Origin of the sequence: Mesorhizobium sp. M7A.F.Ca.MR.148.00.0.0 (genome assembly GCF_003997735.1) — a bacterium.
GTDB lineage: Bacteria > Pseudomonadota > Alphaproteobacteria > Rhizobiales > Rhizobiaceae > Mesorhizobium.
Window position 1 is genome coordinate 1 of record NZ_RZTB01000035.1, and the last position, 49,679, is coordinate 49,679.

Here is a 49,679-nt window from a genome sequence, read left to right on the forward strand (position 1 = left end):
TCCCGCCAGCGGTCTTGGATTCGGATTCGACCCGGCGAACGACCACGCGGTCATGAAGCGGGCGGAACTTCGACTTTGCCATTTTTTCTTCCTCGATGAGAACGGTGAGAAACAGTTCCTCCATCCGGCGGCGCCGGACATGTGGTTAGCACTCACCAAAGGCGAGTGCTAACGTGGCGCTGAAATAGGCTGGCGGCGCGCCGGAGTCAAGGCGCTCGGAGCGGCTCTTGGCGGTATGATGATGAACTTACCGGTGCCTGGCCGAACCGAGTACCAGAAGCGGGCACCGTTCGGCCAGCGGATAGCTGCCGCTCGGCACGACGCGCACCTCGCCGAACCAGTCGGCGGCCTCTTCGATCAGCGTGGCCAGCGTCGCGAAACTGTAGCTTATGACCGAGCCGGCATAGACGTCGATCGTGTTGATCGAGGTCATGCTCCACCCCGTCCTTGCGGCAAGAGCTTCGCGGTCTGGGAACAGTCTGCCGAACGTATCGCGGATCGTTGCCACCTTGATGGCGAAATCGGAGTCGTTCGTCGTGGACGCCATCGCGATCCGCCATTTGAGCGCGTGGAAATTCTCGACCCCGCCGGCCAGAACCAGAGCTTCGATGCCGCGCAGATCATCTGCCGTTTCCGGTCGTGCGAAGACGCGGATCGCTGCGCGCCTGCCAGGCTTCAGTACCCTGGCGACCTCGCCAAACAACGAACTGCGCGCCGCCTGGGAATCGACCGCCGACAGGCATCCGTCGCCGATGACGGCGTCGATGCTTGCGTGATCCACGGGCAGGTTAAGCCAGTTGCCGGCGATTGCCCTTCGCGAGCCGTCGTCGCCGGCCCATACGCCGGAAATCATGGCCGCCGACTGGTCGACCGCCAACATCGACTTGCCCAGAATTGCCAATTCCGGGGTCACCCCCAAGAGGAGGACATCGGCATTTCCGAGATCAAGTTCGCGATCGAATATAGCGACGGTTTCCGCTGTTGGCCGGAGCGGCGCTTCCAGAAGTTTCCAATGGCGGTGGTAATCGTCCCAATGATTTGTCATGCAATTTATTGGCCCCTGGACGCCTGGATTTGGATACCCGCCGGGGCTTAATAGAGGTCGTCGGACAAGCCAAGACATTTCAAGAATTTACAGACAGTCCAAGAGGTAGATAGTGGCGCGCATCGTTGTGATAACGCACGAGCATGACAGGTTCCTGGGCAGGCGCGACATCCTGCTGCGCAGGAGCAGCCCATACATGCTGTTCGACATTCTTGCGGAATTGAAAAGGCGCGGCCACTCGGTTCAGGTTCAGCAAGGCCTGTCGAAGCCGGTCAGCGCCGATATGGCGGTATTGCATGTCGATGCCACGGTGACGCCCACGGACTATGTCGACTACGCCCGGAGTTTTGCCTTCTGCCTCAACATCGGCGCCGCCGACATATCCAAGCGGCGGATCAGCGGCGCATTGGTCGACAGAACCGACAGCTGGCAAGGTCAGGTGATCGTCAAAAGCAATCTCAACAATCGGGGTATTCCGGAGACGCTCCTCAACCGGCGATCCGAGCGTGCCGGGAAACAGCAGCCGTTTCCGCGCTTGCCAGCCTTGCATCCTTATGAGGTCCATGGATCTCTCGGCGACGTTCCAGATGGCGTCTTTGATTGCGACGATCTCGTCGTGGAAAAGTTCATTCCGGAGAGAGAACCCGACGGTTTTGCTGTTCGTTTCTGGGTGTTTTGCGGAGAGCGCGAGCGCTGCACCCGCTACGTCTCCCCGAACGGCCTGGTCAAGGCATCGGAGACGATCCGGCGCGAGCCCGTCCCGGTGCCCGACGAATTGCGTGAGCGTCGGCGTGAACTCGGCTTTGACTATGGAAAATTCGATTTCGTCATGCATGAGGGCAGGGCCGTCCTCCTCGACGCAAACAAGACTCCCGGCCGTCCGCAAAATCTCGTCAAGATGTTCGCGGCCGGCGCTTCGGATCTGACACACGGCTTCGAAGGCCTCATCCATCGGGCGAAATAGGCGCGGCTGAGATCGCCGCGGACGCCCTAGAAAAACAGCCGCAGCTGCGTGTGAATGATAGACCGGTAATCCTCGATGGTCTGGCGGCTTTCCGCTTCACCCTCGGCGAGCGCCAGGCGCACCACGCCGCCGGCGAGCTGGAAGATCAGCAGGACCATGCGTTCGAACTGCTCGCGCCTCTCGGGCTCGAGCAAGGCGATGACGTGGTCGCAGAACATTTTGGCTTGGTGTCGGGTTTCGGCGATGTCGAGGTTTTTGAGCGCCTTGTCGGCCTGGATGGCGTTCTGCAGATCCTGGATGGCCGGATCGCCGGCGACACGGCTGAGATAATCATCGAGCAGCCGGTCAGCGGCCACGATCACGTCGTTCGCCTCGCGGATTTCGGCGATGATCGTCGTCAGCCGTGCCCGGCTGACCTCTGAAAACCGCTCGTAGAGCATCGCCAGGATCGCCGATTTGTTGGGAAAATAGTGGTAGACGGTGGCGATCGGCCCGCCCGCCAGCATGCCGACTTCCTTCATGGTGACGGCGTCGATACCCTTTTCCCCGATCAGCCGCATGGTCGTCGACAGGATCGCGTCGATGCGCTCGCGGCTGCGTTCCTGCTTGGGCCTGCGCCTCGGCTCGGTCGCCATTCTCTTCAATTCCGTCATGCACCGATCTTTCGCACGGCTTCCCAAATTCCGGTTGACAAGAAATATGATCAAGTATCAGTTTCTGAAATACTGACAGGTTGTCAGCTTTTTTGCCGCACGGCAAGGACGTTGGGAGGCGCCTTTGGCTTCGACAGATACCGGCCACGCAGGCAGTGGCGACTGGCTGGTCGGCAATCCGACCGGCTGGCAGCTCGCCTCAGCCCTGTGGATCGGTTCGGTCGGCCTGCTCATTCTCGGCCTTCAACCTGTGCTGCTCGGCGCCCTTTACACTGAGGGCCATGTCAGCGGTGACGAACTGGCGCTGGTCGCCACAGCCGAGATGATCGCTATTGCCATCGGTTCGGCTGTCGTGGCGATGCTGCTTTCGGCGCACCACATGCGCTGGAAAAGTGCCGTCCTTCTGCTGCTGCTGGCGCTGGTCAATGTGTGGACGGCCTATGCCGCGAGCGCCGGCACGCTGATTGCGGCCCGCGCCCTGGCCGGGCTCGCCGAGGGCGGTCTGGTCGCCATCGCCACCGAACTGATCGCCCGCTCGCGGCGCGCCGAGCGCATCGGCGGCTATTTCGTCACCATGCAGACGCTGGCGCAATGCGCGCTCGCCTTGTTGCTGGCGCTCTATGTCATCCCGGCCGCAGGATCGGCGGGCGGCTTCATCGTTCTTGCCGTCGTCTGCGTCGCGTCGCTGGTGGTCGCCTTCACCGTACCCGGTGACTATGCCGACCTGCCCAAGGAGGAGAACCTGGCCAACGTGCTGACGCTTCCCTCGACGACCGCGCTGCTGTCGGTCTTCTGCTATTTCATGTTCTTCGGCGCGGTCTGGGCCTTTCTGGAACCGCTTGGCGCACAGTATGGCATCGATGGCCGCACAGTCGGCCTGATCGTCTCGGCCAGCCTCGCCGTGCAGGTCCTGGGTGCTATGACGGCCACCGTGTTCGAGGCGCGCATCGATTATCGCCTTGCCATCGCGGCGATCGGCGTCGTCGCGCTTGTCAGCTCCCTGGTTCTCGCCAGGAGCCCTGGCCTGACGACGTTCTGGGTCGCTGCCTTGGCCATGGGCTTTATCCTGCTGTTCATCGTGCCCTACCAGATCCGTCTGGCGATCACCGCCGACGAGACGCGCACCGCCGTGCTGCTGGTGCCGGCAGCCCAGCTGTTCGGCCTGGCGATCGGGCCGATCGCGGCGTCGCTGCTCATCGATGGCAAGGATTTCCGGCCAGTTCCGGAATTCGCCGCCGCCAGCGCGGTGGCCAGCGTGGTGCTGCTCGGTCTCTTCGTCCTTGTGTCGCGGCGTCGCCGCGCCGTTGCCTGAGCGGGAGCCCATGTCGAACACTTGGAGCAACTGGTCGGGCTTTGTAAGCGCCGAGCCCAAGCTGATCGCCAGCCCCGGCGATGCCGGTGAACTCGGTGATCTCGTCCGGACCGCGCCTGGCCCGGTGCGCGTCGCCGGTGCCGGTCATTCCTTCACGCCGCTGGTGAAATCGCAGGGCACGATCCTGTCCCTGGAGAGGCTGGAAGGGCTGGTCTCGCACGACGCCGAAACACATCGGGCGCGGGTGCGGGCAGGGACCCGGCTCGGCCCGCTGATGCACATCCTGCAAGGCATTGGCCAGGGCCTGCCCAATATGGGCGACATTGACCGCCAGGCGATCGGCGGCGCGCTGGGTACCGCCACGCATGGCTCGGGACCGACGCTCGGCGCCTATCACACGCAGTTGGAGACGGTGCAGATCGTCGACGGGCTTGGCAAGGTCCGCGACTTCAAGCGGGCAGGGGATCAGGACATGATCCATGCCATCGGTGTCGCGCTCGGCGCTTTCGGCGTGCTCACCGAAGTGACGCTGAACAACATCGCGACCTACCGGTTGCGCCGCCGCAAATATGTGCTGCCGATCACTGAGATGCTGCGCGATTTCGAGGCGATGATGGCCGCGCATCGCTCGGCCGAATTCTACTACATTCCGTTCTCCGGCTATGCGCAGTTCATCGCCAGCGATTTCAGCGACGCCGCACCCACCGCACGGCCGCCGGAAGAGGACGAGGCGGGTTTGAGGACGCTGCGTCGGCTGCGCACCTCACTTGCCTGGCTGCCATCGCTGCGTGGCCGCCTGATCCGTTCGGCGGCCGCCAGATTTCCCGCCGAGGACTACGTGCAGGACTGGCTCAACGTCTATGCCAGCGACCGGCAGACCAAGTTCAACGAGATGGAATATCATTTGCCGTTCGAGGAGGGGCCGAAGGCGCTGGCCGAGATCATCGAGCTGACCGAGAAGCGCTTTCCCGAGGTCTATTTCCCGATGGAGGTGCGCTCGGTCGCGCCGGACCAGTTCTGGCTTTCGCCATTCTACAACAGGCTGACCTGCTCCATCGCCATCCACCATGATGCAGCGAACGATCCGTTGCCGTTCATGCGGGCGGCGGAGCCGATCTTCCGCAGATATGGCGGCAGGCCGCATTGGGGCAAGATGCACACCCTGAAAGCGGCGGATCTGAAAAAGCTCTATCCGCGCTGGGACGACGCCATGGCGGTGCGCCGCGACGTCGATCCGCAAAACCGATTCGTCTCGCCCTATATGGCCGGCTTGTTCGGCATCGAATGATGACCACCTATTTTTCCACCCTCTCGGATGCGCTGAAGGAAGCCGGCATCTTCCAGCCCTGCCTGCTGCTCGATCGCGACCGGCTGGACAGCAACATTGCCCTGGTGAAGGGGAGAGTGGATCCCGGCCTGGCCGTGCGGCTGGTCGACAAATCGCTCGCGTGCATGCCGCTGCTTGCGTATATCGCCAAGGCGCTTGGCAGTGAGCGCTTCATGACCTTCCACCCGCCGATCAGCGAGGCAGTGCTGAAGGCGTTCCCGGATGCCGATCTGCTCTACGGCAAGCCGATGCCGATCGGCGCGGCAAGGGCGGCGCTGGTGAAAGCCGATACCGACTGGTCGCGCGTCTGCTGGCTGGTCGACAGCGAGGAGAGACTGGCGGAATATGGCGCCCTCGCTGGCGAACTCGGCATCGGCCTGCGCATCGTTTTCGAGATCGATGTCGGGCTGCATCGCGGCGGGTTCGCCAATCCTGACGCCTTGTCGAAGGCGTTGAGCGCGTTGCCGGCCCGGCTGCATTGCGAAGGCGTCATGGCCTACGAGGCGCATGCGCCGCTCATTCCCGGCCTTTTCGGCGGACCGGCAAAGGCATTGGCAAAGGCGTCGGCGCAGGCCGCGGCGTTCGTCGCCTGTCTCGGCGCCGACCAGCGCCGCATCCTGAACATCGGTGGCAGCAAGACCGCGCTGCTCCATCATGGCGGCGCGGCCAATGAGGTGTCGATGGGCTCGGCCTTTGTGCTGCCCAGCGACTTCGATACGCCAGGCCTCGACGGCTTCCAGTCGGCGGCCTTCATCGCCACGCCGATCCTGAAAATGGTCGAGCCGATGCTGCCCGGCCCGCCGGCCGTCACCCGCCTGCTGCAGGCGCTCGGCCGGTTCCCGCGCAAGGGTTGCTACCTCTATGGCGGCAAGTGGATGGCCGAGCCGGTCTTCCCAGAAGGCATGAAGGCGAACGGGCTGCTCGGCCTGTCCTCCAACCAGCAATTCATGGGCTTGCCCGCCGACGCGACCGCAAAGCCCGGCGACTACGCGTTTCTAAGGCCGACGCAGAGCGAAGCCGTGCTGCAGCAGTTCGGGTCGATCGCGGTGTTTTCCGGCGGCCGGATCGCCGATCGCTGGCCGGCGTTGCCGATGGCCTGACCGACTACGCCTTCACCGGTATCCAGATCTCCAGCCCGCCCTTGCCGCTGCGCGGGTCGAATTCGGGGCCGTAGCGTTCGAATTCCGGCGCGTCCGCGATCTCATGCCCGGAGGCCGGCAGCCATTTGTTCCAGATCGTGTTGACCGTCCGGCGGATGGTCGAGATGTGTTCGCGGTGGGCAAAGACCGCATATTTCTGCGCCGGCACCCGCACCCGGTAGAAGTCCCTGGGCAGGTCGGAGAAGTCAGACACTTCGACGCCGGCGATGTAGTCGAAATTGCCGGCATCGTCGCCGTTGACGCAGACGCCATAGGCGACGTCGCCGGTCTCGCCCGGAATGTTGCCGATATAGGGGCCGAAGCGCTGCCACTGCATCGGGATGGCGGCGCTGGTCTCGCAGCTGTAGCGTTCGCCGAGGCCGGCGATCAGGAACGGCCGGCTGGTCTCGAAACGCGGCGGTTCGAGATTGGTGAGGAGGGACTGGTCCATCAGGATCGGCTCCACGAGGTCGAGCTTGTCGAGTGTGCCCTGCGCGCGCACCAGTTCCGGCGTGGTGCCGAACTGATCGCGGAAGGCACGGGTGAACGCCTCATGCGAGTTGTAGCCGGCGTCGAGCGCGACGGCGAGGATGTCGGGCGCCCCGCCCGCCAGCTTGCGCGCCGCCTCGGTCAGCCGGCGTGAGCGCATGTAGCCCATCACCGACCGGCCGGTGGCGGCGCCGAAGGCGCGCGTCACATGAAAACGCGACACGCCGCTGCTTTGCGCGACATCATCAAGCGAGATCGCCTCCGGCAGATGGCTTTCGACGAACCACAGCGCTTTCTCGGTCGGGTCCATTTTCTCCTCGCATTGGCCAGATCATCCTGCCGTTTCCTGGCGCAGCCAGTTTGATCGAAATTGCGCATCCCGTGCAATCTGCGCCGATGCCGGTCGCCATCCTGCCAACCGCCCCATGAGCTTTCGCTTGACAGCGACCCGCGTCATCTCTTAGGTATGTTATATTATTACATGAAGAGAGCATGCGATGCCTGTTTCCCTTAGCTGGCCCACCACTCCGTCCGAGAAATCCATTGCGAAGCGATCGGCGCAAATCTACGCTGAAGCGGTGATGGTCCCCGAGTCGAAAGGCGAGGGGTGAAAAGGGAACACGGTGAGGCCTGCTCAGGTCGAGACCGTGGCTGCCCCCGCAACTGTAAGCGGCGAGCAAAATCCGTGAATGCCACTGGCCGGCAAGGCTGGGAAGGCTGGATGGCGCAACGACCCGTGAGCCAGGAGACCTGCCATCACTGAGTTGACCGGACGGGGTGTGCCGGGAGGAAACGCGAATCCCGGTCTTGTCGGCCGGTTCGCCAGCTTCCTTCCGTCGCCAGTTTTGGAAAGTGACGGAAAGTTGGACGGCTCCATCCATCGCATCGTCGTATATACGCTTTGCCGTCCCGGCAAGCCGGCGGGCAGCAGCCGATGACCGTAGCGCTTCTCGAAGCCCGTGACCTCTGCGTCACGGCGAACGGGCGGGATCTGGTTCAGGCGGTCAGCTTCTCGGTGGCCGCCGGCGATCGCCTTGCCATCATCGGTCCCAACGGCGCCGGCAAGACGACGCTGCTGCGCATGCTGTCGGGCATGCTGCGTCCGAGCTCCGGCGAGGTGAAGCTCGGCGGGCGCCGCCTGGACAGGATTTCAGCCGCCGAACGGGCGCTGCACATTGCCGTGGTCGGCCAGACCGACCAGCCCGATCCGCGGCTGGCGGTGATCGACTATGTCGAGCTTGGCCGGGTTCCGCACGCCGGGCTGCGGCGCAGGAGCGAGGAGCGCGAGATCGTCGTCGATGCACTGCGCCGGACCGGCCTGCTGCCGCTATTTGGCCGCACCATCGGCTCGCTGTCGGGCGGCGAGCGCCAGCGCGCCCAACTTGCGCGCGCCATCGCCCAGCAGCCAAAAATCCTGTTCCTCGACGAGCCGACCAACCATCTCGACCCGCGCGCCCGCGGCGAACTGCTCGACCTCGTGGCAGGCTTCGAGATGACGGTGATCGCGGTGCTGCACGATCTGGCGCTGGTGGCACCGTTCGCCACCAGGGTGGCGGTGATGAACCATGCCCGTCTGCAAGCGCTCGCCGCACCGCGCGAAGCCCTGACCCAAAAGCTGATCCGCGAGATTTTCGGCATCGATGTGCTGCGTCTGCGCCATCCGACCGAAGATCGCGAACTGACGGTGTTCGATGTGCCGAACCGTGCCGCGCCGCCGACGTGATTGAAGCCATTTCGTAGTCGACCCAATCCCATCCACAAGGAGCAAACCCGTGAAACGCCTGGCCCTTTCGCTTGTCCTCTCGCTGCTGGCCTCGACAGCCCTGGCCTTCCCGGTCACGGTCGACAGCTGCGGCAAGCCGCTGACCTTCGATGCGCCGCCGAAGCGCGCCGTCATCCAGGATCTCAACATGGCCGAGATGGCTTTCGCGCTGAAACTGCAGCCGTCGATCGTCGGCCTGACCGGCATCACCGGATGGTACAAGGTGGGTCCCGAATTCAAGGCCGAGCAGGGTTCGATCCCGGAACTGGCGCCGAAATATCCGACGCTCGAAAACCTCGTCGCGGTCGAGCCGGATTTCTTCTTCGCCGGCTGGTATTATGGCATGAAGCCGGGCGGCGAGGTGACACCCGATACGCTTGCCCCGCACGGCATCAAGACGCTGGAGCTGACGGAAAGCTGCGTCCATCTCGACAAGAGCCGTTCAGCCGCCTCGATGGACCTGCTCTATGGCGACGTCGAAAAGCTGGGCAAGATCTTCGGCAAGGAGGCCGAGGCGGAGAAGCTTGTTGCCGGCTGGAAGACGCGGCTCGCCGACATCACCGCCAAGGTCGGCAACGGCAAGGCAACGCGAGTGTTTCTCTATGATTCCGGCGAGGACAAGCCCTTCACCGCAGGCAAGTTCGCCATCCCCAGCGCCATGATATCAGCCGCCGGCGGCGACAACATCATGGCCGACATGGACACCAGCTGGGGCAACACGGACTGGGAAACGGTGGCGTCGCGCAATCCGCAATTCCTCATCCTGCTCGATTACCAGGATGGCGGCGGCTACAAGAAGCTGCTCGATTTCCTGAAGGTCCATCCGGCCATGAAAGAGACGGACGCGGTCAAGAACGAGCGCTTCGTCGCCCTGCGCTATGCCGAACTGACACCCGGACCCGCCAATATCGAAGCGATCGACAAAATCGCCAAGGCCATGCATCCGGAAGCGTTTTGATGCCTGTCGCCCAAAAGTGCGCAGCGGTTTTGGGGCAACGACATGCATGAGCAAAAGATCCTGGAAGTGCGTCGCACGCGTCCTGACAGACACGACGCATTTCCAGGTTTGCGCCATCCGGCATTCGCACTGGCCATGCTGGTGGGAGCGGCGGCGATCGCTGCTCTCGCATTGCTGTCGATCGCCTATGGCTCGACGCTGATCCCGCTGACCGACGTTGTTGCAGCACTTGGCCGCGCAATCGGCTTCAGTGGGCACGACGTGTCCGGGCCGGTCGGCAAGATCGTCGTCGATCTGCGGCTGCCGCGCACGGTCCTGGCCATCTGCGTCGGGGCCGGTCTCGGCGTCGTCGGTGCGCTGCTGCAGACGGTGACCCGCAACGACCTTGCCGACCCGTTCCTGTTCGGCCTGTCGTCGGGCGCCGCCGCGGGTGCGGTTTCCGTCATCACCGTCTTCGGAGACAGTTTCGGCATCTGGACATTGCCGGTCGCGGCCTTCACCGGCGGCATATTGGCTGCCGGTGTCGTCCTGCTGCTGGTTGCGCGGGTGAGGGGGCAAGGCCCGGAGCGGCTGATCCTTGCCGGCCTTGCCGTGTCCTTCATGTTCACCGCCTTGACCAATTATCTTGTCTTTGCCGGCGACCAGCGCGCCGCGCACTCCGTGCTGTTCTGGACCATGGGTGGGCTCGGCCTGGCGCGCTGGGACAATATCTGGCTCGGCGCCTTGGGTGCGGGCACTATCCTGGCTTACGCGCTGTGGAACCACCGCCGGCTCGATGCTTTCCTGGCCGGCGAAAACGCCGCCGAAAGCCTGGGCGTGCCGGTGGCGCGGATGCGAAGGATGACCTTTCTCGTCGCCGCCTTCTCGACGGCGATCCTGGTCTCGGTCGCCGGCGTCATCGGCTTCGTCGGGCTGATGATCCCGCATCTGTCGCGGCCGCTGGCGGGCCCCTTGCACCTGCGCCTGGTTGCCAGCTGCGCCGTGTTCGGCGCGGTGCTGTTGCTGGCCAGCGACCTTCTGGCTCGAACGCTGCTGCCGCCGCAGGAACTGCCGATCGGCATCATCACCAGCTCGGTCGGCGCGTTCTTCGTCGTCACCATGCTGATCCGCAACCGGCTTTGAGTGCGGCCTCGGCCGGGGCCAGCGCCGCTATTACTCTCCCGAAATGCCCAGTTGCACCTGTTGCTTTGGGCGCTTCGACTGGAACAGGGCAAGCAAAAAAACGCCGGCCTGAACCACGACGATCGTCGGGCCCGTGGCTGCGTCGATGTGATAGCTGAGGATCGTTCCCACGACGCTCGACCCGATGGCGGCCGCGGCAGCAATGGCGAGCATACGCTCAAAGCTCTTCGTCAAAAGAAAACCGATCGCTCCCGGCGCGATCAGCATGGCGATGACAAGGATGATCCCGACAGCCTTCAGCGAGGCCACGATGGTCAACGCGAGCAGCGTCAACAGCCCGAAATGCAGCAGATTGACGGGCAGGCCGATCGCGCGCGCATGGGCCGGATCGAAACAATAGAGCAGCAGATCCTTGCGTTTTGCCAGAACGATGAGGATCGCCGGCACGACGATGATCGCCGCCTCGATCACGTCGCGCCACTGGACGCCGAGCATGTTGCCGAACAGGATATGATTGAGATGCTGGTCGGTCTCGACCTTGACGAACAGAACCAGGCCAAACGCGAACATGCCTGAGAAGACGATGCCCATGACTGCGTCCTCCTTGATCCGGCTGTGCTGCTTGAGGTAGCCCGTCGCCAGCGCGCAGCCAAGCCCTGCCACGAATGCGCCGAAGGCAAGCGGGATCCCGGCGATATAGGCGAGCACAATACCCGGAAGCACGGCATGCGAAACGGCGTCGCCCATCAGCGACCAGCCCTTCAGGACGAGATAGCAGGACAACACCGCGCAGATGGCGCCGACCAGAATGGCGACGGTGAGACCGCGACGCATGAACTCATGGCTGAGCGGTTCGGCGATCCAGGACCAGATTGTCATCATGACGCGACCTGGGATGCGGCACGTGCCGCCCGGCGCGCGGCGAGACGGCCATGTTTGGGTGCGAAGACGAAGGCAGTCAGAAAGACCACGGTCTGCAGCACCACGATCAGTCCGCCAGTCGCGCCATCGAGAAAGAAGCTGAGATAGGCGCCGACCGCGCTCGTCGCCGCGCCGATCGCCATCGCGAGCAGGATCATGACGCCGAACCGATCGGTAAGCAGATAGGCGGTGGCACCAGGCGTTACCACCATCGCGATCACGAGGATCGCGCCGACGGTCTGGAGCGCGGCGACGATGCAGGCGCTGAGCAGCACGAAGAACAGGACCCGCAACCGCCACGGATTCAGGCCGACGCCGCGCGCATGGTTCTCATCGAAGAACACCAGCATCATATCCTTCCATCGAAGCCCCAATACAGCCAGCGAAACCGCTGCGATGAGGATGACCTGGGTTACATCCTCGTCGGAGATTGCGAGGATGTTGCCGAGTACGATGGACTGGATGTTTACGGAGGTCGGACTGATCGACGCAATCAGCAGTCCGCCAGCGAACAGCGTTGTAAAGACAAGGCCGATCACGGCGTCCTCGCGAAGTTGCGTCACGCGCCGCACCAAGGTGATGCCGAGTGCGGCGATGAGGCCGGAGGCGAATGCGCCGGCGGCATAGGGAAGGGCCAGCATGTAGGCGGCCGCAACGCCCGGCACCACCGAGTGGGCAAGCGCGTCGCCCATCAGGGCCCAGCCCTTGAGTATGAGATAGCAGGACAGGAACGCGCAGACCATGCCGACCAGGGCGCTGACCCAGATGGCCTTGGCCATGTAGTTGTAGGTGAAGGGTTCCAGCAGGATGTCAATCACGGGGCTGGCGATCCGCTGTCGGGCTTCATCATCTTCTCTTGATCGCGCTCGCCGTAAAGCACCAGAGGGCGCTCGTCATCGGTCAGCACGGTCAGGTGGCGAGCGTCGGGGTCGTCGTGAAGATCGGCGCCGCCGAGGCGTAGATGCCTCAGCACGCCGCCAAAAGCTTTCGCAAGATTGGCTTGCGTAAACGTTGTCTCTGTCGGTCCGAAGGCCAGCACCGTCTTGTTGAAGATGACGACATGGTCGCAGAAATTGACGATGCTGCCGAGATTGTGCGTCGACACCAACATCAGCTTGCCGTCGTCGCGCATCGACCGAAGGAGATCGATGATCGCTGCTTCGGTCTGCACGTCGACGCCGGTGAACGGCTCGTCGAGCAGGATGATTTCGCCGCCCTGCGCCAGAGCGCGCGCCAGGAACACACGCTTCTTCTGGCCGCCGCTCAGTTCGCCGATCTGGCGCTTGCGAAAATCGGTCATGCCGACCCGTTCCAGCGCCGCGTCGACCGCCATGCGATCGGCTCTGCCTGGGATACGCAGAAAATTCATGTGGCCATAGCGGCCCATCATGACGACATCTTCCACCAGCACCGGAAAGTTCCAGTCGACATCCTCGCTCTGCGGCACATACGCTACCAGGCCGCGCTTCAGCGCTGCGTGGACCGGCAATCCGGCGATAAGCACTGTTCCGGTCGACGGCGTCAGGAAGCCCATCAGCGCCTTGAACAGCGTCGATTTGCCGGAGCCGTTGACGCCGACCAGCGCGCATATGGTGGAGGCGCCGAGTCTGAAAGAGGCGGAGTGTACGGCCGTGACCCCGCTTGAATAGCTGACGGTGACGTCGTCCACGTCGATGGAGGCAACGACCCGGCCGCTACCGGTCGATGTTCGATCAGGGCTGCCCTGGACGCTGTCCGGAGCGAGCGCGGTGCGAACCCCGGTCACCCGCCGAACCCCTGGACGATAGTCTCGACGGTGGTTTCGAGAAGCTTCAGATAGGTCGGAACCGGGCCGTCTTCCTCGCTCAGCGAATCGACGTAGAGAACGCCTCCATAGGTGGCTCCGGTTTCTCGCGCGACTTGCTTGGCCGCCTTGTCCGAAATGGTGCTTTCGCTGAACACCACCGGAATCTTGTTCTCGCGCACCAGGTCGATGAGCTTGCGCGCCTGTTGCGGAGTGCCTTGCTGGTCGGCGTTGATCGGCCACAGATAGGCTTCGCGCAGATCGAAGTCGCGTGCCAGGTAGCTGAAAGCGCCTTCGCTTGTAACCAGCCAGCGTTGGTCCGTGGGGATCGCCGACAGGCGCTTGCGCATGGGCTCGTCGATTGCCTTGATCTTTTCCGAATAGGCGGCGGCATTGGCGGCATAGACCTGGGCGTTTGCCGGATCCGCCTTGGACAGCGCCTTGCGGATGTTCTCGACGTAGATGAGGGCGTTCTTCGGCGACATCCACGCATGCGGATTGGGCTTGCCTTCGTAGGGCCCCTCCTTGATCCCCATCGGCTCGACACCGTCCGTGACGACGGCGCTCGGCACGTTCTTCACGTTGTCGAAGAATTTCTCGAACCAGCGTTCGAGGTTCATGCCGTTCCAGAGCACGAGGTCGGCCGATTGCGCCTTCACCACGTCGAGCGGCGTCGGCTGATAGTCGTGGATTTCGGCGCCGGGCTTGGTCACCGACTCTACGATTGCCGCGGTCCCGGCTACGTTTTGCGCGATATCCTGGATGATCGTGAACGTCGTCACGACGCGCAGAACCTTCCCTGCCGCAGGCTGGGTCTCCTGTGCCATGACCGGAACGAGGCTCGCCATCGTCGCAAAACCGATGGCCACAAGGCCGCCAAGCGCCCGCAGCATCGTCCTGCGGGTTGGGGAAGCAGAAACAGTCATCGGATGCCTTTCGACTGGAGTTGATCGTCGCCCATGCGCCGCTCACGTCATGCTAATGCGTTTGATTTGCATCTAATATTGCAGTTGCAACTGATTTGCAAGTAGCTAATTGCAGTCGCGTGGCAACGCGGCTAAGTATGGCGGATGAAAGCGGATAACGACCTTTTCGAGCGATTCCGGAGCAATTTGAAAGCCGCCGGTGTCCGGATGACCGAACAACGCAAGGTAATCTTGCGGCTGCTGGCGGATGCGCACGACCATCCGGACGCGAACGAATTGTATTCTCGTGCCCACCAGATCGACGGCAGCATTTCCTTGTCGACCGTCTACCGGACGTTGCGGCTCCTGGAGGAGAAAGGCGCCATCCAGCGTCATGCCTTCGACGAGGGCCGCGCCCGGTTCGAAAACGCGGACCGTGAACATCACGACCATCTCATCGACCTCGACACCGGTCAGGTGATCGAGTTCCGTTCCGACAAAATCGAGAAACTGCAGGCCGAGATAGCGTCGGAGCTTGGCTTCGAAATCGTCCGCCATAAGCTGGAACTGTATGTCAGGAAACGCGCCAAATAGCGTGGTTCTGGTCGTCACTATGCTGATCCGGGTCTGATCGCGGCGGGCAAGAGGCCGCCGGCTCAGACCGTCCAGAAATAGCGCACAATGTGAAAGAAGACAGGCGCGGCGAAGACCAGGCTTGTCGGTGCGGTCCATCATGCCGCCATGGCCTTCGATCAGATGGCCCCAGTCCTTGACGCCCTGGTCGCGCTTGATGGCCGAGGCGACCAACTCGCCAAGAAATCCCATCGAGTAGGCGACGAAGGCCACGGCCGCCGCCTGCAGCGGCGAGAAGGGCGTGCCGATCAGGCCTTCCCAGGTTTTCGACGGCGAGACGTTCGGCGAAAAACGGTGTTTTCCAAAGAGCTTGCCGAAGATGCCGAACATGCCGCATTTGTGCACCAACGCTCGGGCAGGGCTAAAAACTTTAGGCTTGAAATAAATTTGGTCTGGTGCAATTCTCAATCGTCAGTCGAGAGCGTGGGAGGTCTCGCTGTGCCAAATGCCGGTCGCATATCGATCGCGCCGGGTGCTGCCGCATATGCCGGATGACCAGCCCGGCGTCGGCGCAAAGCTCCCCGCAAGTTGCGTATTCAAACACACGCACGGCGATAAGACCGTGGCAACGAGCATCTAGGGGACAGCCGCAGAATGCTTGGACCGTCAGCGCATATCGACACGTTCACGCGCGACAACCTTACGCCCGAGGAACAGTGGCCGAACTTCCTGCTCTATGGCTTCGACTACCCCGAATACCTTAATGCCGGTGTCGAACTGACCGACGTCTGGTCGAAAAGGGTCTGGGTGACCACACCGCGCCGATCGGCAATGGCCGGGCGCTGGCGCTTCAATCATGTCACCACAGTCGAACGCATCATCGGCATGAAACGCAGCACCGGCGGCACGTCGGGCGCTTCGTGTCTGAAGAGATGCTGGAGGTTGAACTGTTCACTGAACTCTGGAAAGTTCGCACCCGGCTCTAAAGCTATTTTATCTATATTGAAAACACTGGGAAGGAGAGAAAAATGAAGAATATCCTGGCATCCAGCATGTTCGCTTTGTCGCTGGCCACATCTGGCCTTGCCTATGCCGAACCCGTCAAGATCGGCGTCATCACCACGCTTTCGGGCGGCGGTGCGGGTCTCGGGGTCGACATGCGCGATGCCTTTACGCTGGCGATGAAACAGTCCGGCAACAAGGATGTCGAGCTGGTCATCGAAGACGATGCCCAGAAGCCCGAGATCGCGGTGCAGCTCGCCGAAAAGATGATCCAGAGCGACAAGGTCGACCTGCTCACCGGCATCATCTGGTCGAACCTGGCGATGGCGGTGGTGCCCAACGCGGTGGCGCAGGACGTCATCTATCTGTCGCCCAATGCCGGCCCGTCGGCGCTTGCCGGCGCTAAGTGCAACAAGAACTATTTCAACGTCGCCTACCAGAACGACAATTTCCATGAGGCGATGGGTCAGTACGCCAACAAGGACTACAAGAAGACCTTCATCCTCGCGCCCAACTACCCGGCTGGCAAGGATTCGCTGACCGGCTTCAAGCGCTACTACAAGGGCGAGCTGGCAGGCGAGGCCTACACCCAGATCGGCCAGGCCGACTACGCCGCCGAGATCGCCCAGATCCGCGATTCCGGTGCCGACTCGGTGTTCTTCTTCCTGCCTGGCGGCATGGGCATTTCCTTCATGAAGCAGTACGCCCAGTCGGGCGTGAACATCCCGGTTATGGGTCCTGGCTTCTCCTTCGACCAGGACATTTTGCCCGCGGTTGGCGACGCAGCCCTTGGCGTCAAGAACTCGGCGAGCTGGTCCAGGGACCTCGACAACGAAGCCAACAAGCAGTTCGTCGAGGCCTTCAAGGCCGAATACAATCGCCTGCCCTCAATCTACGCCGCCCAGAGCTGGGATACGGCGAACCTGATCCTGTCTGCGCTGTCCAAGGCCAGTGTTAAGGACAAGGACGCGTTCCGCGCGGCCCTCAAGGCAGCCGATTTCAAGTCGGTGCGCGGCGAGTTCACCTTCAACACCAACAATCATCCGGTCCAGAACATCTACGTCCGTGAGGTGGTAAAGGAAGGCGATGTCTTGACCAACAAGATCATCGCCACCGCCTTCGAACACCACAAGGATGCCTATGCCGACCAGTGCAAGATGTAGCCCAAGGCTGCATCCGCTTTGCTAAAGTGCCGGCCTCGTCATCGACGGGGCCGGGGCCGCGGCGAGGCCGCACCGCCGTATCTTGCAGCGGCTTGCTTCGGCATTCCCCGCCTTGAACCACAGCCCGGATCGTTCATTTGTCCATCGCCCTTCTGATCGAACAACTTCTCAACGGGCTGCAGCTCGGAGTGATGCTGTTCCTCATGGCCGCCGGCCTGACGCTGATCTTCGGAGTCATGGGCCTGATCAACCTCGCCCATGGCTCGCTCTACATGGTCGGCGCCTTTGCCTGTGCCACGGTCGCCGCCGCCACTGGTTCGTTCTGGATCGGTCTGGTGGCGAGCCTGATCGCTGCGGCAGCCGCCGGTGCGGTCATGGAGATCGTTGTCATCCGCAGGCTTTATGAGCGCGACCATCTTGACCAGGTGCTGGCGACGTTTGCGCTGATCCTGATCTTTTCGGAAGGCACGCGCTGGCTGTCTGGCTCGTTTCCGCTTTATCTCGACATCCCACCGCTGCTGCAAGGCGCGGTGCCCCTGCCCGGCGGTGGCCAGTACCAGCTCTACCGCCTCGCCATTATCGGCGTCGGCATCGCCGTTGCTGTGGGGCTCTATCTGCTGATCTCACGCACCCGTCTCGGCATGCGCATCCGCGCCGGCGAATCCGACCGCGAGATGATCGCAGCCCTCGGCGTCGACATCCGCACGCTCTACACTGTTGTCTTCGCGCTAGGTGCTGCCCTTGCCGGCCTTGCCGGCGCGCTGGTCGGTGCGCTGCAATCGGTGCAGGTCGGCATGGGCGAGCCAGCACTCATCCTCGCCTTCGTGGTCATCGTCATCGGCGGCATCGGCTCGATCAAGGGTGCGCTGTTCGGTGCCATCCTCGTCGGCCTCGTCGACACGATGGGCCGCTTCCTCCTGCCCAAGGCGCTGGCGTTGATGATGCCGACGGCACAGGCCGGGCTGATCGGTGCCTCACTCGCCTCCATGCTGATCTACATCGTCATGGCCCTGATCCTCGCTTTCAGGCCAAGCGGCCTGTTTGCGGCGCAGTCGTAAGGGCCGCCATGAGCCGCGAAACCATCGTCAATATACTGCTGGCACTTCTGCTGCTAGCGATCCCGTTCAGTGCGTCTGCCATGGGCGAGCAATTCTACGTCACGCTTGCCACGCGCATTACGATCCTTGCGCTCGCTGCTGTCGGGCTCAACATCGCGCTTGGTCTTGGCGGGCTGGTATCCTTTGGCCACGCCGCCTTCTTCGGCCTTGGCGGCTATGCCGCCGGCATCCTGGCGACCCATGCCTTCAACGCCGAACCGCTGTTGTTTGGCCTGCAAGGCACGACCTCGATGCCGGTCATCTGGTCGGTGGCGATCCTGGTTTGCGGCCTTGTCGCCTTGCCGATCGGCGCGATCAGCCTGCGCACGACGGGCGTCTATTTCATCATGATCACGCTCGCTTTCGCGCAGATGATCTACTACTTCGCCATCTCCTGGCCGGCCTATGGCGGCGAGGACGGGCTGTCGATCTATGTCCGCAATGGCTTTCCCGGTATGAACACGGCGCAGTCCCTGACCTATTTCCTGATCTGCTATGTCGTGCTGATGGCAGCACTTGGCCTGTTCTGGCTGCTGCGCGGATCGCGCTTCGGTGCCGCATTGCAGGCGGCACGGCAGAACGCGACCAGGCTGTCCGCCGTCGGCATCGCACCCTTCAACATCAGGCTCGTTGCCTTCGCCATCTCTGCCATGGTCACAGGCCTCGCCGGCGCGCTGTTTGCCGATCTCAACCGCTTCGTCAGCCCCTCGATGCTGTCCTGGCACATGTCGGGCGAGCTGATCGTGCTCATCATCCTTGGCGGCAAGGGTCGGCTGTTCGGTCCGGTTGCGGGCGCGATGCTTTACGTGCTGTTCGAATTCGCGCTTGGCGGCTTCACCGAACGCTGGCAGTTCTTCCTTGGCCTGATCCTGCTCGGCGTCGTTTTGTTCGCGCGCGGCGGGCTGCTTGGCCTTTTGGCTGGAGAGGCGCGTCATGGCTGAGCTGGTCCTCGAAATACGCGATCTCAAAAAGACTTTCGGCGCGCTGAAGGCCACCGACGGCGTCAGCCTCGATCTCAAGCCGGGCGAAATCCACGCGCTGATCGGCACCAATGGAGCCGGCAAAAGCACGCTGATCCACCAGATCTCGGGCTCGCTCCGGCCAGACAGCGGCAGTATCCGCTTTCTCGGCCAGGATATGGCCGGGCTCGACATGGCGGCCCGCGGGCGGCTTGGGCTCGGCCGCAGCTTCCAGATCTCATCACTCGCGCAGGAGTTTTCCGCGCTGCGCAATGTGATGCTGGCGGTGCAGGCACGCCAGGGAACGAGCTTCCGCTTCTTACGCCCCGTGATGAGCGACAAGAGCCTGACAGAACCGGCGATGGCGATGCTGGAGCGCGTCGGCCTTGCCGGGCGCGCCTACGTGCCAGCCGCTGAGCTGTCGCATGGCGAACGCCGTCAACTCGAAATCGCCATTGCGTTGGCCCTTGGATCGAAGGCCTTTTTGTTCGACGAGCCGATGGCCGGCATGGGGCCAGACGGATCGAAAGCGTTGACGAAATTCCTCGACGGCCTGCGCCACGAAGCGCCGATCCTGCTCGTCGAGCACGACATGGATGCCGTCTTCGCGCTTGCCGACCGTATCTCGGTCCTCGTCTATGGCCGCGTCATCGCCACCGGCACGGTGGACGAGATCCGCAACGATCCCGAAGTGCGCCGGGCCTATCTCGGAGAAGCTGCGTGAGCCTGCTGGAACTCAACGGCGTCGAAACCTTCTACGGCGCATCGCAGGCGCTGTTCGGCGTCTCGCTCGACGTCAGGGCGGGTGAGGTCGTGGCGCTCATGGGCCGCAACGGCATGGGCAAGACGACGACGATCAATTCCATTCTCGGCCTCGCGAAACCGCGCTCAGGCTCGATCAGCTTTGGCGGCCGCCAAGTCGCCGGCATGCGCCCGCACCGCATCGCGCGCCTTGGCCTGGGTCTGGTGCCGGAGGGAAGGCGCTGCTTTCCCAATCTGACCGTACTGGAGAACCTGCTGGCCGCAGCACGCGGCAGCGCGTGGACATTGGAAAAAGTTGTCGAGCTGTTTCCGCGTCTCGGCGAACGCCGCGACCAATATGCCGGTACACTGTCGGGCGGCGAGCAGCAGATGGTAGCCATCGGCCGCGCGTTGATGACCAATCCGAGCCTGCTCATTCTGGACGAGGCGACCGAGGGTCTGGCACCTGTGATCCGCCAGGACATCTGGGCAGCAATCCGCAAGCTCAAGTCGAGCGGACAGTCGATCCTTATCGTCGACAAGACGCTTGCCGAGCTTCTACCTGTGGCCGACCGCTGCTTCGTTCTGGAAAAGGGCATGACCGTCTTCGAAGGCAGGCCCGAGGCGCTGACGCCAGAAATTCAGGACCGCTATCTCGGCGTATGAAAAAAGGGTGTCAAACGGCTTCCAAACTAACCCGGCGCGGTGCTGTTGCTGGCCAGCGATCTTCTGGCCCGAACGCTGCTGCTGCCGCAGGAGCTGCCGATCGGCATCATCACCAGCTCCGTCGGCGCGTTCTTCGTCGTCACCATGCTGATCCAAAACCGGCTCTGAGCGCGCCAATGAACCGCTCTTGCAACAGGCCGCCGGCTCAGACCGTCCAGAAATAGCGCACGATGTGGAAGAACACCGGGGCGGCGAAGACCAGGCTGTCGGTGCGGTCCATCATGCCGCCATGGCCTTCGATCAGATGGCCCCAGTCCTTGACGCCCTGATCGCGCTTGATGGCCGAGGCGACCAGCCCGCCGAGAAATCCCATCGAGCAGGCGACGAAGGCCACGGCTGCTGCCTGCAGCGGCGAGAAGGGTGTCACGAACGATAGCAGCGCGCCGAGCAGGCTCGCCGACACCAGTCCGCCGATCAGCCCTTCCCAGGTTTTCGACGGCGAGACGTTCGGCGAAAAACGGTGTTTTCCAAACAGCTTGCCGAAGATGTATTGCAGCACGTCGCTGCCTTGCACGACGATGATCAGGAACGCGATCAGCAGCAGGGTGCGGCCTTCGAAGCCCGGCACCTCGAGTGTCAGCAGGGCAGGGACATGGCTGACGCAATAGACCGAGATCATCACCGCCCATTGCTGCGCGGCGATCCGCTCGAGGAAGCGTTCGGTGTCGCCATGCAGCGCCGTGATGGCCGGCATCAGCAGGAAGCAATAGACCGGAATGAAGATGACGAAGAGCCCGTACCAGGCGGTCCACACCAGCCAATATTGAAACGGTATGATGATGCCGAACATGCCAAGCAGCACCCAATGGTCGCTGCGGCGGGTGTGCGTCAGCGTCACGAATTCGCGCAGCGCGGCGAAGGAGATCAGAGCGAACAGGATGGTCATCCCGTAACGCCCGAAGAAGAAGGCGACCGTCATCAGCGCCACCATCACCCACCAGGCGTTGATGCGCTGGGTGAGGTTGACCAGCGTCGAACTGAGCGGCTTCGGCGCTCGCGCCGAAAGTATGGTGGCGACGATGCTGGCGGTGGTCAAAACCGCCAGCAGGCCGATGATCAGGATGGAGATTTCGTGGCGCATCAATCGTCTCGCTCGGGACGCGGGTTGAGCGCCAGAAGCGCGGCGTGGGCGCGTTCGAGGAAGGCGCGGCGTTCTTCGCCCGGACCGATCGCCACCGGCGCGCCGAAGACGACGCGGCACAGCAGCGGCACCGGCAGGAACTGGCCCTTGGGCAGCACGCGCGACATGTTCTCGATCCAGCACGGGATCAGCTCGACCTGAGGCCGCGCCGTCGACAGATTGTAGAGCCCGGAGCGGAATGCCAGCAGCGGCTCTTCGGTCATGTTGCGTGTGCCTTCGGGAAACAGGATCAGCGAGTGGCCCTGGTCGAGAACCGACAGCATGATCTCGATCGGGTTTTCCTCAGGTCTCGTCCACTGCCGGTTGATGAGCACCGACGACAGCATGTCCTGCGCGATGAAGCGGCGCAGCCGCGACTTCCCCCAATATTCGCCTGCGGCAACAGCATGGGTGATCGCGCGCTCGCTTTCGCTGAGACAGGCCGACAGCAGGATAAAGTCGCCATGGCTGGTGTGGTTGGCGAAATAGATGCGCTGGCGGTCGGAGGGCAGGCTGCCGTTCCAGATCGGACGCACGCCCGTCACCATCCGGGCCAGCGCCGAGAGGCCGACGGAGGTTACCGTCTGCAGCAAGGTGAAGGTCTTGAGCGAAAGCCTGTTCATCGCGGCGCCCAAAACCCTGACGCCAGAAGTGCTGCGGCAAACAGAGCCAGGGCGGCGCGCTGCTTGAACAGTAGGCGACGCGTGCCAGCAATGCGGTCATCGAGCGAGCGTGTCGCGGGCGGGGCCGTTTTCAGGCGCATGCGCGCCAGCATGTCGTCCACCGCGGCACCGCCGGAAGCTTCGTCATCATGGCCAGCCATGACCCGGAACAACAGGGCGTCGAATGCCAGCAATGCCGACAGCGCCAGAACGGCGACAGCGCTCGCGGCTGTGATCGACAGCGCAACGGCCGCCGGCAAAGTCTCGAAGCCGCCGCGCGTCGAGGCAGCCAGCGGCGCAAGGATATTTGCCGCCACCACGATTGCGGCCGGCCACGCTGCCTGCCGCATCAGCATGCCGGCGAAGCGGTCGGTGCGGTCCTGGTAGGCATTGCCGGTCATGACGCCGCGCGCTCTATGGCCTCGGCAAGATGAACCGGCCGGCCGAGGGCCGCGAGCATTTCGCGGGCAAGCGCCGGCGTCTTGGCCCTGCCGGTCGCCACCAGCCATTCGGCGACGACGCCGGCGCTGCGCTGGAAGCCGAGCGCGCAGCACACCAGCACGGTGCCGTCGCGGCGCGCACTCTCCAGCGCGCCGGCTGCCTGTTGCCGTATCGCCACTGGCGGCGGCAACAGGTCGACCATCGGAAAGCTGATCCAGCGGCAATCGGCTGCCGCAGGCCTCTTAAGTTCGGCGGCGAGATCGATGACCGTGCCGAAGCTGCTGGCCTCGCGTGCCGTGGGAAAGCGCCCGAGAAAGACGCCGTCGGCAATCGCCACCTGGGGAGCAAGTTTGCGCGTCCAGGCCCATATGTTGGCCCTGGCGCCGAGACGGTAAGGCAAGAGCAGGACACGGCTTGCGAGCGTGATGCTGCCATCGGCGGATTTCTGGAACACTTTTTCGCCTGCTCCTGCATAGGCGAAGGCGACGATGGCCAGCGCCAGCGCCGGCCAAAGCAGGAAGAGCGCGACGGCGCAGAACAAGGCGCCGAGCGCTGCACCGGCCAGCGCGAGGACCGCGCCCAGCGCGTAGAACCGCGCCAGCCGCCGCGCTTTCACATCGCTGGTCAGCCGGAAGCCTGAAAACGGCAACGCGCCGCTGCGCGGAAACAGCCACAGCGCAAAGAACCCGAGCAGCGCGCCGGTCGGAATGTCGATGAAGTGATGCTGCCAGGTCGTCAGCACCGAGGCACCGATCAGGAAGCTCCAGCCATGCCAGAGCGGCAGGAGCAACCCGCGGAGCCGGTGGCGCCAATGATCCCAGATGATCACCAAAAGGGCGATGTGCAGCGAGGGCGCCTGGTTGAACGGCTTGTCGAAACCGCCGAGCACGGCAAACAGGAAGCCCGGCAGGCCGGTCGTCGCCGGTCGCACGAATGTCGCGGTCAGCGGGAACAGGATGAAGCAGATAACGGCGACGACCTGCGCGGTGAGATAGCGCCCGGCCAGGCGGTCGACGCCTTGCTTGTCGTTGTTGAGCAGCAGCGACAGGCCATAGAACAGATTGATCGACCAATAGGGCACGATGGTCCAGGCGACGAACGGAATGCTGTGTTCCCACGAGAACACGATGCTGCCGACCTCGTCGCGCCGCGAGGCCAGCCAGTTGGCGAAGCCGTAGCTGAGGTAGAAGAACGGCGCCAGGAAGGCCAGCCAGAGCGCGGCCCTGACGACCACCCGTCCATAAGGCTCGGTGCGCGCGATGGGTGCAAGCGACGAGGCCATGCTGCTCAGCGGCGCCGTGCGACCGAGACGGTGAAGATGCCCCATTGGTCGATGCGCTGGTCGAGCTTTTCGAAACCGGCGGCTTCGACGAGCTGGTCCATCTCACCCTGCGTGCGCCGCCGCATCACCCAGGCCTCGCCGCCGCGATGCGAAGTCAGGCTGCGGGCGATCATCTCGAGCTGCGGATGCCAAGGCTGGTTGGTGTAGAGCAACAGGCTTCCCGGCTGCATGGCGCTGGCCAATCCACCGAGCGAGCGGGCTATCATCGCATTGTCGGAGAACAACTCGTAAAGGCCGGAAACGATGGCAAGATCCGGAGCCGGATCGATCGATGCGAGCATGTCGGCATCGAAGGCGTCGGCGCGCTGGAACGAGACATCAGCCGGCAATTGCCGCTCGGCGATCAGCTTGCGGCCAAGCTGGACGTTGAGGTCGGAATAATCCTGCAGGCGAACGCTCGCCGGCTGATCGGGGCTCTTCACGATGGCATCGAGAACATAGCGGCCATGGCCGGCCGCGATGTCGAGAATGTGCGCCGGCCGGCCAGCGGCCTTGAGCGTCGCCAGGCAAGAGCCGATGAGCTCTTCGAGATGCAGCTTGCGCTGGCGGATGCCGCGCCAGCCAATGGCCTCCAGGAAAATGCGGTCGACGACGCGGCCAAGAGGCGTAAGCCCACGCGCATTGTTCTCGTAGACGTAGTCCAGCGTCGAGCCGGAATCGAAGCCGGTGGTCACGCCGGCCTTCATACCTTGCGAGACCCAGGCGCCCGTGCGAATGGAGGCACGGCTGAATGCCCAATAGAGGCCCTTTGGCGACATCAGAGCGAGCGGCGAGGCAAGCCTATCGGCCTCGTCGCGGGTGTAGCCGGCAATGTCCGCCTGCTTAAGGTCGACCGGCGCATCGGGTGCCTCGAACTGCCTGGCCAGGAATGGCCGGATCAGGTCGAGGGCCTTTGCCCGGTCGCGCTCGCCCAGCGTGTCGTGGAAGAAACCAGGCAACACATGGCGTTCCTTGGTGCGGCTGCCGAGATTGACGAAGAACTCGTGCTGCGGGCCGTGGCGCACCACCCAGTCGCTGCCCGAAAGCAGAAGCTGGGTCGGCACGGTGATGGCGCGGGCGTCACTGACGATGCGGGCGGCATGCTGATAGAGTTCGACCAGTATGTTGGAAGCGATCGGCCGCGTGATCAGCGGATCGCTCTCGAAGGAGGCGATGCGCACGGGATCATGGGTCAGGAATTTCGCCTTGACATAGGAATTGACGAAGAAGCGGCCCTTGATCTTCTGCCAGAGTGCGATGCCCTCCTTGGCGAAGGGCACGTAGAGTTTTACCGAGAAGGCCGGTGAGGCCAGCACCATGGCGCGCAGCTTCGGCGCATAGTCATGCACCCAGGCGGCGGCCAGCACGGCGCCGAAGGATTGTGCGATCAGCGCGATATCCCGAGTGGCAAAGCCATCCCTGGCTGCAATCTCGCGCATGAAGCAGTCGATGTCGCGCACCAGGGCCGAGAAGGAGGGCGCATAGCCGCGCTCGCCGGACGAGCGGCCATTGCCGCGGGCATCCCAGGCATAGAAGGCGTGGTCCGGCATCTGCAATTCATCGACGAGATGGGCCATGCGGCCGCCATGCTCGTGGCCGCGATGGAAGAGCACCACTGCGCCCTTGGCATCGGCGGAGGCCGCCGGCCAGAATCGGTAGAAGATCTCCGTCCCGTCATGGCTGCGGAAAACCCGCTCCTGTGCTTGCCGCGCAAGGCTTTCCGTGGCCGCGGCGGCGATCGGTTCGTGCATCATGGTCTTCCCCTCTGGCGGCATGGCGAGCCTCGATGCTCAGCTGGCGCTGCCTATAATGCCGGCGCGTATCCGGTTTATGGCGGTCAGCAGCGAAAGCGTTGCCATGGCCGGAAACACAAACGGCGTTATCGATGCCGGCCACAGCCCGGCGGCACACAGCGTGGCGACGACGCCGAGCGCCAGCGCCCTGTCGCTCTTGCCGAACGGCCCGGCATAATTACGCCCGACCTTGGCAGCGATGCCGAGCACGCCGGCGAACTCGGTCAGCACGGCCGATATCGCGAAGGCGACGACGCCCCATGCGCCAAATTCGGGAAAGACGGCAAAAGGGAGAATCAGCGCGAGGTCTGAAACGACGTCGCACAACTCGTTCAGATACATGCCAAGCGTCGAGGCTTGGCCATGTTCCCGTGCCAGCATGCCGTCCACGGCATTCAACGCCATGCGCACGAACATCACCAAGGGGATAAGCAACAGCAGCCAGCGCCATTCGTGCCAGATCGCAATGGCCGCGCCGGCGGCTATCGACATCGCGGCCGCCAGGATGGTTATGCTGTTTGCCGTGACCCCGATTGCCGCCAACCGATTGACCAGCGGCCGCAGTCGACCCTGGAAGGCCGGCTTGAGAGCGTAAAGCGTCGGCATTGCGTTGATCCCCCGATCCTGTTCAGCGGCTGTACATCAATATGCCAGACGCGACCAGTGTAGAGGCGGCGCGGCCATCATGCGTTCGCAAATCGCTAACCATGATTGGTCCGGCAAAGCTGCCATGCACATTTGCCAGCTTCTCGTGCAACGCGGCGTCTTGAATAGTGAGCACGCTTATTATATATCCAGCTCATGGTTTCCGATGGCATCGACAGATTGGGCTTCTTGATCCACGACGTGCAGCGCTTGATGCGCAAGCGCTTCGAGGCGAGGGCCAGTGGCTTGGGGCTTTCTTCGGCGCAATGGCGGCTTCTGGTCCGCGTTGCCAAGGAAGACGGTGTCGCGCAGGCGCGGCTGGCCGAACTTCTCGAAATCGAGCCGATCAGCGTTTCGCGCCTGGTCGACCGCATGGAAGAGGGAGGCTGGATCGAGCGTCGGTCCGACGCCGCCGATCGTCGCGTCCGCATGATCTTCCTGACGCCCAAGGCAAGCGATGCCTACGCCGTGATCAAGAGCATTGCCGGAGAAGTGTATGAGGAATCGCTGGTCGGCGTGAAGCCGGAAGCCCGTCGCGTCCTCATCGAAGGGCTCGAGGCGATGGTTCGCAACCTGACCGACGACGAGACGCCGTCCATTGAAAAAGTGAAGAATACAGAAGGCGCAGCAGCATGAACGCGGTAGCCAAGATAGACGAGAAAGTGACCGAACTGGACATGGAAGCGCCGGCGCAGCCGGCCGCGGCCCCGCCGGCGGTTGCTCCCCCGGTGCAGCCGGCCCCAGTGCCCGTGAAGAAAAAGCGCCGGCTGGGCCGCTTCCTGCTGATGGTCGCGCTGCCTGCGGCATTGGCTGTCGGCGGCGGCTATGTCTGGGTCACCGGCGGCCGCTATCAGGAGACCGAGAACGCCAATCTGCAGCAGGCCAAGGTGTCGATCGCTTCCGACACGGCCGGCCGCATCGTTAAGGTCGACATCTTCGATAACCAGCTGGTCAAGCAGGGTGACGAGCTGTTTGCCATCGACCCCGAGCCCTACCGGATCGCGCTGGCGCAGGCCGACGCGGCGGTGGCGGGCGCGCGTCTCAATGTCGAGCAGTTGCGCGCGGCCTATGGCCAGTCGATGGCTCAGCAGAAATCCGATGCCAGCCAGGTCGCCTTCGCCCAGTCGCAGTTCGACCGCGCCGCCGATCTCGCCCAGAAGGGCATCAACGCCAAATCGTCGCTCGACGAAGCCAAGAACGATCTCGACAAGGCCAAGCAGCAGCTGGCGGTTGCCGAGCAAGGGATCATCAGCGCCAAGGCAGGCCTTGGCGGCAATCCCGACATCGAGACCGACAAGCACCCGACCGTGATGGCCGCGCTCGCCGCGCGTGACAAGGCGGCCTACGACCTGGCGCAGACCACGGTCAAGGCGCCGGCGGACGGCATCGTCAGCCAGGCCTCGTCGTTCAAGGTCGGTCAGTATGTCGGTTCCGGCACGCCGCTGTTTTCGCTGGTCGAGACCGGTGACACCTGGATCGATGCCAATTTCAAGGAAACGCAGCTCACCCACATGAAGCCCGGCCAGAAGGCGGAGATCGTGGTCGACACCTATCCAGGGCGCACCTTCGAGGCGACGGTCAAGGCGATCGGCGCCGGCACGGGAGCCGAGTTCTCGCTGCTGCCGGCCCAAAATGCCACCGGCAACTGGGTCAAGGTCACACAGCGTATCCCGGTTCGTCTCGAACTGATCGATGCGGACGCCAAGATGGCGTTGCGCACCGGCATGAGCGCCACCGTTACCGTCGACACCGGCGTGGCGCGTGGCCTGCCCTCGATCTTTGGTCACGCCACGGCTGGCGAGGCCGCGCAGTAACGTCAACAGATTGCCGCAGGACCAGCGGCGGAGGTGAATAGCAGGATTGGTCTGATGGGAGGAGCTGGAAGGATCAGCGTTTTGGCGCTGCCGCGTCGCGGCCTGGCCGAAATCTGAAATCTCCGAGGCAGACTCGTCGGTCCTCATGTTTCCGGGCGGCAGGCATCCGCTCATCAGAGACTTTAGTCGATGTAACCCCCACATCGACGATCGCGTCCCACCGCGACGAGGGTCTCTCAACGGAAGGCGTTGCCGCCCGGAAACCCCTTGTACACGTTTTTGTTACCTGCTGGAAGTTCCACGCCATGAGCACGCCCGAACCCTTCAAAGAAGTGCCGCATCGCGGCCTGATCACGGTCGCGCTCATGCTGGCGACGGTCATGCAGGCGCTCGACACGACGATCGCCAACGTCGCTCTGCCGACAATGACGGGCGATCTCGGCGCCTCGCCGGACAACATCAACTGGGTGCTGACCTCCTACATCGTTGCCGCCGCCATCATGACGCCGGTCACTGGCTGGCTGGCCGACCGCTTCGGCCGCAAGGAACTGTTCCTGACGGCAGTGGTCGGCTTCACCATATTCTCGATGCTGTGCGGCATCGCCTGGAGCCTGGAGAGCATAGTGTTCTTCCGGCTGATGCAAGGCGTGTTCGGAGCGGCGATCGTGCCTCTGTCGCAAACCTTCCTGCTCGACATCAATCCCAGGGAACGCCATGGCCAGGCGATGGCCATTTGGGGCGCCGGCATCATGCTGGGGCCGATTCTGGGCCCGACGCTGGGTGGCTGGCTGACCGAGAATTTCAACTGGCGCTGGGTGTTCTTCATCAACCTGCCGGTCGGCATCGTCGCCTTTCTCGGCATGGCCGCCTACTTGCCGGCCGTTGCCCGGCGGGTGCGCGGCTTCGATTTCTTCGGCTTCGCCATGATATCGCTCGGCGTCGGCGCGCTTCAGCTGCTGCTCGATCGCGGCGGCGAGGTCGACTGGTTTTCCTCGGTCGAGATCTGGATCGAACTTGGTCTTTCGCTCACCGGCTTCTGGGTGTTCATCATTCACACCATGACCGCCGAACACCCCTTCATCGATCCCAAGATCTTCCTCGACCGCAATTTCGTGACCGGGCTGGCGTTCATCTTCATCATGGGTGTGCTCATCCTGGCGAGCATGTCGCTGTTGCCGCCGATGCTGTCGACCATCTTCGGCTATCCGACCGTCACCATCGGCGTCGTCATAGGGCCACGCGGTGTCGGCACCATGATTTCAATGCTGGTCGTCGGCCGGCTCATGAGCAAGATCGACGCCAGGATCCTCGTGGTGATCGGCTTCCTCCTGACCGCACAGTCGCTCTACACCATGTCCAGCTTCACGCCGCAGATGGACAATTGGCTGATCATCAGCTCCGGCGTCATCCAGGGCCTGGGGATGGGAATGGTGTTCGTGCCGCTGTCGACCGTCGCCTTCGCCACGCTTGACGTTCGCTTCCGCACCGATGCCACGGCCCTGTTCAGCCTGGTGCGCAATCTTGGCTCGTCCATAGGCGTGTCGGTCGTGACGGTCCTGATGGTGCGCAACACGCAGATCAATCACACCGAGCTTTCGGCCTTCATCAACCCGTTCAACCCCAATCTTTGGGCGGTCTCTCCTGCCGCCGCGAGCGGCGATCCGACGGCGCTTTCGCAGGTCGATCGCATGGTCAATCTGCAGGCGATGATGATCTCCTACGTCAACGACTTCAAAATACTCATGGTGATGACGCTGCTTGCCATCCCGTTTGTTTTCCTGCTGCGCAAGCCCAAGCAGGCGCCTGCCGGCGGCGCGCCGGCAGCGCATATGGACTAGCTCTATTTTCCGAGCACGAGGCTCCAGTAACGGAGCTTGCTGTCGCCGCCGTCGCGCACATAGGCAAGGCCGAAGCGGGTGAAGCGCGGGTCGAGCATGTTGCGGCGATGGCCAGGTGAATGCACCCAGATGTCGAACAGCTTCTCGAGGTCGAAACGACCCTCGGCGATGTTCTCCGCCGCGGCGCCGGAAATTCGATTGTCCTTGACGCGCGAGGCGAAATCCTTGCCCCAGCCGGTGGTGTGGCTCATGCGGCGGCGCTGCGCCATGTAGCCGGCCTGCTGCAGGGCAGCCTGTTCGAGTTGCCGGTCGGCGACCAGCGGCGCGAGCCCCGCCGAGGCGCGGATGCTGGCCAGCGTGCTGGTGGCGGAGGAGGAGACCCCGGCGCCTTCGCCTGACGGCAGTGAAACGGTGCTGCAGGCGGCGAGGCCCGCCAAGGCTGCGAGGCCGGTCAGCACCATGCGCCTGTGCAGATTCGGGATCGGGTGGGTTTCGATTTTCGCTATGGTCATGCCCCTGAGATAACGTCGATCATGGCTTTTGCCGGGCAGGGCGGCGAAAATCGAAGATGTTAGGCGGCAGTATCGAGATCTGCGTCCGAGGAACCGCCCATCCGGTCGTCTTCCGTATGCACCCACCACGACCCGAGCGCGTCGATGAGCGGTACAAGCCGGCGGCCAGGCGCCGTGAGGTCATAGTCGACCCGCAACGGATAACCCGGACGCACCGTGCGCCGCACGATGCCGGCCTCTTCCAGCTTGCGCAGTTCCAGGGTCAGGATGCGATGCGACACCGTCGGGTTGTCACGTCTCAGGTCACTGAACCGCTTGGTCCCGTCCTTCAGATAATAGAGCAGCAGTGTGGGCCAGCGGCCGCTGAGCACGCGCATGGTCTCTTCGATCGGGCAGCGTGAGACGACGTCTTTCATGGGCGGATCCTGGTTACAGAATTGTGCGTAATTTACATGGGACGACAAGCGTTTAGGGTCAAGTTTCGCTGCGCGGCGTGATCCTCTCAATCACGGAAGAAAACAAATGGAACCTATCCTCCTTTACGGCTTCCCGGCGGGAAGCTCGATGGGGCTTGTCGCTGCCTTCGAACGGATCGGGCAACCCTATCGCCTGTGCCGCGTCGACATGCTCACCGAGATGAAAAACGATGCCTATGCCAGCATCAACGATCGTCAGGAAACGCCGGTGCTGATCACCGACGAAGGCCGGGTGCTCACCGAGACAATGGCCATCGCCTCGTGGCTCGAAGCCCGCGACACACAGCGCCGCATCAGCTTCGAACCGCGCACGCCGCAAGCCGACCGCATGCACCAGCTGATGGCCTTCGTGAACACCGGTTTCACCGCCGCCTTCAGCCCGCTCTGGGTGGCATTGGAAATGGCGGCGGATGAACCGGCGCTGAAGGCGACCTTGCGGGAGTTCGGCCGCAAGGCCGTTGCGGAACGTCATGATCGGCTCGAGGCGATGATCGCCGACACGGATTTCCTGGTCGGCGACCGGCTGACGCTGGCCGATACCACGCTGATCGGCGTGGCGCGCTGGGCGGAGTTTCACCAGGCGATCGACGGCGCTGCCTATCCCAAGCTGGCCGGATTGCGCCTTCGCATCGAATCCGATCCGGCCGTGCGTTATGCGCTGGCTGTCGAGGATGGCGAACAGCCCGCCGGTTCTGGCGCCTGCCTTGGCCACGTCCCCCTGACTGAGGTGATCGATCGCTTCGCTTCATAAGTTGCCAGCCGCGCGGCGCCAAGTGCATGGCGGCGCGCGGCGCCAAGTCTGCTGCCGCCCGGTTCAACCAGCCGTTACCGGTGGACTTGGCGACAACTGCTTCTAAATCGGCTAGGATAACGCTGTACGAGAAATGGCAGCTCCGGGCGGCCATCCAGGCGGTGACCGCCCCGACACACGGGAGGAAGGTTATGGCCGGCTTTCATGTCATGGCAGACGCACGTGGAATGCATGTGCAGCCAACGGTGCGCCGCATCACCACGTCGGGCCTTTGGGACGCGCTGCGTCTCGGCTGAGGATTTCTGGGCAAAACCATCGCACTACGTGTTCCTGTGCCTGATCTATCCCATCGTCGGCTTGATCCTGACGCAGTGGACGTCCGGCGCCAATGCCATCCAGCTCATCTATCCCCTGATGTCGGGTTTCGCGCTGCTTGGGCCATTTGCGGCCCTCGGCCTTTACGAGATCAGCCGCCGGCGCGAGCTCGGCATGAACACCTCCTGGCGGCACGCGTTTGACGTGCGGCGCTCGTCCGCGGTTCCGTCGATCGCTGTCATCGGCGTCATGCTGGTGGCGCTGTTCCTGCTGTGGCTCTACACCGCGCAATCGATCTACACTGGGCTGTTTGGCGACCAGCCGCCGGCCTCGATTGGTGGCTTCATCCGCGACGTGCTGACCACCAGCAAGGGCTGGACGCTGATCCTTGCCGGCAATGCCGCGGGCTTTGTCTTCGCCGTAGTCGTGCTGGCCACCACCGTGGTTGCCTTCCCGCTGCTGCTCGACCGTGACGTCGGCGCCGTTTCGGCGATCGAGACCTCGGCCCGGGCGGTGATGGCCAACCCGCTGCAAATGGCGCTGTGGGGCTTGCTGGTCGCCGTGCTTCTGGTGATCGGTTCGATCCCGCTGTTTGCCGGGCTCGCCGTCGTCATGCCGGTGCTCGGCCATGCCACCTGGCATCTCTACCGCAAGGTGGTCGAGCCCGAGCGGGTACAGCAGATAAGGCGGCCGATGTAACGAAGAAGGCACCTATGGCCTTCACCCTGCCGAGCCTGCCCAACAAGATCGTCTGTCTGACCTGCCTTTGTATCGGTAGCTATCTGCATGCCGCGCCAGCGCGCGCTGACCAGCCGGTGCAGTTTGAAAGCGCGGCTTCGGAGCCAACGTCATTTCAGAAGCGCATTGCGCAAGCAGGCGGCAAGGTCCCGAAGGCCGTTCCCGGCACGCCGCTGCAGGGGTATTTAACGCGTCCGCCGGGTGAGGGGCCGTTCCCGGCTGTCGTGGTTCTGCACGGATGTTCAGGTCTGCCCGGAAGTGTAAAGAAAACCTGGTCCGAGCGACTGTCCTCCTGGGGTTACGTCGTCCTCGTCGTCGACAGCTTCAGCACCCGCGGCATAAAGGAGACCTGTGATGGCCTCCACTCTGTTGATCGCGTATATGACGCCTACGGCGCTCTGGAATTCCTATCGAAATACAGTTTTGTCGACCCGCGGCGCATTGCGTTGATGGGGTTCTCCGCTGGCGGGAACGCAACGCTCGAGGCCTTGCAATCTGGTGGAGACGAGCGGCTTATGGAGCGCAAGTTCAAGGCTGCGATCGCCTACTATCCGGATTGTTCGGCAACGAATGGCGACATGGCGGCCCCGACCTTGATACTGATCGGCGAGCTTGACGATCGGACCCCCGCCAAAATTTGCCAGGAGATGATGACGCAGCGCAGCGGCAAGGGAAGCTCCGTACAGCTTGACGTCTACCCGGGTGCTCGTCACGGATTTGACTCCGCAGGATTGAAGACTGGCATCGAGACCTATGGTCACCGGATGCAGTACAATGCGGCCGAGCAATCCATCCTTGCCTCTCATGCATTCCTGAAAGACGTCTTCGGCGGCTGATAGTGGCGACTGCCGTTTTGCACTCTCAGCGCCGCGCGTCTGTCGCCATCTTCAGCGCGAGTGCCTTCAGCACCGTGCCATCATCCGGCGCCGGATGACCGATTTTCGCAACCGATGTGCCGATCGAGACGGTGGGCGACCGGCGCTTTCACTACCGCTGACGCACGAAACGTGGCCTCCTCATTTCGCGAGAGTGATGCGGCGACTGGCATACATCTCGCGATTTCCAAGCATGGCCGTGCAATCCGTCCTGACGGACGAGTTTCCCGTCATCAGCACGGTCTTGCCGACAAGCCTCAGACAATCGCCCTGACTGCTCATATCTGAGTTGCCAGCGTAGGAAATGGGCGCGTCAGGCGCATAGACGAAACCGCTGATCGTGGAATTTGCCCCGCCATTGAGCGTCAAGGCGGACGTGTTCCCGTGATCCTCGAAAATGGTGATGCCGGCATAGGGGCCGCTGGTGGACGGGGAAAGGTCCACCTTCTCATTGGCATTTATGTAGAGCTGTGCGCCTTCCATGAGGAATATAGTCACGCCGTGGCCTGTCAGGCTACCGTTGCCGCCGGGCTTGATGGTGGTGCCGCGCAGGATGTAGACGCCCGGATCAAGTGTGATGTCCCCCGACAATGTCTTGTCGCAATACGTGCCGGGCGACAGCGTGTAGGTTTTGCCGTTCGGGACCGGCAGACACAATGTGAAGGGGGGAGGGACGACGTCGGCCAGAGGATCAAAAGACGCATATTGATGTTCGAGCGGCATTCCACAGGTGAGTGTGGCGTTGGGTGACGAAAGCCCGGAAGTGCCGCCGACAGTCGAGACGCAGCCCGCTGAAACCAGTGCGGAACCGCCCCTGTTCACGGCGTCGGGCGCATCCGAGTTTGCGGCGATCACGCAGTTGCTCATCGAGACGTTGGTGGAGCCCTGCAGGCTCACGGCGGCGGATGCCTGGGGATCGAGCGCCAGCACGCAGGCTTGCGCGCCAGGCTCAAGTTTGACCGAGGCCGAGCGGTGAACCTGCCAAGCGGGCGCGCCGCTGATGAAGCTTGCTCGGCTGATTTTGGACGAAACCGAGATGTAGTAGGCGCTCGGGTCGCCGCTCGCGGCTGCCGAAAAGGCGGAGACGCTGCCCGAATATTCTTGCTGGTCGGCAATGCTCATATTGGCCGCGAAAAATGTCAGCCCGAGCGCCTGGACATCACCTGCCGTCATGCCGGGCGAATACTTTGTGCCGACGGCGAGCCCCGCCGCGTCCAGTGAGTTCTGCAATTGCGCGGCATCCTCGCTGGTGCCCACCAGATCCATGACTCCGGCAACGCCAAGCATCATCGGCAGCATCGCCATGGCGGTTGCCAAGGCAAAGTTGCCGCGCCTGTCGCGCGCGAATCCGAGGATCATCGCTTTTAGCATCCCAGCCCAGAAACCAGTGGTCGGCATGACGATGCTCATAAAACGCTAATTTTCACGTTGCTGGATGCGTCAAAGACCGGCCAGTTTTTTGGAGGCTAGTTAACCATGCCGGCCCCACGGCACGATAGTGCGCCGCCATTGCAGCTACTGAAGCGAGGAAACCTTGGACTTTACCCATCGCAGCCTTTCGCGCGAGACATCCACTGCCGCTCGCGCGCCTGGCGAAAGCTGGTGACAGGCCGGGGCGGTTCGGCTAATCCGAACCGGCTGCGGCGAACCGTCGGTGGCAGCGATCGCAGTAATCACGACTGAAGGAAACGGCATGGCGGATTCGCCTGAAATCATCGGCTCGCTCGAAGACGTGTCGAAGTCCTATTCGGCAATCCTGTGCGATGTCTGGGGCGTGGTCCACAATGGTGAAACGCACTTCCCGGTGGCGGCTTCCGCACTGGCAAGGGCTCGAGAGGCGAAAATCCCCGTCGTCCTGATCACCAATTCGCCGCGCAGAAGTGCCGATGTCGTGGCGCAGATGAACGCGATCGGTGTTCCACCGTCAGCCTACGACCGGGTGGTTACCTCAGGCGACGTGACGCGGGATCTGATCGCCGAAGGGCCCCGCAAGATTTTCCATATCGGCGCCGACCGGGACTTCACCCTCTATGAAGGTCTCGACGTCGAGCTTGTCGAGGAGTTCGAGGCGTCCGGCGTCGTCTGCACCGGCCTGTTCGACGACGAGGTCGAAAAACCCGAGGATTACACGGAGCTCCTGCGGCGGCTGCGCGCCAGGAACCTGCCTTTCATCTGCGCAAATCCCGACATCGTGGTCGAGCGCGGCGAGCGCATCATCTGGTGTGCCGGCGCGCTGGCGCGTGACTATGCCCAGCTCGGCGGCCGCACATTGATCGCTGGAAAACCATACGCGCCGATCTACAATCTCGCGATGAAGGAGGTCGCCGAAATTCTTGGCCAGCCGGTCGAGCGCGGCCAGGTGCTGGCCATCGGCGACGGCATGATGACCGATGTGAAGGGCGCCGCCGACAATGGCTTCGATGTTCTTTATGTCTCCGGCGGCATCCATGCCCGCGACTATGGCGATGCCCTGCAACCGGATCCGGCAAGATTGGCGGCGTTCTTGGAAAAGCATGGCTATGGTCCGGTGGCCGTCATTCCCAGACTTCGGTAGGTGACGATGGCAGCCTTCCAGCGCATCCTGGCAACCGCGCCGCTTCCCGCCGACCTGCGCGGCGGCGTGGTGGCGATCGGCAATTTCGATGGCGTCCATCGCGGCCATCAGGCGGTGCTCGAGCGCGCCTCTGCCGAGGCCGGACGGCGCGGCGTACCGGCCCTGGTGCTGACGTTCGAACCGCATCCGCGCAAGATCTTCAGGCCTGATATCCCGTTGTTCGTGCTGACGCCGCCGCCGATGAAGGCGCGGCTCCTGTCGCTGCTGGGCTTTGCCGCGCTGGTCGAGCAGCCGTTCACGCGCGACTTCGCCTCGCTGTCGGCGGAAGCGTTCGTGACGGATGTGCTGGAAACGAATCTTGGCATTACCCACGCCGTGACCGGGTTCGATTTCCACTTCGGCAAGGATCGTCAAGGCGGCCCGGCCTACCTGATGGCGGCGGGTGAGCGTCACGGCTTCGGCGTCACGCTCGTCGACGCCTTCCGGGACGAGGGCGCCGAGGTGGTGTCGTCCAGCCGCATCCGCGGATTGCTGGGCGAGGGCGAAGTGGCTGAAGCCGCCGGTCTGCTCGGCTACCGTTTCACCGTCGAAAGCGAGGTGGTCGGCGGACAGCAGCTTGGCCGCACCCTTGGCTTTCCAACCGCGAATATGAGGCTGTCGGCTGAAGCCGCACTCAAGGAGGGCATCTATGCCGTCCGCTTCCGCCGCGCCGACGGCACGCTTCACGACGGCGTCGCCAGCTTCGGCCGTCGCCCGACCGTCAATGACAATGGCACGCCGCTGCTGGAAACCTTCGTCTTCGACTTCTCCGAAGACCTCTATGGCGAGGTCTGTCAGGTTTCCTTCTTCGGTTTCCTGCGCCCGGAGGTGAAGTTCGATGGGCTCGACGCGCTGGTCGCGCAGATGAAGCGCGATGAAGCCGAGGCACGCGCGCTGCTTGCCGGCGTCAAGCCGCTCTCCGACCTCGACGCGGCCATGGCTTTTTGAGCCAGGCGTGATCCCGGCTACTTCTTCAGTGCCAGGCCGACGGCGATGAAGGTCCAGCCCTGGAAGATCAGGTCGATCGCCAGGAACAGTCCGAGCACCCACAGGCTGTTGACCGGCCAGCCCATGGCGATGATCAGACCTGCAAGGGCGCTGATGGCACCGGCGGCGACGATCCAGCCCCAGCCGCGTTCCGGCCGGTGGCTGTAGCCGACCCAGGCCCTGAGCACCCCTGACGCGACCAGCGCGATCGCCAGCAGGAACGTCAGCACCGCCGAGGCAAGCAGCGGATTGCCGAAAGCGAAGAAGCCGGCAACGGCGTACAGCAGTCCGCTGAGCAGCCAATAGAAGAAGCGGCTCCAGGTCTTGACGCCGAACGCGTGCACGATCTCGATGATGCCCGCCATCAGCATCAGCCATCCCACGACGTAGACGGAAGCCACTGTGGCGACGAACAGATTGGCGAAGGCAATGCCGCCGAAGATGAGCAGCAGCACACCGAGTGCGACAAACCATCCCCATTTTGTCCGTGTCTGTTCGAGCGCGATTTTCAAGGCGTCGCCATGCAGGGTCATTGTCGCGGTCTCCATCGAGGGCTGCGGAATACTGCGGATGGAAGGTAATCCGGGCACGGGCCAACGTCCAGTCGATGACCGGCAGCGGGACCGCTGCAAAGCGCGAGCGTATGTCTCGGGTTTAAATCAAATTTTACCAAACGGCCGTCAAAGCTGTCATCGGCAATCATATGCGTTGTGTTAGTGGAGTGGCCATGAGTTCGGTCGGAAGAATCTCTCTTGTGTTGGCCGCTGCGGTGCTGGGTGGGACGGGCACTGCCAATGCGGGCGAGGGCAGCTGGCTGTCCGGCGACTGGTATCTGACCGTAGGTGCCACCGGCATGGTGGCGCCGAATTTCGAGGGCGGCAAAAAGTACCTGCTCAGCGCCTCGCCGATCATTTCGCTGGGCAAGGCCGGACCGGCGGCCCGCTTTGTCTCGCGCAACGACAACATCTCGCTGGCGCTGGTCGATGTTGGCGGTTTCCGCGCCGGCCTGACCGGCAAGTTCCTGTTTTCCCGCGATGATGACAACGCCGATGAGCTGAAGGGTCTCGATCCGGTGCGCTGGGGCGGGGAAGTCGGCGGCTTCTTCGAATTCTATCCGACCGACTGGCTGCGCGCCCGCGCCGAGCTGCGCCACGGCATTCGCGCTCACAACGGCTTTGTCGCCGACATCGCCGCAGATGCCTTTTACGATGTGACGCCGACCGTCAGGATTTCGGGCGGTCCGCGTGTTTCCTTCGCCTCAGGCAATTATTTCGACGCTTATTACGGCGTCAACGCGCAGGAAGCCGTGGCTTCCGGTCTGAGCGAATACCATCCTGGTGGCGGGCTGAAGTCGACCGGCCTCGGCGGCGCCATAACCTGGAAGGTGACCGAGCCGATGACCGCCAGCCTGTTTGGCGAATATTCGCGCCTGATGGGACCGGCGGCCGATTCCAGCCTGGTCAAGGAGCGCGGCGACCGCAACCAGTTCATGATTGGCGTGTCGACCACCTACCGCTTCGATTTCACGATGTAAGTGAATCGAACGAGACGCTTTATTCCTGCCGTGGCTTCGGCTAAAAGCCCAGCCATGACCAGCTTTTCGCGCCTTTTCGCGATCGCGATACGAATTACAGGCCCGGTGTTCCGGGTGGCCTGAGCGCCGCCGGAGCCGCCGGGAGTTTCTGCGCGCCCCCTCGCGCTTTTTCCATAACATGATAGTTCACGCCCGAGCTTGTACGCCCGCCGGGCAATGCAAATGGCAGACCAATGACCGATACAACTGAAACGATCGACTATTCCAAAACGCTTTACCTGCCGCAGACGGATTTCCCGATGCGTGCCGGCTTGCCGGAGAAGGAGCCGCTGCTGGTCAGGCGCTGGCAGGACATGGATCTCTACCGCAAGCTGCGCGAGAGCGCTGCCGGCCGCACGAAATACGTGCTGCATGACGGGCCGCCCTACGCCAACGGCAACATCCATATCGGCCACGCGCTGAACAAGATCCTCAAGGATGTCATCACCCGCTCGTTCCAGATGCGCGGCTACGACTCGAACTATGTGCCCGGCTGGGACTGCCACGGCCTGCCGATCGAGTGGAAGATCGAGGAGCAGTACCGCGCCAAGGGCAAGAACAAGGACGAGGTGCCGGTCAACGAATTCCGCAAGGAATGCCGTGAGTTCGCCGCGGGTTGGATCGCTGTGCAGGGGGCCGAGTTCCAGCGCCTCGGCGTCATCGGCGATTTCAAGAACCCCTATACGACGATGGCTTTCCATGCCGAGGCGCGCATCGCCGGCGAGCTCTTGAAATTCGCCATGTCGGGCCAGCTCTATCGCGGCTCCAAGCCGGTGATGTGGAGCGTGGTCGAGCGCACGGCGCTGGCCGAGGCCGAGATCGAGTACCACGACTATGAGAGCGACACGATCTGGGCGAAGTTTCCGGTCGCCAGCTTGGCCCGCCCTGTCGATGGCGAGACCAAGCTGACGGAGGGCGCACTCGATCTGCTGCAGGCACATGTCGTCATCTGGACGACGACGCCATGGACGATCCCCGGCAACCGTGCCGTCAACTATTCGCCGCGCATCAACTATGGCCTCTATGAGGTCACGGCAGCCGAGAACGCATTCGGCCCGCAGCCGGGTGAAAAACTGATCTTTGCCGATGCGCTGGCCGAAGACTCCTCGGTCAAGGCCAAGGTCACCTTGAATCGTCTCCGCAGCGTTTCGGCGCAAGAGCTTGGAAGCCTTACGCTTTCGCATCCGCTCAAGGGTTTTTGCGGCGGCTACGACTTTGCCGTTCCGATGCTCGCCGGCGACCATGTCACCGACGATGCCGGCACCGGCTTCGTCCACACCGCGCCCGGCCACGGCCGCGAGGACTTTGACGCCTGGATGGATGCGGCGGTGGATCTGCGCGCACGCGGCATCGATCCCGCCATCCCGTTCACCGTCGACGACGGCGGTTTCTTCACCAAGGACGCGCCGGGTTTCGGCCCCGACCGGGAGGGTGGACCGGCGCGTGTCATCGACGACAACGGCAAGAAGGGCAACGCCAACCAGGCCGTCATCGACGAGCTGATCAAGCGCAACGCGCTGTTCGCGCGTGGCCGGCTGAAGCACAGCTATCCTCACTCCTGGCGGTCCAAGAAACCGATCATCTTCCGCAACACGCCGCAATGGTTCGTCTACATGGACAAGGACCTCGGCGATGGCTCGACACTGCGCAGCCGGGCGCTCAAGGCCATCGACGACACCCGCTTCGTGCCCGCCGCCGGCCAGAACCGCATCCGCGCCATGATCGAGGAGCGCCCGGACTGGGTGCTGTCGCGCCAGCGCGCCTGGGGCGTGCCTATCGCCGTGTTCGCCGATGCCGACGGCAATGTGCTGAAGGACGAGGCTGTCAACCAGCGCATCATGGATGCCTTCGAGCAGGAAGGCGCCGACGCCTGGTTCGTGGCTGATGCCAAGGAGCGTTTCCTTGGCAATCACGACGCTTCGAAGTGGAAGCAGGTGATGGACATCCTCGACGTCTGGTTCGATTCGGGCTCGACGCACGCCTTCACGCTGGAAGATCGTCCTGACCTGAAATGGCCGGCCGACGTCTATCTCGAAGGCTCCGACCAGCATCGCGGCTGGTTCCATTCGTCGCTGCTGGAAAGCTGCGGCACCAGGGGCAGGGCGCCTTACGACACCGTCGTCACCCATGGTTTCACCATGGACGAGGATGGCCGCAAGATGTCGAAGTCGCTGGGCAACACCGTGGTGCCGCAGGACGTCATCAAGCAGTCGGGCGCCGATATACTGCGTCTGTGGGTGGTGACGACCGACTACTGGGAGGACCAGCGGCTCGGCAAGAACGTGCTGCAGACCAACATCGACGCCTACCGCAAACTGCGCAACACCATCCGCTGGATGCTGGGTACGCTTGCCCATGACGATGGCGAAGAGGTGCCGATGGAGAAGATGCCGGAGCTGGAGCGGCTGATGCTGCACCGGCTGGCCGAGCTCGATGAGGTCGTGCGCTCGGGGTACGACGCCTTCGAATTCAAGCGCATCACCCGCATGCTGCTCGATTTCATGGTGGTCGAGCTGTCGGCGTTCTATTTCGACATCCGCAAGGACGCGCTCTACTGCGACGCGCCGTCGAGCCTGAAGCGCAAGGCTTCGGTGCAGGTGGTGCGCCATCTCTTCGATTGCCTGGTGAAATGGCTGGCGCCGATGCTGCCTTTCACCATGGAGGAGGCCTGGCTTGACCGTCATCCCGACGCCGTCTCGGTGCATCTCGACCAGTTCCCGCAAATCCCGGCGGACTGGAAGAACGAGGCGCTGGCGGAAAAGTGGCGCCAGGTGCGGCAGGTGCGGCGCGTCGTTACCGGCGCGCTGGAGATCGCGCGCGCCCAGAAGGTGATCGGATCGTCGCTGGAAGCGGTGCCGGTCGTCACAATCAACGACGCAGCGCTCGAAGCGGCGATTTCAGATGTCGACATGGCCGAGATGGCGATCACCAGCGATCTGGTCATCGCTCATGGCGAGGCACCGGCTGGTGCCTTCGCGATCGACGACGTCAAGGGTGTCGCCGTGGTGGTCGAGAAGGCCGAGGATCGTGGCCTGTTAAAATGTGCACGCTCCTGGCGCTACACCGCCGATGTCGGCCAGGATCCGGAATTCCCGGATGTTTCGGCCAGGGATGCGGCGGTGCTGCATGAATTGAAGGCGCTTGGCCGACTTTAACGGTTAGTCGGCTGGATCGGTGCACAAATGCCACGCCGGGCGGGCGAAAACCGCCCGCGCGTTGCCCTTAACGAGTGGTTGAGGTAAACACGCGAAACTCCGGAAGACAAATTGTCGCCGGATTTCCGTCGCAAGTGCTTGGACGATGGGGACCGGCCACAAGGCTGGTGGCAATCGAGAGGCTGTCTAGAGTGGGACTTTTTGGCATGACCGAGAGATATAATGCGCGCTTACCGCTGCTGGCGCCGCTTGTCGCGTCGGGCCTCGCTTTGTCCGGCTGCATGGGCTCTCCGACCTACGGCACCGACAAGACCGCCGGCGAACAGCTGGCCGGCGATATTTCGGGCGCCTTTTCATTCGCGCCGAAGCGCAAGGAACAGATCGACTACAAGCCGCGTCCGACGCTCGTGAAGCCGGCGCCAGGCCAGAAGGAAGCGCTGCCGGCACCGCAGGACAGCATCGAGACGGCGAGCGCCGAATGGCCCGAATCGCCCGAGCAGCGCCGCGCCCGCTTGCGCGCCGACGCCACCGCCCATCAGAACGACCCGGCCTATCAGTCGGAGATCATCGACGACGTGCAGACGGACCCGGCCTCGGTCAAGAGGGCGATGGCGGAGTCAGGGTCGAGCCACCCGCCGGCATGGACACCGGCCGATTCCGACAAGGGCCGTGCCGCCGAGATCCAGCGCCGCCTTGCCGACAGCAAGCAAGGCGATCCGAACACCCGCAAATATCTGAGCGAGCCGCCAGTGCAGTATCGTGTCGCGGCCGGCACGGCGCCGCAAGATCAGCTTGGCGAGGACGAGTACAAGAAGGAACGCCGCCTCAAGAAAGAGGCGGAAGGCAAGAAGGGCAGCGGCTGGTTCGACTGGATGCCGTCTCTGTAAGAACACCACGTTGTGTCGCCGGGCGTTGCGCCCGGTTCAGCCGCGCCGTTCCCGGAAAAATTCCTTGAGCAATAGACCCGCTTCGGTCTCGCCCATGCCCGGATAGATGTCGGGCGCGTGGTGGCAGGTCGGCGAGGCGAAAAAACGTACGCCATTGACCACGGCACCGCCCTTGTCGTCGGCGGCGCCGAAATAAAGCCGGCGCAGCCGGGCGAAGGAAATGGCGCCGGCGCACATGGCGCAAGGTTCCAGCGTCACATAGAGATCATGGCCGGTCAGCCGCTCGGCCGACAGTTTGCGGCAAGCTTCGCGGATGACCAGCATCTCGGCATGCGCGGTCGGGTCGGCAAGTTCGCGTGTGCGGTTGCCGGCGCTGGCGACAACACCAGCGCCATTGGCGATGACGGCGCCGACCGGCACTTCGCCTCGCAAGGCGGCAGCCTCGGCCTCCTTCAGCGCCAGCGCCATGAAATCGGGCCGCTTCACGCGATTTCCACTCCGATTATCTCCTCGCCACCTGACGGAGCAAGTTCGTTTCGAATGAACCGCACTTGCTCCAGGCTTTTGATTTTCGTTTGTCTTTTTGGAAAAACCGGTCTCCACTTTTCCCTGACAAACTCCAGTGATCCTGTTATTGAGCGCAGGACCTCGAAAATCGGGACTCGGTTTTCGAAAATGATCATGCGCCACATCAAAAGTGCTACAGCGTTCGTTGCGCGCCCGAAAGGATGCGCCACGCTGTAGCAGCGCAAACGGATAAAGGCCACATGGACGACAACGACAAGAAATTCCGACCCAGGAAGGGTCCGGCCAAGAGTGGGCCGAAAGCCGCGGGACCGCGCAGCCGTGATGGCGCTGCGGGCAAGGGCGGCAAGCCGTCCTTTGGCGCCAAGAAACCTTACGCACCGCGTGGCGATCGGCCGATGGCTGCCGATGGCGAGCGGCCGAAGCGCGATTTCAAGGGCGGGGACAAGCCTTTCAGCAAAGGCCCGCGTCCCGAAGGCAAGCCTTTTGAGAAGCGCGAAGGGCCGCGCAAGCCCTACGCACCGCGCGGCGACCGCCCGATGGCCGCCGAGGGTGAGCGCAAACCGTATGAGAAGCGCGAAGGACCGCGCAAGCCCTACGCACCGCGCGGCGATCGCCCGGTGGCGGCCGAAGGCGAGCGCAAGCCCTATGAGAAGCGCGAGGGGCCGCGCAAGCCCTATGCACCGCGGGGCGACCGACCGGCTGCGGCGGCAGCGGGCGGCGAAAAGCGTTTCGACCGTCCCACGCGTGATTTCAGTGACCGCGCGCCGCGCGACGGCGGCGATCGACCGAAGCGTGACTTCGCCGACCGCCCCAAGCGTGACTTCAGCGATCGCCCGAAGCGGGATTTCAACGATCGGCCGCAAGGCGCGTCAGGCGGCAGCTTCAAGCCACGCCCGCGTCCCGCCGAGGGCGCGGAAGAGGCAGGCGAGCGCATCGCCAAGCGGTTGGCCCGCGCCGGCCTGGCCTCGCGCCGCGATGCCGAGGAGCTGATCGCCGCCGGCCGCGTCAAGGTCAATGGCCGCGCCCTGACTTCACCGGCCTTCAACGTCATGCCTGATGATATCATCCATCTCGACGGCATGGAAATCCCGCCGATCGAGCGCACCCGGCTGTTCCTGTTCCACAAGCCGGCCGGCGTCGTCACCACCAACCGCGATCCCGAGGGCCGCAAGACCGTCTTCGACGTGCTGCCGGCTGAATTGCCGCGGCTAATGACCATCGGTCGGCTCGACATCAACACCGAAGGCCTGCTGCTGCTCACCAATGATGGCGGCCTGTCGCGCGTGCTCGAACTGCCGGCCACCGGCTGGCTGCGCCGCTACCGCGTGCGCGTCCACGGCAAGGTCGAGGAGAGCGCGCTTGCGGGCCTGCGTGAAGGCATTGCCGTCGACGGCGTGTTCTACGGTGCCATCGAAGCGACGCTCGACCGTGAGCAAGGCACCAATGCCTGGCTGACGATCGGTCTGCGCGAGGGCAAGAACCGCGAAGTCAGGAACATCCTGGGCTCGCTCGGCCTCGACGTGACGCGGCTGATACGCATCTCCTACGGGCCGTTCCAGCTCGATGACCTCGCCGAGGGCCATGTGCTCGAGATCAAGGGCAGGGTTCTGCGTGACCAGCTCGGCGAGCGCCTGGTCGAGGAATCCGGCGCCAATTTCGACGCCGATGTCACCAAGCCGTTTTCCAACAAGCCGGTGCGGCGCACCGAAGTTCGCGAGCCGGAGCCGGAGCGGCCGAAATTCACCCGCGACGGTGAGCGCCGCCCGATCGGCGAGGGCGGTTTGATCAAGAACCGCAAGCGCCGCGAAGGCAGTCGCGACGAGGCTCTGGGCAAGCTGTCGACGAGCCCTGACAGAAGCGCGGAGAAGAGTTTTGGCGAACGCGGCCCGCGTCCCGAACGCAGCTTTGGCGATAAGCCACGCGGCAGTTTTGGCGACAAACCCCGCGGCGGCTTCGGCGACAAGCCTCGCGGTGGCTTTGGTGACAAACCGCGTGGCGGCGGGAAAAAGTCCGAGCGCGAGCAGCGGCCGATCGAGCCGCCCGGCCAGCGCAAGGCCAATGTCTGGATGGCACCGGGCGCGCGGCCGATCGGCAAGGGCAGGGCCGACGCCGATGCCGCCAAGGCCGCTGAAGCAAAGGCGCGAAAGGCATCGTTCAAGCCGACCTATGGCAAACCGGCCGGTGCAAAACCGTTCGGCAAGCCGCGCGGCGAACGTCCGGGCGGGGCCGGCGGCGGTGAGCGTCCGCGCAATGGTCCCCGAGGCCCCAAAGCGAGATGAGAATCGTCGGTGGTGAGTTTCGCGGGCGTCCGCTGGCCACGCCCCGTTCGAGCGCCATTCGTCCGACGACCGATCGCACCCGCGAGGCGGTCTTCAACGTGCTGGCGCATCGCTTTGCCGAGCAATTGGACGGCGCGCGCGTGCTCGACCTGTTCGCCGGCACCGGTGCGCTGGGGCTTGAGGCGCTGTCGCGCGGTGCCTCCTACGGGGTCTTCATCGAGGAATCGGCCGAAGGCCGTGGCCTGATCCGCGACAATGTCGAGGCCTTCGGCCTGACCGGCCGCACCAAGATCTTCCGCCGCGATGCCACCGGCCTTGGCGAGGCGGGCACGCTGGCGCCGTTCGGCCTCGTCTTTGCCGACCCGCCCTATGGCAAGGGTCTTGGCGAGCGCGCCTTGCAGTCGGCGAAAGCCGGCGGCTGGCTTCGCCCTGGCGCCCTGTGCGTGGTCGAGGAGGCGGCAGTGGCGCCCTTCGAGCCGGGCCCCGGCTTTTCGGTGCTGGACGAGCGCAACTATGGCGAGACCGTCATCCGCTTTATCGAGGCGGCCTGATACGCCTTCGCGATTGGCGGTTCCTCTCCCCCGCTTCACGGGGGCGAGGAACCGAGCACCGCCTCTAAAATGACCAACAATTAACTTTGCTTGTCGCCAGTACCTTGCCTATCGTCTGCAGACAGAACCGGAGCCGTTGATGACATCCAGGATTGAATGGCTGCGCGGAACGCTGTTGGCGTCCTCTTTGGCTTTTGTCATGACCAGCCCGGTGCTGGCCGAGAGCCCCGTCTTGCCCAACACGGTTCCGGCCGAGTTCAAGGTCACGGATTTCCTGCTCGACAACGGCATGGAGGTGGTCGTCATTCCCGACCACCGTGCGCCGATCGTCACCCATATGGTCTGGTACAAGATCGGCAGCGCCGACGAGCCGCCCGGCAAATCCGGCATTGCGCATTTCTTCGAACATCTGATGTTCAAGGCGACGACCAACCATGCGGCGGGCGAGTTCGACCGCGCCATCTCCGATATCGGCGGCTCCAACAACGCCTTCACCTCCTACGACTACACCGCCTTCCACGAGACGGTGGCACCGTCGGCGCTCGAGTTGATGATGAGCTTCGAGGCCGATCGCATGCGCAATCTCATCCTCACCGACGATGTCATCAAGACCGAGCGCGATGTCATCCTCGAGGAGCGCCGCTCGCGCATCGACAACAGCCCCGAGGCCGTGCTGGACGAGGAGGTCGATGCGACGCTGTGGCAGAACCAGCCCTATCGCATCCCGGTCATCGGCTGGATGCAGGAGATGCAGCAGCTGAACCGCGCCGACGCTGTCGCCTTCTATGACAAATATTACCGGCCCAACAACGCGGTGCTGATCGTTGCCGGCGATGTCGAACCGGACACGGTGCGGGCGCTGGCCGAAAAGACCTATGGCAAGGTGGCGCGCGGCCCCGATCTGCCGCCGCGCATACGCCCGGTCGAGCCGGAGCAGAACACCAAGCGCACGGTGACGCTCGCCGATGCCCGCGTCAGCGTGCCGAGCTTTTCCACCCAATGGGTGGTGCCGTCCTATCACACGGGCAAGCCGGGTGAAGCGGAAGCGCTCGACCTACTGGCGGAAATCCTCGGCGGCGGCAATCGCAGCCGGCTCTACCAGGCGCTCGTCGTCCAGCAAGGTATCGCATCCAGCGCCGGCGCCTTTTTCCAGGGCACCATGCTCGACGACACCAACTTCACCGTCTATGGCGCGCCGCGCGGGGATGCCAAAATCTCCGACGTCGAAGCGGCGGTCGATGCCGAAGTGGTGCGCATCGTCAAGGATGGCGTCACGCCATCGGAGCTGGAGAAGGCCAAGGACCGCTATGTTAGATCGATGACCTTTGCCCGCGACAAGCAGGATTCCATGGCCAACATCTATGGCTCGACGCTGGCCACCGGCGGCAATGTGCAGGACGTCCAGCAGTGGACGGACCGCATCCGCAAGGTCACGACAGACGAGGTCAAGGCCGTCGCCGCGCGCTATCTCGCGCTCGCCCGGTCGACCACCGGTTATTTGCTGCCGCAGCAACAGGCGGGGAATTGATTTGATGAAGAGATCGAGCGTTGGCGCTGCCCCTCACCTGCCTGCCGGCATCCTCTCCCCGTACAGTGACGGGGAGAGGGGCGCCGTCATCGCCGGTTTCGCCAATCACCCTGGTTGCAAGACGGACGCCGAGGTTGCGGCCAGCCTCCTTCTCCCCGTCACTATACGGGGAGAAGTGCCCGGCAGGGCGATGAGGGGCGGCGCCGACTTCGACAATTGTTCGTTTGGAACGACCACCCCGAGCCGCGCTATCGCCCCGCTGATCACTTTACTTCTCTCCATCCTCTTCCTCATCCTGCCGGCACTCACCGCGCGGGCCATGGACATCCAGTCCGTCACCTCGCCAAAGGGCATCTCTGCCTGGCTCGTCGAGGACTATTCCGTGCCAGTCGTCGCCATCCGCTTTGTTTTCGGCGGCGGCTCGACGCAGGATCCGGTCGGCAAGGAGGGACTAGCCAATCTGATGACCGGCCTGTTCGACGAAGGCGCCGGACCGCTCGACAGTGAAGACTTCCAGATCAAGCTCGACGATGCCGGCGCCGAGATGAGCTTCGACGAGAGCCGCGACGGCATCTACGGCTCGATGCGCATGCTGGCCGAGCAGCGCGACCAGGCCTTCGACCTGTTGCGGCTGGCGGTCAACGAGCCGCGCTTCGACCAGCTGCCGATTGACCGCATCCGCTCCCAGATCCTGTCCGGCATCATCGCCGGCGAAAACGATCCCGACACGGTGGCGCAGAACAAATGGGCGCGAGCGCTTTATGGCGATCATCCCTATTCCCGCTCCGACCAGGGCACCAAGGAAAGCATCGCCACCATCACGCCCGATGATCTCAAAGCCTTGCACAAAGCGGTGTTCGCTCGCGGCGGCCTGCGTGTCGCCGTGGTCGGCGCCATCGACGCGGAGACGCTGAAGAAGAAGCTCGACATGGTGTTTGGCGACCTACCGCAAAACCAGGCGCTGAGGCCGGTGGCCGATATCGACCCGAAGCTGGCGCAGCATATCGAGGTCGACTACGACCTGCCGCAGACCTCCCTGCAGCTCGCTTTTCCCGGCGTGAAACGCAAGGCGGCGGATTTCTTCCCCGCCGTGCTGATGAACGAGATTCTTGGCGGCGGCACCTTCACCTCGCGCCTGTTCCAGGAGGTGCGCGAGAAGCGCGGGCTGGCCTACAGCGTCAACTCCTCGCTCATCAACCAGGACCACGCCAGCGCGCTGATCGTCAGCACCGGCACCCGCTCCGACCGTGCGGCCGAGACGCTGGGCATCATCCGCGATGTGGTCAAGCAACTGGCCGAGCAAGGCCCGACCGAAGCGGAACTGGAGGCGACCAAGAAATACATGATCGGCGCCTACGCCATCAACAATCTGGACTCGTCCAGCGCCATCGCCGCAACGCTGGTCGAACTGCAGCTCGACGATCTCGGCATCGACTACATGCAGCGCCGCGCCGGCTACATCAACGCGGTGACGCTCGATCAGGTCAAGGCGGCGGCGAAGAAGCTGCTGACCGCCGAGCCGACCATCATGGTCATCGGCCCGAAACTGGCCGGAGCCGGCAAGGGATGAGAGCGGGCACGCATTTCTCTTTTCCGGACGCCGGCGCCGCCCCTCATCGCCCTGCCGGGCACTTCTCCCCGTATAGTGACGGGGAG

Annotated in this window: 45 protein-coding genes, 6 pseudogenes and 1 riboswitch; of the genes and pseudogenes, 31 read left to right on the top strand and 20 right to left on the bottom strand. The window is 63.4% G+C overall.

All coding sequences use genetic code 11. The annotated features are described in order from the left end of the window. A pseudogene (locus EOB49_RS15650) lies at positions 1–82 on the bottom strand (co-chaperone GroES); the annotation flags it as partial. A gap of 165 nt (positions 83–247) precedes the next feature. Further along, entirely contained in the window at positions 248–1,045 is a 798-nt protein-coding gene (locus tag EOB49_RS15655; RefSeq protein ID WP_127381482.1) for a class I SAM-dependent methyltransferase, read from the bottom strand. Between the two features lie 112 nt (positions 1,046–1,157). Here EOB49_RS15655 and EOB49_RS15660 point away from each other — a divergent pair, with 112 nt between their 5' ends. Next, entirely contained in the window at positions 1,158–2,009 is an 852-nt protein-coding gene (locus EOB49_RS15660; RefSeq protein ID WP_127381483.1) for a hypothetical protein, read from the top strand. 26 nt (positions 2,010–2,035) lie between these two features. On the opposite strand, the gene EOB49_RS15665 is transcribed toward EOB49_RS15660, so the two are convergent. Next, positions 2,036–2,662, bottom strand: coding sequence for a TetR/AcrR family transcriptional regulator (locus EOB49_RS15665; protein ID WP_164781692.1), 627 nt, complete (start codon positions 2,660–2,662; stop codon positions 2,036–2,038). A gap of 124 nt (positions 2,663–2,786) precedes the next feature. On the opposite strand from EOB49_RS15665, the gene EOB49_RS15670 reads away from it, so the two are divergent. From EOB49_RS15670 to EOB49_RS15680, 3 genes are read left to right on the top strand one after another with little or no spacing between them, the layout of a single operon-like run. Beyond that, positions 2,787–3,974 (top strand): MFS transporter, encoded by a 1,188-nt coding sequence (locus EOB49_RS15670; protein ID WP_127381484.1) that lies wholly within the window; start codon positions 2,787–2,789, stop codon positions 3,972–3,974. Between the two features lie 10 nt (positions 3,975–3,984). Further along, on the top strand, positions 3,985–5,262 hold the full coding sequence (locus EOB49_RS15675; RefSeq protein WP_127381485.1) for a D-arabinono-1,4-lactone oxidase: 1,278 nt from the start codon (positions 3,985–3,987) through the stop codon (positions 5,260–5,262). Beyond that, entirely contained in the window at positions 5,262–6,401 is a 1,140-nt protein-coding gene (locus tag EOB49_RS15680; protein ID WP_164781693.1) for an alanine racemase, read from the top strand. Before EOB49_RS15675 ends, EOB49_RS15680 begins: the two co-directional genes overlap by 1 nt. A 4-nt stretch (positions 6,402–6,405) precedes the next feature. On the opposite strand, the gene EOB49_RS15685 is transcribed toward EOB49_RS15680, so the two are convergent. Next, the gene (locus EOB49_RS15685) at positions 6,406–7,239 is read right to left on the bottom strand and encodes an AraC family transcriptional regulator (RefSeq protein ID WP_127331504.1); all 834 of its coding nucleotides are present in this window, start codon (positions 7,237–7,239) and stop codon (positions 6,406–6,408) included. A 255-nt stretch (positions 7,240–7,494) separates the two neighbouring features. Then, positions 7,495–7,702, top strand: a riboswitch (cobalamin riboswitch). Positions 7,703–7,863: 161 nt separating this feature from the next. Here EOB49_RS15685 and EOB49_RS15690 point away from each other — a divergent pair. From EOB49_RS15690 to EOB49_RS15700, 3 genes are all read left to right on the top strand, one after another. Continuing rightward, positions 7,864–8,652 carry an ABC transporter ATP-binding protein gene (locus EOB49_RS15690; RefSeq protein ID WP_127267057.1) on the top strand — a complete coding sequence of 263 codons (789 nt, stop codon included), beginning with the start codon at positions 7,864–7,866 and terminating at the stop codon, positions 8,650–8,652. A gap of 49 nt (positions 8,653–8,701) precedes the next feature. After that, positions 8,702–9,649, top strand: coding sequence for an ABC transporter substrate-binding protein (locus EOB49_RS15695; RefSeq protein WP_127381487.1), 948 nt, complete (start codon positions 8,702–8,704; stop codon positions 9,647–9,649). A 135-nt stretch (positions 9,650–9,784) separates the two neighbouring features. Further along, a complete protein-coding gene (locus EOB49_RS15700; protein WP_127331546.1) occupies positions 9,785–10,771 on the top strand; it encodes an iron ABC transporter permease in 987 nt (328 codons plus the stop codon). A 30-nt stretch (positions 10,772–10,801) separates the two neighbouring features. Here EOB49_RS15700 and EOB49_RS15705 read toward each other — a convergent pair whose 3' ends face one another. The 4 genes from EOB49_RS15705 to EOB49_RS15720 all read right to left on the bottom strand — a co-directional run bounded on the left by EOB49_RS15705 (position 10,802) and on the right by EOB49_RS15720 (position 14,323). Further along, complete coding sequence (locus EOB49_RS15705) at positions 10,802–11,653, bottom strand: metal ABC transporter permease (RefSeq protein WP_127267055.1); 852 nt, start codon at positions 11,651–11,653, stop codon at positions 10,802–10,804. Next, positions 11,650–12,510: a metal ABC transporter permease gene (locus EOB49_RS15710; protein ID WP_127267054.1), complete on the bottom strand. Its 861-nt coding sequence runs from the start codon at positions 12,508–12,510 to the stop codon at positions 11,650–11,652. The genes EOB49_RS15705 and EOB49_RS15710 overlap by 4 nt, the downstream gene beginning before the upstream one ends. Continuing rightward, positions 12,507–13,367 (bottom strand): manganese/iron ABC transporter ATP-binding protein, encoded by an 861-nt coding sequence (locus EOB49_RS15715; protein ID WP_023813519.1) that lies wholly within the window; start codon positions 13,365–13,367, stop codon positions 12,507–12,509. The genes EOB49_RS15710 and EOB49_RS15715 overlap by 4 nt, the downstream gene beginning before the upstream one ends. 86 nt (positions 13,368–13,453) lie before the next feature. Then, the gene (locus tag EOB49_RS15720; RefSeq protein ID WP_127267059.1) at positions 13,454–14,323 is read right to left on the bottom strand and encodes a metal ABC transporter substrate-binding protein; all 870 of its coding nucleotides are present in this window, start codon (positions 14,321–14,323) and stop codon (positions 13,454–13,456) included. Positions 14,324–14,545: 222 nt separating this feature from the next. Between EOB49_RS15720 and EOB49_RS15725 the strand changes: the two genes are divergently transcribed. After that, positions 14,546–14,974: a Fur family transcriptional regulator gene (locus EOB49_RS15725; protein WP_023813521.1), complete on the top strand. Its 429-nt coding sequence runs from the start codon at positions 14,546–14,548 to the stop codon at positions 14,972–14,974. Positions 14,975–15,036: 62 nt separating this feature from the next. On the opposite strand, the pseudogene EOB49_RS15730 reads toward EOB49_RS15725, so the two are convergent. Next, positions 15,037–15,334: pseudogene (locus EOB49_RS15730) on the bottom strand (phosphatidate cytidylyltransferase); the annotation flags it as partial. Positions 15,335–15,607: 273 nt separating this feature from the next. On the opposite strand from EOB49_RS15730, the pseudogene EOB49_RS15735 reads away from it, so the two are divergent. The 8 genes and pseudogenes from EOB49_RS15735 to EOB49_RS15770 form a co-directional block, all read left to right on the top strand. Beyond that, positions 15,608–15,792, top strand: a pseudogene (locus tag EOB49_RS15735) (2-aminobenzoate-CoA ligase); the annotation flags it as partial. A gap of 1 nt (position 15,793) precedes the next feature. After that, positions 15,794–15,939, top strand: a pseudogene (locus EOB49_RS15740) (tryptophan 2,3-dioxygenase family protein); the annotation flags it as partial. Positions 15,940–15,981: 42 nt separating this feature from the next. After that, the gene (locus EOB49_RS15745) at positions 15,982–17,118 is read left to right on the top strand and encodes an ABC transporter substrate-binding protein (protein WP_127270513.1); all 1,137 of its coding nucleotides are present in this window, start codon (positions 15,982–15,984) and stop codon (positions 17,116–17,118) included. Between the two features lie 137 nt (positions 17,119–17,255). Further along, positions 17,256–18,176: a branched-chain amino acid ABC transporter permease gene (locus EOB49_RS15750; RefSeq protein ID WP_127270515.1), complete on the top strand. Its 921-nt coding sequence runs from the start codon at positions 17,256–17,258 to the stop codon at positions 18,174–18,176. A gap of 8 nt (positions 18,177–18,184) precedes the next feature. Then, positions 18,185–19,156 carry a branched-chain amino acid ABC transporter permease gene (locus EOB49_RS15755; protein ID WP_127331514.1) on the top strand — a complete coding sequence of 324 codons (972 nt, stop codon included), beginning with the start codon at positions 18,185–18,187 and terminating at the stop codon, positions 19,154–19,156. Then, complete coding sequence (locus EOB49_RS15760) at positions 19,149–19,898, top strand: ABC transporter ATP-binding protein (protein WP_127381488.1); 750 nt, start codon at positions 19,149–19,151, stop codon at positions 19,896–19,898. Before EOB49_RS15755 ends, EOB49_RS15760 begins: the two co-directional genes overlap by 8 nt. After that, positions 19,895–20,581, top strand: coding sequence for an ABC transporter ATP-binding protein (locus tag EOB49_RS15765; protein WP_127381489.1), 687 nt, complete (start codon positions 19,895–19,897; stop codon positions 20,579–20,581). Before EOB49_RS15760 ends, EOB49_RS15765 begins: the two co-directional genes overlap by 4 nt. 33 nt (positions 20,582–20,614) lie before the next feature. Then, positions 20,615–20,749: pseudogene (locus EOB49_RS15770) on the top strand (iron chelate uptake ABC transporter family permease subunit); the annotation flags it as partial. 37 nt (positions 20,750–20,786) lie between these two features. Here EOB49_RS15770 and EOB49_RS15775 read toward each other — a convergent pair. From EOB49_RS15775 to EOB49_RS15800, 6 genes are read right to left on the bottom strand one after another with little or no spacing between them, the layout of a single operon-like run. Then, entirely contained in the window at positions 20,787–21,722 is a 936-nt protein-coding gene (locus EOB49_RS15775; RefSeq protein WP_127289053.1) for a phosphatidate cytidylyltransferase, read from the bottom strand. Then, positions 21,722–22,384 carry a lysophospholipid acyltransferase family protein gene (locus EOB49_RS15780; protein WP_127267052.1) on the bottom strand — a complete coding sequence of 221 codons (663 nt, stop codon included), beginning with the start codon at positions 22,382–22,384 and terminating at the stop codon, positions 21,722–21,724. Before EOB49_RS15780 ends, EOB49_RS15775 begins: the two co-directional genes overlap by 1 nt. After that, complete coding sequence (locus EOB49_RS15785; RefSeq protein ID WP_127267051.1) at positions 22,381–22,824, bottom strand: hypothetical protein; 444 nt, start codon at positions 22,822–22,824, stop codon at positions 22,381–22,383. Before EOB49_RS15785 ends, EOB49_RS15780 begins: the two co-directional genes overlap by 4 nt. After that, on the bottom strand, positions 22,821–24,146 hold the full coding sequence (locus tag EOB49_RS15790; protein ID WP_127381502.1) for a phosphatase PAP2/dual specificity phosphatase family protein: 1,326 nt from the start codon (positions 24,144–24,146) through the stop codon (positions 22,821–22,823). Before EOB49_RS15790 ends, EOB49_RS15785 begins: the two co-directional genes overlap by 4 nt. Positions 24,147–24,151: 5 nt before the next feature. Then, positions 24,152–25,939 carry a bifunctional alpha/beta hydrolase/class I SAM-dependent methyltransferase gene (locus EOB49_RS15795; protein WP_206526113.1) on the bottom strand — a complete coding sequence of 596 codons (1,788 nt, stop codon included), beginning with the start codon at positions 25,937–25,939 and terminating at the stop codon, positions 24,152–24,154. Between the two features lie 36 nt (positions 25,940–25,975). Further along, positions 25,976–26,584 carry a CDP-alcohol phosphatidyltransferase family protein gene (locus EOB49_RS15800; protein WP_127381491.1) on the bottom strand — a complete coding sequence of 203 codons (609 nt, stop codon included), beginning with the start codon at positions 26,582–26,584 and terminating at the stop codon, positions 25,976–25,978. A gap of 195 nt (positions 26,585–26,779) precedes the next feature. On the opposite strand from EOB49_RS15800, the gene EOB49_RS15805 reads away from it, so the two are divergent. The 3 genes from EOB49_RS15805 (at position 26,780) to EOB49_RS15815 (ending at position 30,275) form a co-directional block, all read left to right on the top strand. Further along, a complete protein-coding gene (locus EOB49_RS15805; RefSeq protein ID WP_027038640.1) occupies positions 26,780–27,259 on the top strand; it encodes a MarR family transcriptional regulator in 480 nt (159 codons plus the stop codon). Continuing rightward, positions 27,256–28,437, top strand: a complete 1,182-nt coding sequence (locus tag EOB49_RS15810) for an HlyD family secretion protein (protein WP_127271614.1) — start codon at positions 27,256–27,258, stop codon at positions 28,435–28,437. Before EOB49_RS15805 ends, EOB49_RS15810 begins: the two co-directional genes overlap by 4 nt. A gap of 305 nt (positions 28,438–28,742) precedes the next feature. After that, the gene (locus EOB49_RS15815) at positions 28,743–30,275 is read left to right on the top strand and encodes a DHA2 family efflux MFS transporter permease subunit (RefSeq protein ID WP_127331522.1); all 1,533 of its coding nucleotides are present in this window, start codon (positions 28,743–28,745) and stop codon (positions 30,273–30,275) included. A gap of 2 nt (positions 30,276–30,277) precedes the next feature. On the opposite strand, the gene EOB49_RS15820 is transcribed toward EOB49_RS15815, so the two are convergent. Both EOB49_RS15820 and EOB49_RS15825 read right to left on the bottom strand, forming a co-directional pair. Then, on the bottom strand, positions 30,278–30,787 hold the full coding sequence (locus tag EOB49_RS15820; RefSeq protein WP_127322629.1) for a CAP domain-containing protein: 510 nt from the start codon (positions 30,785–30,787) through the stop codon (positions 30,278–30,280). 59 nt (positions 30,788–30,846) lie between these two features. Continuing rightward, positions 30,847–31,203: a helix-turn-helix domain-containing protein gene (locus EOB49_RS15825; RefSeq protein WP_127331524.1), complete on the bottom strand. Its 357-nt coding sequence runs from the start codon at positions 31,201–31,203 to the stop codon at positions 30,847–30,849. Positions 31,204–31,309: 106 nt separating this feature from the next. Here EOB49_RS15825 and EOB49_RS15830 point away from each other — a divergent pair, with 106 nt between their 5' ends. The 3 genes and pseudogenes from EOB49_RS15830 (at position 31,310) to EOB49_RS15840 (ending at position 33,903) form a co-directional block, all read left to right on the top strand. Further along, positions 31,310–32,014, top strand: coding sequence for a glutathione S-transferase family protein (locus EOB49_RS15830; protein ID WP_127331526.1), 705 nt, complete (start codon positions 31,310–31,312; stop codon positions 32,012–32,014). 191 nt (positions 32,015–32,205) lie between these two features. Next, a pseudogene (locus tag EOB49_RS15835) lies at positions 32,206–33,028 on the top strand (DUF2189 domain-containing protein). 14 nt (positions 33,029–33,042) lie between these two features. After that, positions 33,043–33,903 carry a dienelactone hydrolase family protein gene (locus EOB49_RS15840; protein WP_127381492.1) on the top strand — a complete coding sequence of 287 codons (861 nt, stop codon included), beginning with the start codon at positions 33,043–33,045 and terminating at the stop codon, positions 33,901–33,903. A gap of 180 nt (positions 33,904–34,083) precedes the next feature. On the opposite strand, the gene EOB49_RS15845 is transcribed toward EOB49_RS15840, so the two are convergent. Continuing rightward, a complete protein-coding gene (locus EOB49_RS15845) occupies positions 34,084–35,247 on the bottom strand; it encodes a pilus assembly protein (RefSeq protein ID WP_164781696.1) in 1,164 nt (387 codons plus the stop codon). A gap of 388 nt (positions 35,248–35,635) precedes the next feature. Here EOB49_RS15845 and EOB49_RS15850 point away from each other — a divergent pair, with 388 nt between their 5' ends. Next, the gene (locus tag EOB49_RS15850) at positions 35,636–36,496 is read left to right on the top strand and encodes a TIGR01459 family HAD-type hydrolase (RefSeq protein WP_164762768.1); all 861 of its coding nucleotides are present in this window, start codon (positions 35,636–35,638) and stop codon (positions 36,494–36,496) included. Positions 36,497–36,502: 6 nt separating this feature from the next. After that, entirely contained in the window at positions 36,503–37,483 is a 981-nt protein-coding gene (locus EOB49_RS15855) for a bifunctional riboflavin kinase/FAD synthetase (protein WP_127381494.1), read from the top strand. 17 nt (positions 37,484–37,500) lie between these two features. On the opposite strand, the gene EOB49_RS15860 is transcribed toward EOB49_RS15855, so the two are convergent. Next, positions 37,501–38,055, bottom strand: a complete 555-nt coding sequence (locus EOB49_RS15860) for an HdeD family acid-resistance protein (protein ID WP_027038628.1) — start codon at positions 38,053–38,055, stop codon at positions 37,501–37,503. A gap of 194 nt (positions 38,056–38,249) precedes the next feature. On the opposite strand from EOB49_RS15860, the gene EOB49_RS15865 reads away from it, so the two are divergent. The 3 genes from EOB49_RS15865 to EOB49_RS15875 all read left to right on the top strand — a co-directional run bounded on the left by EOB49_RS15865 (position 38,250) and on the right by EOB49_RS15875 (position 43,137). After that, positions 38,250–39,056, top strand: a complete 807-nt coding sequence (locus EOB49_RS15865; protein ID WP_127381495.1) for a MipA/OmpV family protein — start codon at positions 38,250–38,252, stop codon at positions 39,054–39,056. Positions 39,057–39,289: 233 nt separating this feature from the next. Further along, the gene (ileS, locus tag EOB49_RS15870) at positions 39,290–42,250 is read left to right on the top strand and encodes an isoleucine--tRNA ligase (RefSeq protein WP_127381496.1); all 2,961 of its coding nucleotides are present in this window, start codon (positions 39,290–39,292) and stop codon (positions 42,248–42,250) included. Positions 42,251–42,456: 206 nt separating this feature from the next. Continuing rightward, entirely contained in the window at positions 42,457–43,137 is a 681-nt protein-coding gene (locus tag EOB49_RS15875; protein WP_127381497.1) for a hypothetical protein, read from the top strand. Between the two features lie 36 nt (positions 43,138–43,173). Here EOB49_RS15875 and EOB49_RS15880 read toward each other — a convergent pair whose 3' ends face one another. Then, the gene (locus tag EOB49_RS15880; RefSeq protein WP_127271509.1) at positions 43,174–43,623 is read right to left on the bottom strand and encodes a nucleoside deaminase; all 450 of its coding nucleotides are present in this window, start codon (positions 43,621–43,623) and stop codon (positions 43,174–43,176) included. A 281-nt stretch (positions 43,624–43,904) separates the two neighbouring features. Between EOB49_RS15880 and EOB49_RS15885 the strand changes: the two genes are divergently transcribed. From EOB49_RS15885 to EOB49_RS15905, 4 genes are all read left to right on the top strand, one after another. Then, positions 43,905–45,944: a pseudouridine synthase gene (locus EOB49_RS15885; protein ID WP_127381498.1), complete on the top strand. Its 2,040-nt coding sequence runs from the start codon at positions 43,905–43,907 to the stop codon at positions 45,942–45,944. Further along, the gene (gene rsmD / locus EOB49_RS15890) at positions 45,941–46,495 is read left to right on the top strand and encodes a 16S rRNA (guanine(966)-N(2))-methyltransferase RsmD (protein ID WP_127381499.1); all 555 of its coding nucleotides are present in this window, start codon (positions 45,941–45,943) and stop codon (positions 46,493–46,495) included. Before EOB49_RS15885 ends, rsmD begins: the two co-directional genes overlap by 4 nt. 139 nt (positions 46,496–46,634) lie before the next feature. Beyond that, positions 46,635–48,023, top strand: coding sequence for a pitrilysin family protein (locus EOB49_RS15895; protein WP_127381500.1), 1,389 nt, complete (start codon positions 46,635–46,637; stop codon positions 48,021–48,023). Between the two features lie 4 nt (positions 48,024–48,027). Next, complete coding sequence (locus EOB49_RS15905; protein WP_245472722.1) at positions 48,028–49,593, top strand: pitrilysin family protein; 1,566 nt, start codon at positions 48,028–48,030, stop codon at positions 49,591–49,593. Positions 49,594–49,679: the final 86 nt, after the last annotated feature.

Coding starts and splice junctions, on each gene's coding strand:
- EOB49_RS15700 (WP_127331546.1), top strand. CDS start 9,785: ATGCTGGTGGGAGCGGCGGCGATCGCTGCTCTCGCATTGCTGTCGATC.
- EOB49_RS15720 (WP_127267059.1), bottom strand. CDS start 14,323: ATGGCGAGCCTCGTTCCGGTCATGGCACAGGAGACCCAGCCTGCGGCA.
- EOB49_RS15795 (WP_206526113.1), bottom strand. CDS start 25,939: ATGATGCACGAACCGATCGCCGCCGCGGCCACGGAAAGCCTTGCGCGG.
- EOB49_RS15810 (WP_127271614.1), top strand. CDS start 27,256: ATGAACGCGGTAGCCAAGATAGACGAGAAAGTGACCGAACTGGACATG.
- EOB49_RS15780 (WP_127267052.1), bottom strand. CDS start 22,384: ATGAACAGGCTTTCGCTCAAGACCTTCACCTTGCTGCAGACGGTAACC.
- EOB49_RS15825 (WP_127331524.1), bottom strand. CDS start 31,203: ATGAAAGACGTCGTCTCACGCTGCCCGATCGAAGAGACCATGCGCGTG.
- EOB49_RS15655 (WP_127381482.1), bottom strand. CDS start 1,045: ATGACAAATCATTGGGACGATTACCACCGCCATTGGAAACTTCTGGAA.
- EOB49_RS15860 (WP_027038628.1), bottom strand. CDS start 38,055: ATGACCCTGCATGGCGACGCCTTGAAAATCGCGCTCGAACAGACACGG.
- EOB49_RS15885 (WP_127381498.1), top strand. CDS start 43,905: ATGGACGACAACGACAAGAAATTCCGACCCAGGAAGGGTCCGGCCAAG.
- EOB49_RS15800 (WP_127381491.1), bottom strand. CDS start 26,584: ATGCCGACGCTTTACGCTCTCAAGCCGGCCTTCCAGGGTCGACTGCGG.
- EOB49_RS15745 (WP_127270513.1), top strand. CDS start 15,982: ATGAAGAATATCCTGGCATCCAGCATGTTCGCTTTGTCGCTGGCCACA.
- EOB49_RS15840 (WP_127381492.1), top strand. CDS start 33,043: ATGGCCTTCACCCTGCCGAGCCTGCCCAACAAGATCGTCTGTCTGACC.
- EOB49_RS15725 (WP_023813521.1), top strand. CDS start 14,546: ATGAAAGCGGATAACGACCTTTTCGAGCGATTCCGGAGCAATTTGAAA.
- EOB49_RS15675 (WP_127381485.1), top strand. CDS start 3,985: ATGTCGAACACTTGGAGCAACTGGTCGGGCTTTGTAAGCGCCGAGCCC.
- EOB49_RS15850 (WP_164762768.1), top strand. CDS start 35,636: ATGGCGGATTCGCCTGAAATCATCGGCTCGCTCGAAGACGTGTCGAAG.
- EOB49_RS15685 (WP_127331504.1), bottom strand. CDS start 7,239: ATGGACCCGACCGAGAAAGCGCTGTGGTTCGTCGAAAGCCATCTGCCG.
- EOB49_RS15820 (WP_127322629.1), bottom strand. CDS start 30,787: ATGACCATAGCGAAAATCGAAACCCACCCGATCCCGAATCTGCACAGG.
- EOB49_RS15845 (WP_164781696.1), bottom strand. CDS start 35,247: ATGGCGATGCTGCCGATGATGCTTGGCGTTGCCGGAGTCATGGATCTG.
- EOB49_RS15895 (WP_127381500.1), top strand. CDS start 46,635: ATGACATCCAGGATTGAATGGCTGCGCGGAACGCTGTTGGCGTCCTCT.
- EOB49_RS15775 (WP_127289053.1), bottom strand. CDS start 21,722: ATGCGCCACGAAATCTCCATCCTGATCATCGGCCTGCTGGCGGTTTTG.
- rsmD (WP_127381499.1), top strand. CDS start 45,941: ATGAGAATCGTCGGTGGTGAGTTTCGCGGGCGTCCGCTGGCCACGCCC.
- EOB49_RS15760 (WP_127381488.1), top strand. CDS start 19,149: ATGGCTGAGCTGGTCCTCGAAATACGCGATCTCAAAAAGACTTTCGGC.
- EOB49_RS15755 (WP_127331514.1), top strand. CDS start 18,185: ATGAGCCGCGAAACCATCGTCAATATACTGCTGGCACTTCTGCTGCTA.
- EOB49_RS15680 (WP_164781693.1), top strand. CDS start 5,262: ATGACCACCTATTTTTCCACCCTCTCGGATGCGCTGAAGGAAGCCGGC.
- EOB49_RS15815 (WP_127331522.1), top strand. CDS start 28,743: ATGAGCACGCCCGAACCCTTCAAAGAAGTGCCGCATCGCGGCCTGATC.
- ileS (WP_127381496.1), top strand. CDS start 39,290: ATGACCGATACAACTGAAACGATCGACTATTCCAAAACGCTTTACCTG.
- EOB49_RS15855 (WP_127381494.1), top strand. CDS start 36,503: ATGGCAGCCTTCCAGCGCATCCTGGCAACCGCGCCGCTTCCCGCCGAC.
- EOB49_RS15875 (WP_127381497.1), top strand. CDS start 42,457: ATGACCGAGAGATATAATGCGCGCTTACCGCTGCTGGCGCCGCTTGTC.
- EOB49_RS15690 (WP_127267057.1), top strand. CDS start 7,864: ATGACCGTAGCGCTTCTCGAAGCCCGTGACCTCTGCGTCACGGCGAAC.
- EOB49_RS15785 (WP_127267051.1), bottom strand. CDS start 22,824: ATGACCGGCAATGCCTACCAGGACCGCACCGACCGCTTCGCCGGCATG.
- EOB49_RS15665 (WP_164781692.1), bottom strand. CDS start 2,662: ATGACGGAATTGAAGAGAATGGCGACCGAGCCGAGGCGCAGGCCCAAG.
- EOB49_RS15790 (WP_127381502.1), bottom strand. CDS start 24,146: ATGGCCTCGTCGCTTGCACCCATCGCGCGCACCGAGCCTTATGGACGG.
- EOB49_RS15905 (WP_245472722.1), top strand. CDS start 48,028: ATGAAGAGATCGAGCGTTGGCGCTGCCCCTCACCTGCCTGCCGGCATC.
- EOB49_RS15705 (WP_127267055.1), bottom strand. CDS start 11,653: ATGATGACAATCTGGTCCTGGATCGCCGAACCGCTCAGCCATGAGTTC.
- EOB49_RS15805 (WP_027038640.1), top strand. CDS start 26,780: ATGGTTTCCGATGGCATCGACAGATTGGGCTTCTTGATCCACGACGTG.
- EOB49_RS15865 (WP_127381495.1), top strand. CDS start 38,250: ATGAGTTCGGTCGGAAGAATCTCTCTTGTGTTGGCCGCTGCGGTGCTG.
- EOB49_RS15830 (WP_127331526.1), top strand. CDS start 31,310: ATGGAACCTATCCTCCTTTACGGCTTCCCGGCGGGAAGCTCGATGGGG.